Source organism: Streptosporangium subroseum (assembly GCF_900188345.1).
Taxonomy (GTDB): Bacteria; Actinomycetota; Actinomycetes; order Streptosporangiales; family Streptosporangiaceae; genus Streptosporangium; species Streptosporangium subroseum.
In genome coordinates this window covers 1-57,671 of sequence record NZ_FZOD01000020.1, presented here as the reverse complement: position 1 = coordinate 57,671, position 57,671 = coordinate 1, and the positions used below count along the sequence as shown (strand labels likewise).

Here is a 57,671-nt window from a genome sequence, read left to right as displayed (position 1 = left end):
GCCGTCTACAACAACGACGCCAGGGCCTCCTCGGGCTCCGTCACCTTCACCGGGCCGACGGGCGACGCCGCGGCCCTCCCAGGCTCCGCGGCTTCCGCGGCTTCCACCGCTTCCACGGATGATGCGGTGAATCCCCAGGGCCCCGCCGCCGCTTCCACGGATGATGCGGTGAATCCCCAGGGCCCCGCCGCCGCTTCCACGGATGACGTTGTGGACCCCTCGCGCTCCGCCGCTTCCTCCATCTCCACCTCCGCTGCCTCCGCAGGGCCGAGGCTGGACTGGAAGGGCGACCTCCCGGCGGGGTCCGAGGTGACGATCACCTACAGCGTCACGGTGAACGACCCTCCGAGGGGAGACAGGACGCTACGGAGCAGGGTGCTGGGCGTGGCGCCGGGATCCAACTGTTCCGCCGGCTCGGCCGACCCGAACTGCGCCCCGGGCCCCACCGGAATCGTCCTGACACCGGCTCGGACACCGAAGTCCGCTTCACCTTCCTCCCCGTCGCGGAACCCGTCGTGCCTGCGGTTGTGCAAGCCGTCATGTGACCGAAGCCTCGACTCCTCGGACAATCGGTCGTGTGACTCCTCGTGCGGCCGGAGAAGCGACTCCTCGTGTGAGGACGGGTGCGACTCCTCGGACGACCGGTCATGCGACTCCTCGTGCGGCCGGAGGTGCGACTCCTCGCGGAGCTCGGCGCGGGACGCGCGCTCGGGCCCCCGGCTGTCCGAGCTGCCGTTCACGGGTCTCCCGGTCGCGCCGGTGATGCTGGGGATCCTGCTGTCCGGACTGGGTCTGGCCGTACGGCTGCGCGCCAGGCGAGGGAAGCCCTAGGGCTCGGTGTCCGGTGACACGGCGGGGCCGCCCCGGGCGGCCCTGCCGGAGCCGGCGCGCGGATTACCGCAGTGCTCGACGACGGTGGAACCGTTCCGGGCTTCGGGGGTCGCCGCGGAGCCGGACGAGCAGTAAGCCGTAGCGCTGACGGAGTAGGGAGGGCGGTTCCGTACGTCGTCGGCGGGCCACGGTCGCTCCTTGGAGAACACCACCGTCACCGCGGTCATGTCCACGTCGACGGTCTTGACGATCTTCCTGGTCTCCGTGGGTGTCGCGGAGAGGACGACGACTTTGTTGATCTTCACGTCGACGTAGCGCACGCCACCCCCATGCGGGTGCGTGGCCAGAACCTTTTCGAGTTTCTGCTTGATCAGGGTGAGCTGTGACAGCGACCGGGTGACGACCCTCGGCCGGGCGCCCGCGGCGGTGATCCGGGGGATGTCGGCGGCGCTGGTGGTGGCCACCACGAGGGTCTGCGAGACGGTCCCCATGAACCAGGAGCCACCGAAGCGGTCACCGAGCAGGCCGCGGAGCTCCGCCTCGACCGGTGTCAGGCGCGCTTCGTTGCGCAGGCGGGCCAGAGCCTGTTCCCTGGTGAGACCGAGATCGCGCTGGAGCGCCTCAAGCACGCCCGGCGGCGGTGGCTGCTGAGTGGGAGGAGCGGCACGGGGGACCGCTGTCTGAGGTTCGGCGGCGGCAAGGGCGGCCACCAGGGTGAGCGCGGTGACCGCTAGGGCGCATCCCGTGGTGGTGGCGGCGTGTCTGCGGGACATGGATCTCTCCTTGACCTCGGCTTCTCAGTCGGGAGGGAGGAGAATCGCTTCGTGTCGCAGGTTGATCACGCGATGTGGGCAACGCCACCTTAATTCAGCCGTTGCCGGTCAGGACCGCAAAAGCCGTGCGCCACGCGGTCGTCGATTTCGGGCGGAGCTCGCCGGGCGCACCGCGGTGCGGGGGATGCGCGAGCACCGGGGAACGGCGTCAGCGGCAGGCGGTGTCGAGGGTGACGGCTCTCTGCACCGAGGCCGTCCCGTCGCTCTGCCTCCCGTGGTGCTGGCTGCCCTTACGCCCGCCGTCGGCGGCATCGCCCCTGCCGGCTGCCACGACGGGAGGGGCGGGCGGCTCGGCCAGAATGTCGGCGACCTTGCGCTTGATCAGGTCGTAGTCGGGTGAGCCCGTGTTGATCAGAGGGGGAACGAACTGGAAGCTCTTGATTTGGGAGTTCTTCACCTTGGAGGACAGGTCGATCAGCTTGGGCAGGAGCTCCCGCGGAATGTCGGTCGATACGGCGTTCATCGTGGCGTGGGCCAGCTTCTCGAAACTGCTGAGCACCGTCACCGGATCGGCCTGCTTGACGACGGCATTGAGCAGGCACTTCTGCCTGCCCATCCGGACGTAGTCATCGCTGTAGGTGCGAGCCCTGCCGTACCAGAGAGCCTCCTCGCCCGACAGTCTGCGCGTGCCACTCGTGATCAGACCCTCGTTCTGTTTGCCGTACACGATGGGGTCCTTGACGGTGACCTTCACCCCGCCCATCGCGTCGACGATCTCGATGAAGCCCCTCATGTCGACCATCGCGTAGTTGGCGATGTCGAGTCCGGTGATGCCGCTGATCGTCCTTTTCAGCAGCGCAGGGCCGCGGTGCCCCTTTGTCATCTTCGGAGCCATTTCGGGATAGTCCTCGGCGTACTGGAAGACCTCGTTGAGCATGCCCTCGCTGTAGGGCGGCTCACCCTCGAAGCCGAAGGGGAAGCGGTCGCGGGCCGGGCCGGGAGGCATCGGGACGTTCTCCAGGTTCCTGGGCATGCCGAACAGCACGGTCTCGCCCGTGGTGGTGTTGATGCTGGCCACGGTCATGCTGTCGGTGCGTATACCGGGCCGGTTGGGCGCCGCGTCCGCGCCGATCAGCAGGATGTTGAGCCGCTCGAGGCCTTTCCACGGATCCACCGGGATCGGGGTGGTGCTCGTGGCGAACACCGAATTCACCACGCTCCTGGAGACGTAGGCCAGCCGGGTCGCGTAGGCCATCGGGGCGACCACCACCGCGCACAGCAGGCCGACCGCGAGGGCCGAGAGGTAGCGGGTCGTGCCGGACAGCGACTCGGGCCGGACAAGCTGGTAGGACCGGATGACCACGGCCACGGTGGCGGTGGCGAACAGCATCGCGGCGAGCGCGAAGGACCAGAGCCAGGCCGGCTGCACGATCAGGGAGAGCAGCGGGGGCCCGGCGGTGAGGAGGGCGGTCGTGACCCCCGCGGCCAAGGTCAGATAGATGCCCATCAGGCAGGCGCCCGTCACGCGGCGGCCCACCCAGATATGGGCCAGGCCCCATAGAACGGCCGAGCCCAACGTAAGCGCCAGGCTTGATCCGATACCGCTACGGCCCCCGTTACCTGCCATCTTTCCAACATCTCCCGTCCATCAACCCGATGCGTCACAGGTTAATAACGGTTTTCGCATGTAAGGGGTATGTGACCGTACGACGCGCTGGGAACCGCCGGTCAAGATTCGGTGAGCTAATCCCCGTCATGGCCGATATCGCCGACCCTTGAATCTCGACCAAAAGGGCACTCGTCGGCGTATCGCTAAATCCTGATTGAAAGGACACTTGGTCGCGTATCGCGGGCTTTTTGCGGTCGAGCTGAATCCCGTCCGGGAACGGTCTCAGGACTCCGATTCCTGTATGGGGACGGTCGCACGGCTCCGGTTCCCGTCCGGAACGGCCTCATGCCCGTCTCCGGGACGGTCTCACGACCCCGCTTCCGGGACGGCCTCGCGCCCGCCTCCGGGACGGTCTCACGACCCCGCCTTCGGGACGGCCTCATGCCCGCCTCCGAAGGTCTCACAACCCCGCTGGAATCCGGGTGTCACGGTCCGGCGCCGCCGAGTCCGTGGCCGGACTCGGCAATCACCAGTCGGCGGCGCCGGCGAACGACGTCGCCGCCGGCCGGTAGCGGAGCCGATCGCGGGCGGCGGTGATGTCGAGGGTCCGCTCGACGGCCAGATGTCCGGCCGCGTAGCGGGTCAGCCGGGGCGGGTGCGGCCGTCCGAGCAGCCGGAACGTGATCTCGGCGGCGGCGGCCAGGGGAGCGACCAGGTTGAGGGGCAGGTAGGACGGCTCGGCGTCGATTCCGCGTTCCCTGAGGATCGCGCGCAGGGCGTCGTCGAGGATGACGGGCTCGGCGTCGGTCACGTTGAAGACGCCGCACTCGACGGGACCGGCGGCGGCGAGCAGACAGGCCCGGGCCAGGTTGTCCACCGAGGTGAGGCTGATCCGCTGGCGCCCGTCGCCCACCGCGAGAAGCCTGCCTCCCCTGACCACCCCGAGGATCCGCGGGAGCAGGGTGGTGTCTCCCCTGCCGTAGACGGCGTGCGGCCGCAGGACGACCGCCTTCTCCAGGCTCTTCTCCGCCGCCGCCTTCGAGGCGCCGTAGGCGTTGGCGTACCGGCTGACCGGGGCCATGCCCTCCGTCGCCATCACGGTCGGCCGGAACGGATCGTAGACGCTGGCTGTACTGACATGAACGAACCGGGCGTCGGGGAAGGCCGCGGCGACGGCGCGGGTGCCGTCCACGTTGGCCGCCCAGATCTCCCTTCGCGGTCCCCAGTCCGTGACGCCTCCGGCACAGTGGATCACCACGTCCAGCTCCGGCAGCCCGGGTCTGGCTCCCAGAAGATCCCACGGCGTGTACGGCGCACCGCCGACCTGTCCGGGTTCCACCGACGGCCGCCTGCCGAAGGCCGACACCTCCCAGCCCTCGTTCACGGCCGCGCGGCAGACCGCCCCGCCCACAAAACCGGAGGCTCCCGTCACCCCCACCCTCAGCACGCTCCGCCTCCTTCGCGCGTGCGCCGATCCGGCTCGGCCGCCGAACCGCGCGGCGGTCGGTCTCGCAGCTCAGACACGGCGGGCGACCAGCTCGCGGAGGGCGGCGCGGTCGAGTTTTCCGGCGCGTCCCGAACGGGGGAAGGCGTCAAGAGACTCGATGCGGTCGGGGACGGCCGCGGCGTCCACGATCTCGGGAATGGCCTCCCGCAGGCGAGACTCGTCATAGTCCCCGGTGGGGATGACGACCAGCACGACCTCCTCGTCCCCGGTCTCGGGATCGGGCAGTCCGACGATCGCGGCCTCGGCCACCCCCGGCAGCGCGGCGATGGCGGGTTCGTAGAGGCCCGGATAGATGTTGACCCCGTCACGGAGGAGCATGTCCTTCTTCCGGCCGAGCAGGACCAACCGGCCCTCCTCAAGACGGACCAGGTCACCGGTGGCGATCTCCTTCAGCGGCTCCTCGCCGAGATAGCGCTGGGCGAGGTGGGGGCCGGAGACGAACAGCTCGCCGTCGTCCGCGATCCGGACGCCGACCCCGGGAAGGGGCGCCCCGAGCAGGTCCCCCTCGGTCTGGGCCAGCTTCTCTCGCGCCGAGGCGATCGCGATCGGCAGTGCCTCGGTCATCGCGTAGATCGACAGCACCTCGGGCCCGGCCTCGATCGCGCGGCGGAGCACGCCGGGCGGTGCGGGGGCGGCGCCGAGCAGCAGGTAGCGCAGGGTGCCGGGGAGCCTGGGGGTCTCGCGCAGAAGTCTGTCCAGGTGCACGGGGACGGCGAAGGTGTGGGTGGCCTTCCTCTCGGCCAGTTCGGCGGCGAGGTCCCCGCCCCCGGGCAGCGACCAGGTCGCCCCGGCCAGCAGCGCGGGCAGCCCGAGCATCAACTGGTCGGTGTGAACGATGTCGCCGGGCCCCAGCGGGAAGGCGCGTCGGAACAGTTCCAGCCCGGCCGCCAGCGATCCCCGCGTGTGCACCACACCACGCGGGCGTGCGGTGGTTCCCGAGGTGAAGATCACAGCCGCCGGCTGGTCCGCGGTGGGCGAGCCGTACGGTCCGTGTCCGGTCTGCCCGGTCCGTGTGCCCTGTGTATCCGGGATGCCCGTTCTGCCCGGCGTGCTTGACGTGGCCGGCGCGGAGGAACCCGGCGATCCGAGGATCAGGGAGAGACGCAGGGCTCCCCGGGGGACGCCCGGCAGCCACGGGCCCGTGTAGAGGTGGCGGACGGGCCATCCGGGAAGGGGATCGCGGAGGTTCGGCAGAAGCAGGCCTCGGCGGCGGGCCAGGCCTCTGAGCGGGCCGCTCAGGGTGTAGAGCAGCGACTCGGTGACCACCCACTTCGGGTGGGTGACGGCCAGGCGGGCCGCGAGCACGTCAGGGGCCAGCCCGGGATCGGCGAGCACGAGTGTCCCGCCCGCCGCCACGGCCCCCAGCGCCAGAACCACCGCGTCCACCCCGGGCCGCACCGCGAACAGCACGCCGTCCCCCGGCCGTAGCCCGCTCTCCGGCTGTGGTCCGCTCTTCGTATCGGCTGTGGCTTTCCCCGGCCGTAATCCGCTCTCCGTACCGGCCCTGGTCTCCCTCGGCCGTGGTCCGCTCTCCGCATCGGCCGTGGCTTCCCGCGCCTGGTCCGCGGTCAGGTCGGGCTGTGGGGTCGCGGTCTCCCGGGTCTGGTCAGTGGTCGGGTGGGGTTGTGGCGTCGTGACTTCCTGAGCTTGGTCCGTGGTCGGGCGGGACGGCGACTCCGGCAGAGAGCCGCTCTCCACGGTGGCCGGAGCCTCCGGTCCGGGCCGTTCGGTCATCGCGTCGCGGACCGCGTTCACCCGTCGGGCCAGCTCGCCGTAGGTGACCTCGCGGCCGCGGCCGTCGATGACGGCGATCCGTTCCGGCTCTCGTTCGGCGGCGGTCATGATGCCGGTGATGATGTCGTTCATGCCACTTCAATCCAGATGACGATGTCGTTCATGCCGCTTTGATCCAGAGGTGTTCATAGGTGGGGATGAGGACTCCTCTGGCCGCGCGGCGCCGTACGACACGCACTCGGTGGGAGAGCACGACCGAGGCCACCGCCCGGATCTCCGCCAGGGCCAGCGGGTAGCCGATGCAGAAGTGCGGGCCGGCGCCGAACCAGAGGCGGCGGAGCTCCGGCGGGTGTTTCAGGGAGGGGTCGAACGGCCCGTACGACCGGGCGCAGTTGTGGGTCACGATCAGCACCCGGTCACCCGGCCGCACCACGACCGCACCGACCTGCGCGGCCGAGCCCACCGAACGCAGCATCACCGGCGTCGGCGTGGTGATCCGCATGGCCTCCTCGATCACCTGGTCCAGGTCGTCGACCTCTGTCCGGTGGTCGTGCAGGAGAGCGATCAGCCGGGGCACGAAGGTGGCGACCGTCTCGGTGCCCGTCAGGAAGAACGCCCCGGCCGCGCCCCTGGCCTCGGCCGCCGACAGCCCCTGCGCCCGCATCCGGCCCATGAGCGTGGACTCGTCACCGGCCTCGTAGGCGGCCTGCGCGATGTCCCCGATTCCGTCCAGCGTCCGCCTGGCGATCACCGCCTGCCGGTCCGACAGCCGCCGGGAGCGCAGCGAGACCATCGAGACGACCCGCTCCCCGGCCTCGAACAGCTCCCGGGCCCGCGCCTCGGAGACCTCGCCCAGCCCGATCACCCGGCAGATCACCGCCCCGGCCATCACTCGCATGGCGTCCACCAGGTCGACCGTCTCACCCTGCTTCAGCCGCGCAGAGAGATCCTCCAGCGGCTGCCGCAGCACGTCGGCGACCAGGGCGGAGACGTACGCGGTGGTGAACAGCGGCATCAGCTTCCTGCGCAGCGCCAGGTGCCCCTCGCCCTCCATGTTGAGCAGCACGGAGGGGCCGAGGATCGGCGTCCACAGGTCGCCGGGCGATCCGGGGCCGTCCTTGCGGAACCGATCGTCCATCAGTACGGCACGCGCGGTGGCGGCGTCGTTCACCACCACTCCCAGCCCCGGCACCCGGACGACCGGGCCGAGGCGGGCCAGCAGCCGCATGAGCGGATAGACGAAGGGGTGGGCGGCCAGGTGGAGGCGGGTCTCGTGGTTCACCGGACGTCGATCACTTCCGGACGGTAGTGATGGTCGGCGTACCAGGCCAGGGTGCCCGCCAGGCCGTACGCCCGCAGGCGCCGGACCGAGCCGAAGACCACCACGTCGCGGCGCGAGCCGTACGCGGAGGTGAGCGTGCGGACCCGGTTGACCAGGGCGCGATCCTCGTGGACCTCCTCGATCGCGGTCCTGGGGAAACCTCCCGCGCGTTCATACAGCGAGGAGGTGATGGCCAGGGTCGCGCCGGGCATCATCACGTACGGCCCGAGATACTCCGATGACCGGTTGCCCGGACGGAAGCGGCCGAACGCCGCGGCCAGGTCCACCACCAGCGGGATGAAGTGCCGCTCCCAGAACTTCAGCGGGAACTCGTCGGTGCGGGGCCTGAGCCGTCCGCCGACCATCTCCAGCCCGTCGCCGAACGCCCGCCGGATGTTGCGCACCCAGTCGGGGCGGGGCAGGCAGTCGGCGTCGGTCCTGGCCAGGTGGGTCGCGCCGTGCGCGATGGCGTGGCGCATGCCGGTGTCGGAGGCGGCGCCGGTGCCCTTCCTGGTCTCAGTGATCATCTGGACGCCGTGCCGCCGGACGATCTCGGCGGTGTCGTCGGTGCTCGCGTTGTCCACGACGACGAGCGTGAAGTTCTGGTCGTCCTGCTCGGCCAGCGCCTTGATCGTCGCCTCGATGCTCCCCGCCTCGTTGTAGGCCGGAACGATCACCCAGAGGTCCATCACATCTCCGCCAGCATCACGCCGGTGCTGATTCCGCCGCCCAGACCGAGCAGCGCCACCCGGTCGCCCGGCTCCCAGCCGCCCAGTTCGAGCTGGAGCGGCAGCGTGGTCGAGGCGCAGTTGCCGTGCTCGGGCAGGCTGACCACGAGTTTCTCCCGGGGGATGTCCAGCGTCTTCGCCAGGAAGCGCAGGTACGGCAGCGCCACCTGGTGCACCGCCACGAGGGCGAAATCGTCCCAGCTCAGACCGGTACGTTTGAGCGCGTTGAGAAAGATGTCCGGGCCGATCAGCTCGAACGCGTCCTTCAGCCTTCGCCCGTCGCCGCGGAAGTAGGAGTATTCGGGATCACGGGGATGGGCGGAGCCGCCTCCCGGCAGGGTGCCGATCGCCCACGCGGTGGAGTCGGCCGCGAATTCGCGGTAGAAAATGCCCCGCCCCACGTCCGCGGTGAGCAGCACCGCGGCTCCGGTGTCGGAGAGCGTGTATCCGGCGAAGGAGTCCACGAACTGCGCCCGGTCCCTGACCTGCCATCGGATCGCCCGCGACGGGATCTCACCCGAGCAGACCAGCACCTTGCGGTGCGCGCCGCTCAGGATGAGAGCCTCGGCCACCTGGATGCCGTTGAGCATGCTGTTGCAGGCGTTCTTGACGTCGAAAACCGGACACGAGAGCCCGAGCTTGGCCGCCACGATGTGCGCGGTCGCGGGCTCGACCATGTCCTGCGAGGCCGACGCGAACACGAGCAGGTCGACGCCGCAGTGATCGAGTCGTCGGGCGGCCTCGACCGCCAGGTCGGACGCCTGCTGGTCGTCGCGGGCCACGTGGCGCAGGCGGATGCCGGTCAGTCGCTCGATGACACCTCCGTAGGGCACGTATCCCTCGATCCGCCGCTCCACCTCTGCGCTGGACAGGGTCTGTTCCGGCAGATAGGTCGCGACGCCCGCGATCCGGGCTTTCATGGATCTCCCTAGATAGCGTCAAGTCTTTCCATGCTCGCGCAATGTACCGAAAACGAACAGCCGGACGGATCGTCCTGGTCAGCCCGGCGCTGTGCCGTACCGGGAACGGCGCTATATCGGGACAGAAGAGATCATGCCGTGTCGAGGCAGTTGATATGGCGCTATACGGGGCGAGAAGTCTCGTAGGGCGGTTGCGTGTGTCGGTACGGGGCCATCGCGATGTGCTTGCCGGGAGGGCCCACACGGCAATGCGGGGGCCATAGTGGTGTGTCCGCCAGGCCACGGAGGGGATTACGGCGGTGTGCCCGCCAGGCTGGGAAGCGGCCTCGGTGAGGTGGAAGGGAACCATGCCGGTCATGGAGAGCGTGGGGCGGGACGATCTCCTCCCGTCGGGCGATTTCGACGTGCGGTTCGGCAGGTCTCCGAGCATCTTCTGTGGGCATAACGCGCTATTGGCGAAAAGAAGCCTGATTCTCGATCTGACGACAAAGGGTGCAATCTAGGAGCCGGCCGATTTCTTGGAAGAGAACCGGATCCGTTTCGTGGAAACCTGGTCTACGCTGGTGCGGGTGGTGGGACCCGGATAAATGTGCTGCATGCCGTATCTCTTGAGAGCGGTGGAAACGCCCTGCCGTCGGCGAGCTCCCCGAAGTGCCGGCCGTTAGTGTTGAGATCAGATGAATCGCCGGGTTTCGGTCCTTCGTCTTTGAGGGTTTCGTCCGCCGCCCGCGCATCATGAGCGTCGGTTCCTGATCGGATTCCTCCTATCGGGAATGTCGCGGTAGTGGCGGTGCAACTGACTGACATATCCGATCTGACGAAGACATTTACAAAAGGGTAGATTGAAAATAATCTTTCCGCCGGAGTTGTCGTGTTCCGCCGACCGCGCTGGAGTCCGCCGCCCCCATGGCCCATCCGTTACCTACGCCTTCGCCGATCTCTCAGCCGTCCCCCGCCGCTCAGGGGTCCGGCAGCTCGGTGGCGTCGCCCACGGCTGAACCTTCCCCGGCCGCATCTCCGCCGACCTCTCAGCCTTCTCCCGTTGGTCAGGGGCCCGGCGGCTCGCAGGAGTCGCCCACCCCTTCGCCTGCTCCTCAGCCGTCGTCCACCGCCCCGGGACCCGGTGCATCGCCTACGGCCGAACCCTCCCTCCCCAAACCTTTGGCTGGCCCTCAACCGTCTCCAGCCCCGCCGGGAGTGGACGGCGAGTATTCGGGGATCGATCCCGCCCTGATGGACGACTTCGAGCGAGGGCTTGGCCGGGCAGAGGACGCACTCGGCCGGAACGAACCCCAGATTCGCAGCACCTTGCAGAGGCTCGACCTGGACACCTCGGGGCTGAGCTCCCTGCGCGAGGTGCAGAGCTGGATCGGGACCAGCCGTCCCGACCTGAGGCGCCGCAGCGAGACGATCCGCACTGAGCGCACGGAGTGGGGGTCCGCCTCCGGCCTCCCCGGCGAGCTGAGCGCCTTCGACGAGGCGCTGTACGGCAAGGCCGCCCACGATCCCGACGTCTACGCCGCGATCGTCAAGGTGACCGAGGCCGCCGAGAACGGCGAGGTCGACGCGAAGGCCCTGGCGGAGCTGGAGAAGCGGACGGGAGATGCGACGTTCGCCGCCGCGCTGATGAACGCGATGGGCGCGGCGAGGTTCCGCAAGCTGATGGGGAAGACCGTTGGGCACGAGGACGACAAGAAGGTGGAGCGACTACAGATCGCCCTCGGCAAGACACTGGGCACGGCCAGCCCGAAGCTGAGCAACGCCTGGCGCGACGAGCTCACCTCCGACCTCGCCATCGGATGGCAGGAGGGCTACGCGATCTCACTGGCGCTCAAATACGCCACTTCTAAATATGCCGGTCCCGAATATGGAGCCTCAAGCGGAGCCGTGAACACCGCCTTCCTACTGGCGGTCGCCAAGAAGGTCGACGCTTGGGACCGTGAAGCATCTAAGTTCCCCGTCGGCACCGACCCAGGCGTCACGGTGGCTCTCATGGAGGCGCTCAGCCTTGATCCCGCAGCAGCCCAGGACTTCTTCGCGGGCGACCCCACCGCGCTGAAGCACTATCTGACCGAGCGAGGGATGCTCGACGGCGGTGAGGCATTGGGCAAGGCGCTGGAGGCCGCGATGCTCACCTTCCGTGATCATGACGGCTCGCCGCAGGCTCCTTCACGCGGCTATCTGTCGGCCAAGCTGGCCTCGGAGTTCGTACATCTGGAAGCCGAACGGATTGAGGCGGGCAATTCCTCCGCATTCGTGAAGCCTGTCACCACCGGCCGCATCCTCGCCGGCTACATCAGCGACATCAACTACGTCGCTCAGAATGCTGGCGACCTCATCGCGCCTGGAGTTCGGAGTGCCGACAATCTCAGTGCGCCTGGACAGAGCCCCTGGGGGGCGCAATTCAAGCTGGAAGAGTTGCGTCGAGTGATGAAGGAGGCATTCGCGGATTCCAAGGCTTTCGCTCCCGTTGCAGCTGCCCAGAAGGTATTCGCCGGCTGGCTTCTTGATTATGGCGCCGCAGAGATGGTTGATGGACGGGGCGATATCGCACTCCTGACCAATGCACAAAACATCGGAGCGGGCTTCGGAATGATCACCGATGCAGTAGGTCTTGCAAAGATCGAAGAAGGCAAAGAGTTGGACGGAGCACAGCAGCGGAACATGAAGGTGCTCACCGCAATGGTCAACACCGCACTCGCCATCCCTCAGGTGGCGGCAGCCTGGCCGTTCACGGTCGGTGCCGTGGGGGCGTGGACGAGTCTGGTCGAGGACACTGCCAAGGGCGATGCAGAGGCCAAAGCGATCGATGGTGCCAACACCGCCGTCGATCAGACCCGGATCCTTGTGCGTGATCTCACCGCTCAGGCCATGCTCAAGAGCGGCGCGTTCGGTTCAGTTGAGCCCGCCGCCCCGACCCATCCGTGGGCCTCACTGGAAGGCCTGGAAAAGGGAGATGACCCCCGTGACAATCCCAACAACTTCCTCAAGTCCGATGGCCGGACGCTCATGACCACGGAGGAGATGATTGATAAAACAGCTCCCAACGGTGTCGAGGACCAGCGGCTCGAGGCCTACGTACGATGGCTTAGGGGGGCATCGGGACGACCCTGGCAGGACGTTGAGGGCCCCCTGAGTCAGGGCTTCTCCGATGGTTTCTCCCAGTACGGATGATGATGAAATCACCGTTAGCGCTGGCGGCGGTGCTGGTGTGCGCGCTGGCTTTCTCGACTGCCTGTCAGGGCGACGAGGTGAAAATCGACCGCAGCCCGTTGCCGATGGTGGCCGCTCCCCCCTATATCTGCGGACACATCCCGCTGAAGATAGTGGAGTTGATGACCGGAGTACGTGACCCATTGGTACGCGGATACTTCAATCTCAAGCTTGCCGGAGGTCTTGGTGCCGGAAGCTGCGCAGCCTATCGGCGAGACGGTGATCGGCTGAAAGTGTTGCAGGTTATCCTCACCCCAGGGGGATATCCCGGAAAGGTTGAGGAACAGCTCGAAGACGGCGCCTTGTCGGTGCCAGAAATTGTCCCCGGCGCCATCGGCTATTACTTCAAAGACACGACCAGTAAGAGTAACGCCACATATGCAATGCTTGTACGCGGCAAAGCACAAATCGGTATTCAACTGGAGATAGGTGCCGAAGGGCGTGACAATGCCGCTGATGTGCTGGCGTTGATGAAGCTGATCGCGCCGAAGCTGATCACCGATGCCAGCGCTCCGTCGCCGAGCCCGTCCACGACGGCTCCGCCCGGGAAGACCCCGTCCCCCTCTCCAAAGAAGGGCTGATCTGGTCGTGGCCGAGATGGTGCCCAATCCGCTCTACGAGGCGCTGGGAGATGCCCTGCGGACGGTCGAGCCGCTGGTCCAGGAGATCGAGAAGGGCATCGAGGCGCCGTATCGAGACTTTCACTCCGGCAAGGTGTGGACCGGGCCGGCCGCCAAACGCTTTGACGCCGAGCTCGCCCACCAGCGCACGCGGGTCCGCGGCTCGGGGGACAAGATCCTGTCCGACCTGCGCCAGACGCTGACCCGCACACCACGTCAGGTGACCGAAGAGGAAGCCAAGGTGATCAAGAGAAGGTACGGCCTGCCTTGACGGGGAGGGTGCGCGTCAGAATGCCGGATGTGGCCCGTGCCCGCTGGACCGCGAAGAGCGCGTCCCGGGTGAGGAGCAGGGGTGGTGTGACGACTGCCCGGAGAGAACCGATGGCGCAGCGACGGCTACCTGGAAAGGACCGAGGGTGGCACGACGGCTGCTCGGGGGGCGGGGACGGTGTGATGACTGCCCGGGAGGCCGGGGGTGGTACGACGGCTGATCGGTGGGGGCCGTGGATGGCGCAACGACTGCCCGGTGGGGCCGGGGCGGTACGACGGCTGCTCGGTCCGGTGTGGAAGGACTGCCGGGCCTGATGTAGAGGAGCGGTAAGGCTGACCTGGGAGGCGGTCTGACCTAGGAGAACGGGTTCGCCGGGAATGAGGAGATCCTCGGCGGGTAGCCGGTATGGCCATGAGCGACGTTCAGACGGGGACGGTGACCACAAAGGTCCCCGCGCGATTGGACCGGCTGCCATGGTCACGATGGCACTGGATGATCATTATCGGTCTCGGCACCGTCTGGATCCTCGACGGTCTCGAAGTGACCATCATCGGAAACCTCTCGGCCCAGCTGGCCAAGGAGGGGAGCGGTCTGGAGATCACCCAGACCCAGGTGGCCGGTACGGCGGGGGCCCTCTACGTGGCAGGGGCCTGTCTCGGGGCGTTGTTCTTCGGCTGGCTGACGGACAAGTTCGGCCGCAAGAAGCTGTTTCTCATCACGATGGTCGTCTATCTGATCGCCACCGCGATGACCGCGCTGTCGTTCTCCGCGTGGTGGTTCTTCCTCTTCCGGTTCCTGACCGGGTTCGGTATCGGAGGCGAGTACGCCGCGATCAACTCGGCCATCGACGAGCTCATTCCGAGCCGTCACCGGGGCCGGATCGACATCATCATCAACGGCAGCTACTGGCTCGGCGCCGCCGGCGGCGCGCTGTTGACGGTGCCGCTGCTCAACAACTTCGCGGTGAACATCGGCTGGCGTATCGCGTTCGGCCTGGGGGTGGTGCTCGGACTGGCCATCCTGCTGGTCCGGCGGCATGTGCCGGAGAGCCCGCGCTGGCTGTTCATCCACGGCCGGGACGAGGAGGCCGAGAAACTGGTCGACGAGGTCGAGGAACGCGTCGAACGCGAGAAGGGCGTCCAGCTGGAGGAGCCCTCGCAGAGCATGACCATCCACCAGCGTAAATCGATCGGGTTCGGCCAGATCGCGCACACCATGGTGGCTCGCTATCCCAAGCGCACCATTCTTGGCTTCTCGCTCTTTGTCGGGCAGGCGTTCCTCTACAACGCCATCACCTTCGGGTACGCCCAGATCCTGTCGACCTTCTTCAAGATCGACACTAATACCGGTTACTTCTTCGCCGTCATCGCGGTCGGCAACTTCCTCGGTCCGCTCCTGCTCGGGCCGCTGTTCGACAGCGTCGGCCGGATTCCCATGATCTCCGGCACCTACATCGGGTCCGGGGTGCTGCTGCTCGGTACGGCCTGGCTGTTCAACCAGGGTGTGCTGACCGCGGTCACGCTGACCGCGTGCTGGTGCGTCGTGCTCTTCTTCGCCTCGGCCGGTGCGAGCGCGGCCTATCTGACCGTCAGTGAGATCTTTCCGATGGAGACCCGGGCCATGGCCATCGCGTTCTTCTACGCGATCGGCACCTTCGTCGGTGGCGTCGCGGGTCCGCTGGTCTTCTCCAACCTGGTCGAGAGCGGCAAGCCGGGTGACACCGCCCTGGCCTTCTCCATCGGCGCGTCCCTCATGATCGCAGCCGGATTGGTGGAGATGTTCCTCGGGGTCAAGGCCGAACGCAGGGGTCTGGAGGACATCGCCGAGCCACTGAGCGCCGCCCCGGCCCAATCGTAAATTCCAGCGGAAAGTACGCCGCAGGACACGGCTTGCAAGATTCCCGGTCAGGACGGACGACTTGATACGATAGTGATTATCGTTTGAACACCTGTTCAGGAGTTTGCCCATGGACGTCGTCACCGGTCTGGACGCCTGCAGCACCATGGAGCCCGACGAGGCCAGAGTGGCGGCGACGCGGGAGCGGCTGGTCACCGCGGGAGAGGCCACCCGGCTCGCCGACCTGTTCCGGCTGCTGGGTGACCCCACCCGTGCCCAGCTCCTGTACGCGCTGCTCGAAGCCGGTGAGCTCTGCGTCTGTGATCTCACCGAGACGGTGGAGGTCAGCGACACCGCCGTGTCCCACGCGCTCAGGCTGTTGCGGACCGCGGGCATCGTGGCCAGCCGCCGAGCCGGCCGGATGATTTACTACCGCCTCGCCGACGCCCACGTGCGGATGCTCCTCGATCTCAGCCGCGAGCACCTACGCCACGAGATCGTCAAGGGCTGACCTCCATCCCGGGGCATCCCGCTGTCGGCACATGGCAGCCGGGACCCCGCGTCAGCACGCACAATGGCCGGACCCGCCGCCGGCACACGCGACAGCAGCGCGCACGATGTGGCCGGACCCGCCGCCGGCACACGTGACAGCGGGGATTCCGCGGTTCGACGGCCCTGTGGTTCGGCGGCGGGTTCGTCTGCCCACTCGGGGCTCATAAGATCGTCAACGATGTTCCCCATGATCGCGCGGGCGAGTTCGCCCCTCCAATCGGAGCCGATCGGCCGTAGGGCCGAGGCCGGTGCACAACGGCAGAAACGCTTATACGCGGTAGCTACAACAGCCACAACGGCCGCAGAGGTGTCATGTCGGTTCAAGGGGGCAGAGGAAGATCGATTCCGACAAGGACGGCTTTCGGTGCACAAGCTCGGCGACCCCGCGACGATGGGTTGCCTCCGATGCCGGGCCGGTGCCGTTACCTGTGTTTTCGTTCTGCTGGAGGTATTGCATGCGTGGTACAGCTCGTGCGTTCACCCTGATGACCGCGGTTCTCAGCTTGGGACTGACCGCCGCGTGTGCTGCCGACGGGGGTTCCGGCGGGCAGAAGCCGGTCGAGCAGGCCCGTCAGAACTCCGGCAAACCCGTCACCCTGAAGTACTGGACCTCGTTCCCGCCGGGGGCGACGCTCAAGGGAGCGATCGCCGAGTTCGAACGGGTGACTCCCGGCATCAAGGTCGATCTGCGCGAGTTCAAGGCCACCGACTACGCGGAGCGACTCCCGAAGGCACTCGGCGCGGACCATGAGGTGCTCGACGTCGTCGGCGTCCAGGTCCCGACGATGACCAACGCGGTCAAGGACCGGCTTCTCCCGGTCGCCACGTGGGACAACTTCTCCGAAGACTGGCAGGAAAAGCTCGGCGAGACCGCGGTCGGCCAGGCCGAGAAGGCCGCCAAGGACGGGAAGCTCTACTCCGTCCCGATGGGCTCCAGCGGTGGCACGGTCATGTACTACAACGCCGCGCTCCTCTCCGAGCTCGGAGTGTCCTTCCCCGAGACGGTCGCCGACCTCGAGTCCATCGTCACGAAGGCGAAGAAGCTCCCGGATCTCCAGCCGATCGTCTTCTCCGGTGAACCGCAGCAGCAGGAGGATCTGCTGTTCACCATCGCGGGTCAGACCAGCCCGGAACTGTCCGATGACCTGTTCGCCGGTAAGCAGAAGTGGAACAGCCCCGAGATGATCTCGGCGCTGACCGGCTACAAGTCGATCTTCGACCGGGGTGTGATGGCCAAGTCCGCGCTGAGCCTCAAGGGCGACAGCCCGGCCAAGCTGTTCGGCTCGGGCAAGGCGCTGTTCCTGGTGGACGACTCCGGGCAGAGTCCGCTGCTGTCCGACTCCTACCGCAAGGACAACAAGGTCGCCCTCACCGACGTCGGCGCCGGAGCCTTTCCCGTCCTTCTGCCCGACGGCAAGCCCGCCGTTCGCAGCCTGGCGGAGGAAGGCCTGGGCATCCCCAAGGCCTCCAAGCACGCTGCCGAGGCGGCCGAGCTGATCAAGTTTCTGACCCTGGGTGACGGCGTCGCGACGTGGTCCAAGGATATGACGCTGGTCCCGTCGCTCAAGGACTTCCGGATGGATCAGGAGGTCTTCTCCACCGACGCGGCCAGGGAAGGCTACGCCGACGTCCAGGAGGTCATCGGTGCCGGCGGCTCCGCCCGCACCTCCAACCAGACCTTCCTGGACGAAGTGGAGGGCGACATCCTCCTCGACGTCGCACGCGGCAAGCTCACCCCGAAGAAGGCGGCGGACCAGCTGCAGCAGGAGTGGTCCAGCGGCCGGTTCGACGCCAAGTAGCCGAGGGTCAGGCCTCCACCTCCTGCCGGAGTGAGATCTCCAGCGGGCGGAACGTACGGCGGTAGGCCATCGGCGAGACGCCGATGGCCGCCTGCAGGTGCTGGCGGAGCGAGGCCGCGGTGCCGAACCCGGCTTGCAGGGCGACGCCGTCCACCGGCAGGTCACTGGCCTCCAGCAGGCGGCGGGCCAGCTCCACGCGCTGCAGGATGAGCCACTGACCCGGGCTGACACCCGTCTCGTCGCGGAAGCGCCGCGTGAAGGTGCGACGGCTCATCCGGGCGTGGGCGGCCAGTTCGGTGAGCGGGAGCGGACGCTGCAGCTGCCCCAGCGCCCAGGCCCTGGTCGCGGCGGTGGTGGCGATGGACTGCTCCGGGATGGGGCGTTCGATGAACTGGGCCTGACCACCGTCACGCCAGGGCGGGACGACGCACCGCCGGGCCACGCGGTTGGCCACCGCGGTGCCGTGGTCGCGGCGGATGATGTGCAGGCAGAGATCGACCCCGGCGGCGACCCCGGCCGAGGTGAGCACCTCCCCGTCGTCCACGAACAACACGTCGGGATTGACCTTGACCAGGGGAAACATCTTCTGGAAGTGCTCGGCGCTGCTCCAGTGGGTGGTCGCCGGTCGGCCGTCGAGCAGTCCCGCCGCCGCGAGCACGTAGGCGGCGGTGCAGATCGAGACCAGGCGGGTGCCCGGCCTGATGAGGGCGATCGCCCTGGACAGCGGTTCGGGGAGCCTTCCGTCCGTGGAGATCGTGCCGAGTGCGTGGGTGGCCGGGATCACCACGGTGTCCGCGGTGCTCAGCACCTCCGCGCCGTGTTCCACCGAGATCGAGAAGTCGGCGTCGGTACGGACCGGACCGCCGTCGACGGTGCAGGTGATCACTTCGTAGAGCGGCTCGCCCTCCGCGTCCTTGGCGCCGCCGAAGATTCGCGGGGGGATGCCCAGCTCGAAGGGGATGACTCCGTCCAGAGCTAACATGACGACCCTGTGCATGACCCGATTCTTGCACAGGATGAATTCGAGCCACTTTCCATGCCCGGCACGGGGTGAAACGACCCCGTACACGAACCGGGTTCTCCTCGACGGAGAGCGGCGAACAACCCGGAGGCGTCTCCCTAGAGCGAGATGGCCGCGGTGGCCAGCGGCAGCCGGAGGATCAACCGGGCGCCGCAGCCGTTTGTGCTGTCTGCGGCGTACAGCTTGCCGTGGTGCGCGGACGCGATGTCCCTGGCGATGGGCAGGCCCAGCCCGCTCCCTCCTGCGTCGCGGCTGCGCGCCGAGTCCAGGCGGGTGAAGCGCTGGAAGACCCGCTCGCGCTCGGCCGGCGGGATGCCGAGCCCGTTGTCGCGGACCTCCAGTACGGCCTCGTCCCCCTCGCGCTTGACATCAACCCACACCGTGCTCGTCGTATGCCGGTCGGCGTTGGTGAGCAGGTTGGTCAGCAGGCGGCAGAGCTGGAGCCGGTTGCCCGCGACCACCACGCCGGGGTCGAGATCCAGGACGACCTCGTGTTTGCACGGCCGTCCGGCCTCCGCGACGACCAGCTCGGAGAGATGGACGGGCTGAGGGGCGTTCTGCACCCCGGCATCGAGGCGGGCGAGCAGGAGCAGATCGTCCATGACGGCCTGGAGCCGCTCGGCGTCGCCCAACGCCGACCGCATCGCCTGCGTGGCGTCTTCCATGTCGGGGTCGGCGAGCGCCAGTTCGAGCTTGGTGCGCAACCCGGCCAGCGGGGTGCGCAACTCGTGCGAGGCGTCGGAGGCGAAGCGCCGCTGGTTCTCCATGGCCCACTCCAGCCTCCCCAGCGTCCCGTTGACGGTCCGGGCGAGCTGCGCCACCTCGTCCCCCGTGTCCGGTACGGACATCCGGCGGCTGAGATCGGAGGCGGTGATCTCGGCCATCTCGGCGCTGATCTGCTGGACCGGTTCGAGGGTCCGGCCGACTATCCGCCAGGTGCCCCAGCCGAGCAGCCCGAGGAGCACGGTGAACAGGGCGGCCAGCGAGATCTCCAGGGCGTAGCCGTTGAGCAGCGGGGGTGCGGCGGCCTGCGCGTAGACCATGACATCGCCGTAGGAGGATTTACTGTGCCAGAGCCCCACGGTGAGGAAGCAGGTCTTGTCTTTTTGCGAGAAGGCCATGCAGGACATCAGGTCCACCCGGAGGTCTCCGCCGACGGGATGTGCCCGGGAGATCGCGGGCTTTCCCTTCAGCGCCGGGCTGGTGGCGAGGACCCGGCCGTCGTTGGCGACGACCTGGATACGGCTGACGTAGTTCGCCGGGAGGATGACGCCGCCCGGCACGTGCTGCTTGTCGGTGCTCAGAGCCGCCTTTCTGGCCGCCTCGGCCACGGAGTTGGTGATGTCGGTCTTCAGCTTTGCTCGCACGCCCAGTGACGTCGCGACCGCGCCCGTTCCCAACACGAGCGCGAATATCATGAGGGCGGTGAGCGTCACACGGGCCCGAATCGAATGCGGAAGTCGCGATGCGGCCACGATTACCCCCGAAAGACGCTATTCGAACATTTATAGGTGACGGGGTTCCATCGGCGAGTAAAGGCAGGTCAAGTCATCGTGACCCTTTAGGTCGTTTAGCCTTAAAGTGCAATGGTTCCCAGCTCGCCGCGGGAGGCGACACCGAGCTTGGGATAGGCCTTGTAGAGGTGGTAACCGACCGTGCGGGGGCTGAGGAAAAGCTGGGCCGCGATGTCCCGGTTCGACAGGCCCTGCGCTGCCAGCCGTACGATCTGGAGCTCCTGCGGGGTGAGCCTGGCCAGCACGCCGGGCGCGGGCGCCGCGGGTGCGGCGGATCCGGTGGCGCTCAGCTCGGCACGTGCCCGACCGGCCCACGGCGCGGCCTCCAGGCGCTCGAAGGTCTCCAGCGCGGTGCGTAGATGGGTGCGGGCATCGGCCTTTCTTCTCATGCGGCGGAGCCACTCGCCGTAGAGCAGCGCGGTCCTGGCCTGCTCGAAGGGCCGCCCTTCGAGCTTCAACGCCGCCGTGAAGTGCTCCTCCGAGTCTTCGAGCAGGGCCCGGCAGCGGAGCACCAGGGCCTCGGCCCACGGCTGGCGCGTGTAGCGGGCCCACTCCCGATAGCGGGTGAAGGCTCCGGCCGCACGATCGGGAGCGCCCAGCCGTACCGCCGCCTCCACCAGGTCGGGCACGCACCGCGTCTCGGCCACATGATGCCCGCCGGCCATGGGTTCCAGCCGGGAGAGCGCCGCCTCCACCCGGCCATGGCCGAGATCGAGCATGCCCCGTGCCCAGAGGGTCCACCGAGTTCCCGCCACCCCGCTCGCGAGTGCCTCGTCCACGTGCCTGACGCAGCGCTCGTCGTCACCCTCCACCGCGGCGAGATAGGCCAGGAAGCCGTTCATCTGGCTGACCCAGTGCCCTTGCCCCGTGTCCCGCGCGATGCCCAGGCCCTCGGTGGCGGTGGTCAGCGCGTCCCGGTGCCGTCCGTGGAAGAGCTCGGTCTCGGCGAGGAAGAAGAGCAGCGTCGGCAGCACCCCGATGCTGCCCAGGGCGCGGCTCTCGGCGACCAGCGACATCGCGGTCTCGCCGACCTCCCGGTCCTGCCCGGCGGCCAGTCCGATCCCGCAGGCCTGAACCAGTTCGCGCGGGTTGCCGGCCCCCGCCCGCCGGGCCTGCGCGACCACGTCGTTCAGCGATGGCCACGCGCTCCGGGACAGGATCGCCGTGATGAACCCAATGATCGGCGGCCAGGGTGAGCCGCCTCGCCCGGGACTCCGGTCGCGCGCTGAGCCGGGCGGCCCGCTCGTAGGCGGTGGCCGCGGCGGCGTATCCACTGCGATCACTGGCCCGTACGGCGGTGCGCTCCAGTTCGGCGGCCACCTCCTCGTCGGGGCCTGTCGCCGACATGGCCAGATGCCAGGCGCGCCGGTCGGCGTCGTCGGGCCGGTCCAGCGCCTCGGCCAGGGCCTTGTGTACGGCCAGGCGCAGACTGGGCGGGATTCCCTGATAGACGGCGGCCCTGACCAGGGGATGCCGGAAGGTCATGGTCCCCGCGTCGACCAGGACCAGTCCCGCTCTCTCCGCCGGGTGCAGATCCTCAAGGAAGTCTCCGAAGCCGGCCGCGGCCCGCAACACCACATCCAGGTCGCCGGTGTCCTCGGCCGCGGCCACCGCCAGCAGCCCCTGCGTCGCCTCGGGCAGCACCCTGACCTGGCTGAGGAAGGCATCCTGGACCCTGCTGGTGAGCGGCAGCGCCGTACCGTCGGAAGGCGCCGCGGCGGGCAGTTCGATCAGCGCGAGCGGGTTGCCTCGCGCCTCGGCCAGCAGGCGGTAACGGACGGCGGGATTGATGGCGACGCTGGTGCCTGCGGCGGTGTTCAGCAGCGCCGCCGCGGAGGCGACGTCCAGCCCCTTCACCGGCAGCTCCGGTACTCCCGGCGCGGTGAACGGCTCACGTGCGGCGAAGATCAGTACGACGCCTTCGGCGTCCAGCCGCCGCGCGGCGAACAGCAGCGCGTCGGTCGAGGCCCGGTCCAGCCACTGCGCGTCGTCCACCAGCACCAGCAGCGGGCCGTCCTCGGCCAGCTCCGACAGCAGGGAGAGCACCGCCAGGCCGACCAGCAACCGGTCGCCCGCCTCCACGGAGGCGAGGCCGAAGGCGGCGCGCAGCGCCCGTTCCTGATGCTCGGGCAGCGCTCCCACCTGGTCGAGTACCGGCCGCAGCAGTAGGTGCAGCCCGGCGAAGGGGAGCTCCGCCTCCGACTCCACCCCGGTGCCGCGGATCATCCGCAGGCCCTCGGCGGCGGTGGCCGCGTAGTCCAGCAGCGCGGTCTTGCCGATCCCCGGCTCGCCCCGGATGAGCAGGGTGCCGCTGCGGCCCGAACGGGAGTCCGACAGCAGCCGATCGATGACACCCTGCTCGGCGCTTCTCCCGTACAACATGCCTCGAACCCTACTTAACAGGGCTTGAAGCGGATGGGCGTGACGTGACGAGGTCTGTCCGGGCCCTCAACGGGAGGTGTGACGAGGCTCGATGGGACGCCGGGCCCGACAGAGGTTCAACGGGGACGCGCAGGGCCTGGCGGGCGGGGGCGTATGACGTGACGGGGTGCCGGGCCCCCTTGACGGGGGCTCGGCGGAGACGGCTCAGGCGCCGGCGCACGAGTCGTGGGTGGCGTCGAAGCCCTTCAGACTGTCGGTGTCGTTCTGGGGAAGCGCCTTGAGACCCTTCCAGTCGTCGCCGATCGTCAGGACGAGCCTCGACGTGGTCGCCTGGGGGGCGAGCAGGCCCTTGGACGCGAGCAGGTCGCGAGTGAGGGTGGGCGCGCTGGACGCGCCGTTCGGCGAGTACGCGATCGTGGTCGTCGGGTACGGCTTGCGCTTCGCGTCACCGATCTTGGCGATGTGGTAGCCCCGCTCCTCAAGCTGGACGGCCGCCAGCGTGGCCAGGCCCGACCGGTTGGTCCCGTTGCGCACCTCGACCTGGACCTTCGACCGGGGCACCTTGGCCTCCCCGCCCTTGACCCCCGAGCCGGTGATCGCCCGGTCCGTCGCGACGATGCGGAACAGCTGCTTGCTCTGCGGCTGGACCCACTCCACCCGGCCGGGGTGGATGACCGAGTATCGCCAGGGGGTGGTGATGAAGTGGATCTGCCCGGCGGCCAGTCCCTGGGCGCTTGAGGCGAGGTCCTTCATGACACCCGGGGTGAGCTCGGGGTCGGTGGTGACCGACTTCGTGGCCGCGTCGAGAAAGCCGAAGAGCTTGCCGGGATCGGTCAGCGTCTCGCCGCTCATGACCTTCTTGACCATGGAGGCGATGAACATCTGCTGCCGCTGGATGCGCCCGATGTCGGAGCCGTCGCCCAGGCTGTAGCGGGCCCGGACGTAGCCCAGGGCCTGCTCGCCCATGAGGGTCTGCTTGCCGGCGGCCAGGTGGAGCAGGGCCTTCTTGTCGTTTATCGCCTCGGGTATGCAGACGTCCACACCGCCGACCGCGTCGACCATGCCCTTGAAACCGGTGAAGTCGACCTTCACGAAGTGGTCGATGTGGATGCCGGTGAGCGCCTCGATGGTCTTCCAGGTGCAGGTGATGCCGCCGGAGTTGAACGACTCGTTGATCATGCCCACGTGTGCCTGCTGGCCGAGGAGTCCCTGCTGCGCCCGGCAGGCGGGGAGCTGGACCATCGAGTCCCGGGGGAAGCTGATGATCATCGCATTGTCCCGCTTCGGCGAGATGTGCGCCAGCATGATCGTGTCGGTCCGCTCGCCGGGGACCTTGCCGTATTTGGCGTTTTTGCCACCGCGCTGGTCGGAACCGACGACCAGGACGTTCATCGCCTTGCCCGCGACCTTGGGCGGGCGGCGCCCGAGGTCCGCCGCCGTGACGTCGGTGTGCTTGACGTTTCCGGCCAGTTTGACGTAGACGCCGGCCACCGTGCCCGCCAGCGCGAGCACGACGACGGTCACGAGGGCCACCAGCCACCACAGCCACTTGCGGCGAGAGCGCGGTTTGTGGCCTGGGGGCTTCGGGGGCGCGTCGATCAACCCGCTGCTCACGTGACTCCTGGGGGACGGGCCAGGGCGTGCACCCGTGGCGAAGGGGCCGGAATCCGGCCCGTTACCGATTGTACTAATCCTCCATAAGAGTCAGGTAAGAATCCTAAATAAACCGCTATGACCTGCTATCCGGCAGAGTGAGGGATGGGCGTGGTCGATGGGCGATCGCGGCTGTTACGATCCGCCGGTGATTATCCGAGATGGCAATCTTGATGATGTCCCGGCGGTTCTGGGGATGTTCGACAGCGCGGTGGCGTGGCTGACCACCGGAGGCCGCACCGGCCAGTGGGGCAGCCTGCCGTTCTCCGCCGATCCCGCCCGCGTCGAGCGGGTCACCTCCTGGGCGGTGACGGATGAGATGCGCATCGCCGAGATCGACGGCGAACCCGCCGGATGCATGGTCCTCGGACCCGCGCTGGACTACGTCTCCCCGGCCCCCGAACCCGAGATCTACATCCGGGGTCTGGTCATCGACCAGCGGTTTCGCGGTCGCGGTGTCGGAGCGGCCCTGCTGGAGCGGGCCTCGGCCGAGGCGGCCGAGCAGGGGATCGCGCTGGTCCGGGTCGACTGCTACGCCGGTGACGACGGCCGGCTGGTGAAGTACTACGAGAGCCAGGGCTTCACCAGGACCGAGACCTTCCGGGTCGGCGACTGGCCCGGCCAGGTCCTGGAGACGCGCCCGCCGGCCGGAAACTGAGCCGCGTGCCGGTGGAGCCCGATGGCGGACGCCTTCTGCCCGGCGCCGTTCTCCGCGTGAGTTCGGGAACGCGAAGAGGGTGCGGGACCTCGGTGGTCCCGCACCCTCTTCGACGATCGGGGCGGCTCAGCCGGTGTCGGCGGCCTGCAGCGGGTAGATGCGGAGCCAGTCCACCTCCATCCACGCCTCACCCTCGCTGCCCTGGCCGGGGAACCAGTCCAGTTGCAGGCAGACCGACATCGGGCTGTGGGTGGCGTTGGGGGAACGGAACCACTCCTGCCCGTCGAGGTAGCCGACGACCCCGCTCTGGGTGTTCTCCACGGCGTAGGTGTGCCAGGTGGTCATGTCCACATTGGCGCTGGCCTGCTCCTGGCCCTGGGGGGTGTGGAGGAAGAAGTTGGGTCGTTGCCTGTCCGGGTCGTTGATGACCTCCAGGAAGTTCACTTCCTCACTCGTGGAACTCCGTACGGCGCCGCCGCCCTCCTTCGGCCACAGCAAGACGACGGGGTGGTACGACCCCGCGCCCGGATACAGGCGGACGCGGGTCTCCCAGCGTCCGTAGGTCTGGTCGTGCTTGGTGGCCAGCCCGGCGGTGGTCCCGTCGGGGCGGCCGTGCAGGTAGAGCGCCCCGTTTCCCAGATAGAGCTGTTCGGGGGAACGGCGGCCGTTGCCGGCGTGCCCGGGGGAGTCGTAGAAGACCCAGTCGGCCGGATCGACGGCGTCATCGAACTCCGCGCACCAGGTTGGTGCGCCCCACGCGAGGGCTTGGGCGGCACTGACGTCGCCGGTCACGGGAGAGCAGGCGCCCGCCGTACCGGTGGCCGCCTCACCTTGAGCGGCGCTGAGGGTGCTCACGGCCAGAGCCGTCACCATGCTGAGCACGGCCACCCGCGCGTGGAATCTGCTGATCATTGTTGTTCTTCCGACGATCTGGCGCAGCGGGTGGAGGGACTGAAGCTCCAGCAGCCGCTCCTGTCCGGTGTGAGAGCCGAGGGAGCGGACGTGCTTGGTGTCGAGGCTACGCCGGTGACGGGCGGCGCGAAGGCCCATCGAGGAGTTTGCGCCGGGGTGGCCGCCTGCGTGGAGTCGAAGCTCTCCGGCGACCCGAGGCTACGGCTGCGCCAGGGGGCGAGGCTCCAGCAGTCGACGGAGTTCTCGATCTGGCAGAAATCCGTGGAAGGTCCCTTCAGCGGAGGCATGGGAATGACGGTCTGGAGCGCCGGAGCCGAGGACGTGTACGTCACGGGAACCTGGGCGGCGTCGGCCTGCTCGTCGAAAACGGTGGGATCGAGGGTGGCGGTCGGGCTGGACACGGACTGCGGCACCTGCGCCGGCAGGGGCGGTTTGGGGACGGTCGGCCGCTGAAGCGTGGCGGTGGGCCGGGGTACCGGTGCGGTCCTGGTCGCCGGGGGTTTCGAGGGCTTGGGAACGGTCGGCCGCGAGGTTGTGGGTCTGGCCGTGGCGGTCGGGCTGGGCACGGGCTTCTGCGTGGTGCTCGGGGGAGGCGAAGCCGGGTCCGGCGGCTCGGACGTCGGAGGCGCGCTGGGCGGGGGCGGCTCGGTGGCGCTGGGGGCCGTCGTGGGTGGGGTGTCCTTCTCCGGTGTCGCGGTGGGCTCCGCGGCCTTGGGCGGGGCCTCGGTGTCCCGGGAGGGTTCCGAAGTGGGCTTGACCCTCGTGGGCGGGTTGGCCCGTGACACGTTCGGCGCCGCCATCGACCTGGCGTTCCTGGACGGCGCGGCCATGGATCTGGCATTTGGGGGTGGCGCGGCCATGGACCTGGCGTTCCTGGGCGGCGCGGCCACGGATCGGACGTTCCTGGGCGGTGCCGCGACCTCCTCCGGCTGGACGAGCGTCTCGGGTGGGGGCTCCCGGGGAGGCGTGACGACCCTCTCGGAGGGAGCCCTGCGGACCGGTGGCGAGGAGTCCTCGCGTGCGCGATCCCGGGCCGCGGGGGCGGGGGGAACAGACCCGCCCCCGTCCGCTTCCGCGGGCTCGGGCTCCACGGACGGGGGATCGACCTCCTGCGACATCGGCGGGACGGCGGCCACGCCGGGATCGGCCATGGCGGCCCATGGCTGGGCGATGATCGCACCGGTCGTCGCAGAGACCGCGGCCAGTAGAAGTCCTGAGACCAGGGTGACCCGCCGGGGCGAGCTGCGTGGGGGCATTGATGGCTCTTCCTGGATCCGTATCTATGGGGTGGGCGCCGGGCCGGAGAGAGGCTTCCAGCCTGCGGCGGTGAACTCGGGGGTGCCCGGGAGGGCGACCTGCGGCACGGTGGCGGAGAGGGGGTCGGGGATGTTGACCCAGTCCCCGCGGCCCGCGCCTCGCATGTCGGGGTTCCAGGTCATGAGCAGGCTCATGGCGTACGGGCTGGAGTAGGTCGGGTCGGTGTCCTGGACGCCCTTGGTCGCGGTCACCTGGACCAGGACGGAAACCTGGATCTGATCCTTGGCACGGGCCTTCCACTGGATGCCGATCGTCCTCGTCTGCATCGCCGCCCCTTCGGGAAGCGCTCCGTCCTTGGGGAGGCCGAGGATCTCCCGCCATCCGGCGACGGCCTCGTGCGCACCGTCGCGGGCGGCGTCATGCTGCTCCGGCGGGGCGTACAGGACCGCGGCCTGCTCGGCCTGTTCGAGATCCAGGGTCCACGCCGCCTCCAGCGCGGCCGCCGCCGCCGAGGCCGCTCCCAGCTCGGTGTGGGGAAAACCGACGGGATAACCTCCCGCCCCCTCGTAGGCGGAGGGTGGGGAGAGCAGGACGCTGTCGCCGACGGATACGCCGGCGGAGATCGTGGCGGGGGCGGGCTTCGGCCGCATGAGCTGCCACGCTCCGACCGCCAGGAGAATCGCTCCCACGATCGAGACGACCACGATGAGCATCCGCCGTGGGCGCGGCGGAGGACCCAGATCCCAGTCGAGTTCGGGATCTTCGGGGGTTGGCCGCACTAGTGGCCCCGATCGGGACGCTGGCCGAACGTCTGGCCGACGGCCGCCGCCAGGCGCAGGTACGCGCCCCGGGTGGTGGGCCGCAGACGGACCAGGTCCACCTCCGCGCCCTCTTTGAGGTGGGGGTCGTAGGGAATGCGGATCACGGCCCGGCAGCGGGAGATGAAGTGGCGTTCCAGCAGCTCCACGTCCACGTCGGACTTGGGCTCCACGGCGTTCAGCACGACGATGGCGGTCTTGACCAGGTCCGCGTACCCGTGGGCGGTGAGCCAGTCCAGCGTCGCGGCGGCCGAGCTCGCCCCGTCCACCGCGACCAGGCTGACCAGCACGATCTGGTCGGCCAGCTCCAGCGTCGCGCCCATGGCGCCGTGGAGCAGGCCGGTTCCGCAGTCGGTGATGCAGATCGAGTAGTAGCGCTCGATGAGACCGGCGACCGTACGGTAGTCGTCGGCGTTGAACGCCTCGCTCACGGCGGGGTCGGTGTCGGAGGCGAGGACCTCCAGCCGCGCGGGTGACTGGGAGGTGAAGGCGCGCGCGTCGGCGTAGCGGAGGATGTGCGGGGCCTCGGCGAGCATGGTGCGGATGGTCGCGGCCGTCTCTGACTTGACCTTGAGTCCGAGGGTCCCCCGGTCGGGGTTGGCGTCGATCGCGATCACTCGGTCTCCCCGCAGGGAGGCCAGGGTGTTGCCGAGCGCGACGGTCGTCGTGGTCTTGCCGACCCCGCCCTTGAGACTCATGACCGCGATCCGGTGATGACCGCTCGCGACGGGCGTCTGAGCCTGGGCTATCAACGTGCGGCGCTCCTGCTCCGCCAGTGACTCCGCAGGAATGATCTTCCGGCCGGAGAGCAGCCAGACGATGCGGCGCCACCCGCCGGCCGGTTCGGGCCGGCGGTTGGTGAGCAGATGTTCGGCGGTGAGCGGAACCGTCTCGTGAAACTGCTCGGGGGGAGGGGGAGGGGGGGCCGGGGAGGGAGGAGAAGTCTGGATCTTGGGGGACGTCTCCGTCATGGCGAAGGTCCTTTCGCAGAGAGCTTTCACGGGAGGCGGGGATGGGTGGGCAGCGTCGTCAGCAGGTCCGTCAGCAGGTCCGCCAGCGCACCGTCGTGGTGATCGAGTCGTCGGGTCCGTGGACGGTCAGCGGGGTGGTGACGGAGGCCGGGGTGCCACACCATTGGCGTATCCGGTGAGCACGCAGGGTGACCACCTCCGTGCGTCCTTGTTTCAGCGTGCCGCTGGAGGGGGTCACGGCCAGGCCGGGGGCCGATATCCGCCAGGTCAGGGGATCTCCGGACAGGGTGAGGACGATGCTGCCCTGACCGAACTCGTCCAGCGTCACCACGGCCGGGATCCGCAGGCGCGTGGCGATTCCGTCCGGGTCCGCGGGGGCGTCGGCGGTCCACGGGTCCTGGATCTCCTGGGTCTCCTGGGTGGTGGAGGCCTGCAGGGAGCTCGCCGGCTCCTCGGTCTCGATGGCGGGACCGAGGAGGTTCATCCCCGTCAGGGTGCCCGCGGCGCCCGCGACGACGATGATTACGATCTTGATGGTCGTGCTCTTGACCCGGGCCCCGGCCCAGGCGAGCGCTTCCACCAGCCGTTCCCCGGGCCCGGCTCCGTCCCTCTCCGGGTGGTCGTCGAATTCGGCGTGAAACCGCAGCGCGGGCACGTGCGTGTCGTCACGCATCTCGACGGCGGCCTGCCCGGGGAGGACAACGGGTCCCGGGACGGTGCCCTGCTCGGGGAGGACGGCAGGCCCGGGGGCGGCGGCCTGCCGAGGAATCATGGTGGTGACCTCCTCGCTCTGGGCGAGGACCTCACGTGCCCATGCCTGCGTGAGCAGGGCGTCGTAGAGAGGGGTGTCGTGCCCGGGAACGGGCGGCGCGGACGGTGGCCGGATCGGACGGGTCCGGGGGGGTGCGGGGAGGGGCGGCAGGTTGGGTAGGTTCGAAGGGGCCGAAGGGTTCGAAGGATTCACAGCGGGCTTGCCCCCCGCCGGTTTCGCGGACAGCCCCGGCGCCGCCGGGGGGTAGGGCGTCATGCGGGGTCTGGGCTTGCGGAGCGCCCCGGGCGGGGGCGTCGGGGCGGGCAGAGGCGGGGCGGGCGAGGCCGCAGGCGAGGCAGTGGCCCTGCGCAGGGAGTCCAGGAACAGCTGCCGGACCTCGGGAGCGAGGGGCGACACCGGCGGATGGGAGATCATCTGCGGAACCGTGTAGCGGATGTTGATCGGCCGCGTGCACGCGGAACACGTGATCATGTGAGAGAGCAGGGCCGCGCGTACGTCACCGGAGTCGGCATCGGGCTGCGCGTTCCGTTCGGCGGTGCTCCGCGCGGTGCCGTCCGCCTCGGTGGCGCCCTGCTCGTCGGGGAACAGGGCTTCCACCAGCGGAGGGAGCTCCGGACAGGTGCGACGCCCGTGGGCGAGGGAGTCTAACCCGCTCACGAGGGTCTCGATCAGGTCCTGGGTGCGGGTGGCGAGCCTGTTGACCTCCTCCACGGGCATCGCCAGCACGTGGGAGAGATCCTCCACGACCAGCCCGTGGCGGTACATCAACCTGAGCGTCTCCGTGCCCAGCGGGTCGACGATCGTCCAGACACGCTCGATCAGCAGCGCCTCGGGCATGCCGGGCCCCGAGCCCGGCACGTACTGCTCCCGATACGTCGGCACGGCACGGCAGTCACGTCGCAGTAAGGCGAGCAGCCGCCCCCGGGGCGTGACGCCCTCGGGAGCGGCTTCCACCTGGCAGACCGTCAGCGCGGACATGACCGCCGCCGGTGCCCGGCCGGATTCGAGATGGTAGGCGGCGTAGTCCATCAGATGCGCGCCGTGCTCACTCACCCAGATGGCCCCCTGGCCGGAGCCGGGCGTGAAACGCCCGGCTCCGGTGGGTGCGCTCATGGGCCGGTGTACTCGTCCGGGTCCGGCTCGATCTGGCCGGGGCCGGGCCGGACGGAATCGAGCCGGCCAGGCTGACCGGATCGGCGAGATTGGTCGGACCGGCCGTACCGGTTGGAGTCGGGCTGGTCGACCTGGCCCGGCTGGTCGGGCTGGATGACGTTGGGTTGGTCGACCTGGCCCGGCTGGTCAGGCTGGACGGCGTTGGGCCGGTCGACCTGGTCGGGCTGGTCGGGCTGGACGGCGTTGGGCTGGTCGACCTGGCCGGACCGGCTGGTCTGGATGGAGGGTATGGGGGCGGGGACGGGGTTCGTCAGCACGAGTTCCAGGTTCCGCTTGAGCAGTCCGGTGACCTTGGTCCAGTTGCTGACCTGCCCGGGCGCCGGCTCCGCGTAGAGCCAGCGGATGAAGGCGGGCCACAGGCACGAGTCACGGGGAATCGTCGGGCTGTCGGCCGTTCCCGGCTCGGTCTGGGGCGCGCTCACCCCGCTGGGGGACGCGTTCGGAGACGCGCTCAGAGCCTGGAGCTCCTCCAGGGAGTAGTTCCGGCACGGGGGAGTGCCGGGCGGGGCGATGTTGAGGTCCCATACGCCGTTCTCGTCGGTGTAGCGCATGCCCTTGTCCAGTCCCAGGGCCTCCCGCGCCTGCCGGAGAAGCTCCGGGTCCCGGAAGACGGGCAGCTGGGCGTCGCCCTCGGGGGCGGTGCCGTCGGGAAGGGGCTGGGGAGCGGGTACGGTCCCGTCGGGAGCCTGGGACGCGTTCGGGTCATTGTCGGGACCGGTGGTCGGGAGCGTCACGCCCCGGGACGGTCCGGTCACGGGAAGGCTCGGCCGGATCCGCTGGGAGGACCCGTCCGAGGGCTGGGGGAGCGTCGAGGGCAGGATCGGCCTCAGGTGGCCGGGAGGCCGGGTCGGCTTCGCCGTCCTCGAGGTTCCCGGAGCGGGGGGCTTGACGACTCCCGGGGAAGTCGTGGGCTTCTTCGCACCCCAGCGCGGCGTCGGGGTCGGCTTGCCGGAGCGCCGGGGCGTCGTGGACCTGTCCCTTCCGGAGGGAGTGGTCGGGCTGAGGGAGCCGGACGGCAGGGCCGGCTTCAGGGTGCCCGTGGGCTGGGGGCTCGCGGTGCCCGAGGGTTTGGTCTCGGGGGGCGACGGCAGGGGGGCGAGCGAGACCACCGCCGCCGGCTCGGGGGCCTTCTTGACCACGCTGCCGTTCTCGGAGATGCTTCCGGTGATCTTCTTTGTCGGCGCGGGAGCGGGAGCCTGAACCGGCGGGGCCTTGGGGGCGGCCGCCGGAGGTTGCACCGGCGCCTTGGGAACGGGGTTCGCGGCGGGGGGCGGTTGCGCCGGCGCCTTGGGAGCGGTGGTTTTCGGCGTCGAGGGCTTCGGCGCGGAGGACGGCTTGGGCGGTGGCGGCTGGGACGGGGTGCTCTTGGGGTTTCCCGGCCGCTGCACGGCGTCCACGGCGGCGGCGGCGACGGCCAGAACGGGAAGGGCGGCACAGCCACTCGCTCCGGCTCCGACCGCGCGCCCGTCGACGGTGGCGGTCAGGCAGACTCGCTGCTCGCCGGAAGCGGCGGCTCTGGCGGAGGAGTCGCCGGTGATCGTGCTGCCCGCCTCCGAGCCGGAGAGCGGGACGGGCTGGTCTCCGCCGGCCGCGGCCTGAGACGTCCATGCCCCCGCACGGTCGTCCAGGTGATAGGTGCCCGCGGCCAGGCGTATTACCTGACCTTCGATGGGACTGGCACGAATGGCGATGACGGTTCCCAACCCGGCACCGGCGCCGAAGACGCCGATCGCGACACTCGCAGTGATCACCGTCGCGCGCGAGGGCTTACGAGAGGGTGTCATGAAGGTTCCTTTTCTTTCCGATGGATGTCAGTCGCCGTGGCTCTCCAGGACATCGCTCCACTCACCCAGCACTCGGGCGGGATCGGTGGAGCCGGCGGGGGGGATGTAGGTGACGTACATGCGTCCGTATGTGGCGCTCACCGAGTGGGCGAAAGACTTGTTCGCGGTCCGGACGGCGGCTGAACCCTTCAGGGTGACCTGGGCACCCTCTTGCTGAGCCTTACGCACCTCGGTGGAGCGGGCTCCGTACCAGACCAGTGCGCCCCCGTCACTGGTCCTCATCGCACGTATCGGTCCCTCAAGGCGGTAGTCCAGGGTGAGCCTCCAGTTGGCCTCCTCCAGTTGGGCGCGCTCCTGCTGCCAGAACAGCACGGCCTCGCTGGTCCACGGTCCGTCGGCGAACCGCGGGTCGGCCTCGGCCCTCTCCAGGCTCGCCAGATGGGCGCGCGCGACCTGCTGCGGTGTCGCGGCCAGCCCGGAGGCGTTCTCGGACAGGCTCGTGGCGTAGCCCTCGGAGTCGGTCGCGATCTTGGGAAACCGTCCGGGGGTGGCTCGTGCGTCGGCGGCGGAGGCCACCAGTCGCCACCCGCCCGGGGCGGAGCTCATCACGTCGATGACCCGGGCGACCCCCGGTTCGTACGAGATCGCCACGAACCAGTCGGCGCTGCCCTCGACATGGCGGGGAATCCAGACCTTCGGGTTGGGCCATATCCCTGACGCCAGCGAGGTCCCCTCCATCTTGGCGGTCTTGAAACCGGCCCGCGTCATCTCCAGCGCGAGCCCGTGTTCCAGTTTCCCCATGGCCTCCTGGTCCTTCCTGGCCTGAGCTGTCGACAGCCCCCGCTGGTAACGGCCGTGAATGCCGTACGCCTCTTTGGCGGTGAGCTGCGGTGAGCCGGATCGGGCCGGGGCCTCGCTGGATTGGGCCGGGGCCTCAACGGGTGGCGGTGGGACCGCGACCTTGGCCTCCGGTTTCTCCGTGCGGGAGGTCTTGGGGCTGGGGGAGGGTTTCGGCGTGCTGCTCTTCTCCGGCTTCGAGGCGGAGGGGGTCGGCGTCGACGATGGGATTGGTTTGCCCCAGTCTGTCGCGGGGGGCTTGATCGGATTCGCGGCCAGGGACGGTCCGGCGGGGATTCTCATGGCAAGCCAGAACGCCGCTCCAGCGATGATCGCTAAAATCGCGCCGAACAGAATGACCTTCCGCCAATCGAATGCTGCGAGGAGGCGTTCGGGGTACCACTCGGATACATGTTCGGAGCCTTGCCTTGCGGAAGCATCACCACGGCTAGTGGGTCCAGCCTGCCCATCTGGGAAATCTGATGCACGCCATGACATAGGTCCAAATATTAGACTGACCGTGATCTATTGGGAAGGTAAAGAGGCAGAGTAATTGGCACTTATGGTTATTAGGTTATAAATAAGGCTTAAATGCAAATATAGTCCGTCCGAAATCTCTGACGTTGTGACCTGCTGTTGTGTCGCATGTGGACCGTACCAGGACTTCTCTGGAGATTTGATCTCATCCGGTGGTTTCGGGTGCTCACCGGCGTTTCTTGTTGATCTATCATTTCCCTTGAGCAAGGCCGCTGTTCGCCTCACGTTGGGCTTTACGTTGCCCCGCTCGGTGTCGGAGTGGGGCTGATCGTGAAACGGTTTTCATGGATCTGATTGCCGCAAGCTGTCATAACGACTCGATATGAACTCCTTTCATGTGTTTGGCCGTTCGATCCGATGCTCGACCCGGAAAAGTCGAGTCCGGCCTTTCCCGCCGGTGGCGACGGCCCTCGAATGAGTTCGGCGGGCCGGCGGAGACGGAAAAGCGGTCACCGGGAGGCGCCTCCCGCGCAAGCCTCTCGGTGACCGGGCTCGGGCTATCGCACCGGGGCGGGCTCGTGCTGGACATGGCCCTCGTCGTCGAGGATCACTTCGGGGATCACCTTGGGAACACCTCGCAGGGCGAACAGCACGGCCCCCGCGAGAAGGGCGAGCAGGATCGCACCGGTCATCAAGGACAGCTGCATGCTGTCGACGAACGTCCGCCTCGCGCTCTCGGCAACGGCCTCCCCCACCTTTCCCGGCAGGGTGGCGGCGACCTCCAGTGCTCCGCCGAGCGACTCCCTGATCTGGTTCGCCGCCTCGGCGGGCACTCCCGCCGGGAGCTCGAGGTTGTTGTGATAGGTGCCGTTCAGCACGCTTCCGAGTACGGCGATGCCCAGCGCGCCACCCATCTCCTGGGCGGTCTCCGCGATCGCGGATGCCGCACCCGCGCGCTCCTTGGGTACCGACGCGAGGATGGTGTCGTTGGTGACGGCAAAGGTGAATCCCATTCCCACACCGGCGACGACCATGGCGAGCACCATGAACGCATAGCTCGTGTCCATCTCGATCCGGCTGTACAGCAGGAAACCCGCGGCGCAAAGCCCCAGGCCCAGGCTGACGACCCGCGACCGGCCGATGGCGCCGACCAGCGGACCCGCCAGGCCCCCGCCGAGCGCCGCGCTCACACCGCCGGGCAGGCCCGCGAGGCCCGAGACGAGCGGTGACCAGCCCAGAACGAGCTGGAAGTACTGGGCGAAGGCGAGCGACGCCGCGAGCGTCGAGAAGATACAGATGAGATTCGCCCCGACCGCGCCGGAGAAGGCACGGTGCCGGAAGAGCCCGACGTCGATGAGGGGCTCCGCCAGCCGGGTCTGCCGCCCGGTGAAGACGGTGAGCGCGACGAGGGCGATCGCCGCCGCCGCCCAGACGTCGATCTGGGCGATGCCGTCGTGGGCTCCGGTCTTCAGCGCGTAGATGGCGGCGATGATCCCGACGATCGAGAGCGGAACGCTCACCAGGTCGAGCCGTCCAGGCCGGGGATTGCGCGACTCGGGCAGCACGATGAGGCCGACGATGATGATCAGTACGGCGATCGGCACGTTGACGAGGAAGACGGAGCCCCACCAGAAGTTGTTGAGGAGCGCCCCGCCGATGACGGGTCCGAGAGCGAACCCCAGCGCGGAGACGCTGCTCCAGATGCCGACCGCGGTGGCACGCTCCCGCGGGTCGGTGAAGACGTTTCGGATCATCGACAACGTGGACGGCATGATGGTGGCGCCCGCGACGCCGAGCAGTACCCGAGCCGCGATGAGCAGCTCCGGATTCGGAGCGTAGGCCGTCAGGGCGGAGGCGGCCGCGAAGGCGGCCATGCCGATGAGCAGGAGGCGCTTCCTGCCGATCCGGTCGCCGAGGTTGCCCATCGTGATCAGGAGCCCGGCCAGTGCGAATCCGTACACATCGACGATCCACAGGAACTGTGTGGCCGACGGGCGCATGTCCTCGACCAGCTTGGGCGCGGCCTGGTGCAGCACCGTGAGGTCGATGGCGAGCAGCAACATGGCGAGGCAGGCGATCACCGTCGTGCCCCATTTGCGGGGCGGAGAAGATGTCATGCCCGCAGCCTCGGCGACGGCGTTGACGAGCGACTGACCGGACGCTGACGGCCCGCCGGTAGGTCAGGCCAGGCGGTGATGGTCCGGGGCCACCCGGGCAGCACCCCGGTCTCGTGCATGCCCCGGATTCACCGACGTGAGCACCGGACCGACCCGGACCAGGACTCAAGGGCGGGACGGAGCGCACTCATGCCCTCGCGCTCACCGTCCCGCCGTGAGTCGTCGCGGGACGGTGAGCGCATCGAACGGACCGCATCCTTGGGACGGGCAGACGTGCGCGGGGGCGGTTCAGAGCACGGCGGCGCGTACGGTCAGCACGTCCGGCAGGTGCTGGGCGACCGTGAACCAGCTCTCCCCGTCGTCGCGGGAGCCGTACACCTCGCCGTCACGGGTGCCGAAGAAGACCCCCGCGGCCGAGGCGTGCATCGCGTCGCGCAGCACGGCGGTGTGAACCGGTCCCTCGGGCAGCCCCGCGCTCAGGGCCTGCCACGACGCGCCCGCGTCGTCGCTGCGGAAGACCCGGCAGCGGTGGTCGACGGGCGTGCGATCCTCGTCGGCCCGGAGCGGGAAGACATACAGCGTGTCGGGCCGGTCGGCGTGCACGGTCAGCGGGAAGCCGAAGTCGGAGGGGAGGGAGTCGCCGATGGAGGCCCAGGAACCGCCGGAGTCGTCACTGCGGTAGACGCCGAAGTGGTGCTGGAGGAAGAGCCGGTCCGGCCTGGACGGATGCGCGTCCACCTTGTGCACGCACTGCCCGAACTCCGGATACTGCGCGCCCTCGGGGAAGAACGGCGCGCGGATTCCCTGGTTGGCGGCCTCCCAGGAGGCGCCGCCGTCGGTGCTGCGGTAGACGCCGCCGCTGGAGACCGCGACCGTCATGCTCTTCGGGTCGCTCGGGTGGGGAAGAACGGTGTGCAGGCAGAGTCCGCCGCCGCCGGGCTGCCACTGAGCCCGGTGCGGGTGGTTCCACAGACCCTCCACCAGGGCGAACGTGGCACCGCCGTCTTCGGAGCGGAACAGCGCCCCGGGCTCCACCCCGGCCCAGACCACGCCCGGCTCGGACGGGGAGGGCTGGAGCTGCCAGACGCGGGCGAGTGCCGCCCCGGTGTGCTCGGGGAAGGCGATCGGCGCCTCGCCGGCCTCCTGCCAGGTCGTGCCGAGGTCGTCCGACCACATCACGGACGGGCCGAAGTGGCCGTACTCGATCCCGGCGAGGATCCGGGGCACCGGGCCGCGGGTGTCGACCGCGACCGCGTGCACCCCGACGGTGGAGAAGCGGATCGGCTCGACCTCGAACGGGCCGCCGCCGGAGGAGCGAGCCAGGAACAGGCCCTTGCGGGTGCCGATTACGAGGAGCGCGTCATACATGACCGTTTCCCTTCGTATTCATCTCATGGTGCCATGTTGGGTGGGGCCGATGAGGAACATTCGCGACCGGCGCGCAGTGGTTTCGGCGGTCGTTTCCGCCGCGGCCACATCGCGCGGTCCGGTAACAAGGAATACAGGAGAGGACCGACAATGCTCAGGTGCGACGGACAGGTCACCTATATGCGCGCGGCGGGCACGAGCCTCGTCATGGACCTGAGCAAGCGGGTGCCCACGGTGCTGCACTGGGGGAAGGACCTCGGTGAGCTGTCCGAGGCGGGCCTTGCCGCGCTGGCCCTGACCGGCGAGCCCGCCGCGCTGAACAACTCCATCGACATACCCCGGGTGTTCTCGGTCTGGCCGACGGAGGCCGAGGGCTGGTCGGGCACTCCGGCGCACCAGGGCCATCGGGACGGCACCGCGACGACGCCCCGGCCACGCCTGGCGCGCGCCGAACGGCACGATCGGCCGGGCGGCGGCGCAGAGCTCGTGATCCACCTTGAGGACGACGTCTCGGGGCTGGACATCACGCTCACCTACCGGCTCGACGCCTCGGGCGTCCTCGCGGTTCAGACGACCATGACCTCGCGCGCGGAACCGGGCGACACCGGTGCGGCGCCGTACGACGTGGCCGGCGTGTCGACGCTCCTGCCGCTCCCGAGGCGCGCCGCCGAGGTGCTGGACTTCACCGGGAAGTGGTGCCGCGAACGGGCGCCGCAGCGGAGCCGGCTCGGCTTCGGAAGCCATGTCCGGGAGGTCCGCCGCGGCAGGCCGGGACAGGACTCCCCGTACCTGCTCACCGTCGGTGTCCCGGGGTTCGGATTCCGTTCGGGCGAGGTCTGGGGCCTGCACGTGGGCTGGAGCGGGAACCAGCGCTACCTCGTCGAGCAGCCGCCGGAGGGCGCGGGCGTGCACGCCTCGGTGCTGGGCGGTGGCGAGCTGCTGAAACCGGGCGAGATCCGGCTCGCCCCCGGCGCGTCCTACCAGACGCCGACCTGCTACTTCGCCTGGTCCGACGAGGGGCTGGACGGTCTCGCCGACCGCTTCCACGTCCTGCTGCGGGCCCGGCCGACGCACCCGTCGGCGCCGCGGCCGCTGGTCCTCAACACCTGGGAGGCGGTGTACTTCGACCACGATCTCACCCGCCTGCTGGAGCTGGCCGACCTCGCCGCGAAGGTGGGTGTGGAGCGGGTCGTGCTGGACGACGGCTGGTTCCGCGGACGCCGCGACGACACGGCCGGGCTCGGCGACTGGACCGTGGACGAGACGGTCTGGCCGGACGGCCTCTCTCCCCTGGCCGACCACGTCCATCGGCTCGGCATGCAGTTCGGGCTGTGGTTCGAGCCGGAGATGGTCAACCTGGACTCCGAGCTGGCACGCGAGCACCCGGAGTGGATCCTCGGCCCGACAACCGGGCTCGGTCCCTCCGCGAGAAGCCAGTACGTGGTGAACCTCGCCAACGAGCAGGCCTGGGTCTACCTGCTGGAGTCGCTCGACGAGCTCGTCTCCCGATACTCGATCGACTATCTCAAATGGGATCACAACCGGGACCTGCACGAGGCCGTCAGCCGTGAGCCCGGCGGGCTGGACCGGCCCGGCGTCCATGCCCAGACACTCGCGCTGTATCGCCTCATCGACACCCTCAGGGCGCGTCATCCCGGACTGGAGATCGAATCCTGTGCGAGCGGTGGGGGACGCGTCGATCTGGGCATCCTCGACCGGACCGACCGGGTATGGGCCTCCGACTGCAACGACCCCGTCGAGCGCCAGGCGATCCAGCGCTGGACGGCCCAGTTGATACCTCCCGAGCTCATCGGGTCGCACGTCGGCCCCGAACGGAGTCACACCACGCGGCGGGCCACCGCCGACTCGTTCCGTCTCATCACCGCGCTGTTCGGGCACGCCGGCATCGAACAGGACCTGGCGCGGTGCTCGCCCGAGGAGCTCGACCGGCTGACCTCCTGGGCGGCGCTGTACCGGGAGTTCCGGGGTCTGCTGCACAGCGGCCGTGTGGTCCGGGCCGACCTGGACAACGACGCGACCCTCCTGCACGGCGTGGTCTCGGCCGACTCCGCCTCCGGCCTGTTCTGCTGGGCGCGCACGGCCACCTCGGCGGAAGGCCAGTCCGGCCGCATACCGATTCCGGGCCTGGCGACGACGTACGACTATCAGGTGCGAGTCCGGACCGATGTGGGGGTTCCCGCCACGCGTCAGACCCAGGATCCCGCCTGGATCACCGAGGCGCTCACCGGCTGGGTGACCCTGCCCGGCTCCGTCCTGGTCACAACCGGCGTGCCGATGCCGACACTCGACCCCGAGCAGGCCATGCTCATCGAGGTGCGGAAACAGAGCTGATCCGGGCCCGCCGGGGCACTGTCTCGTGCCCGGAAGGCACCGGCCTCTGGAACGTGCCAAACAGGAACTCCATTGAAACGTACATTAAATCGTTAAGTAGAACATGCTTTATTAATGGCGCTTTAGCCCATGTAGCTGCACATTTCATCCTGAACTTGATCCATTCAGGTTAGCGGCAATCATTGGCACCGGACATCCTGCATTGAGCGCCTTAGCATGACATTTGACCCTGACAAGGGATTGCATGGAGGCGCGCGGGGACACATTTGTGATCCACACCGGTACGAAATCGGCGCACGGCCTGGCTGGTCCGATCGGTCTCGGCCGACCGGGCGCCGGCCCTGGCGATAACTGATTCACTCCCGCACTGGGAGTGGATGACTTCGGCATGGCTTATCCCCGCCTATCTCCATCGGTGCCCGTTCACCGTAAACCCGGCGACCTTGACTCATGTCTCCGTACGGCCCGCACCGCCGTGCGGCACGGCGAGTAAGGGCTGCCACAAAAACCAGAGGTGACCCCATGAAACTCGAACGATTCAACGGGCCGGTGCTCTCACTCTTCCGCATCGTGACGAGCCTCCTTTTCCTGTGCCACGGCATGGCGTCCATGTTCGGCGTTTTCGGCGGCAATCGCGGTACGGGCCAGGCCATCGAGTTCGGGGTCTGGCCCGGCTGGTGGGCCGCGCTCATCCAGATGGTCTGCGGCGCGCTTGTGCTCCTCGGGCTCTTCACCCGCGCCGGTGCGATCCTTTCGTCCGGCTCGATGGCGTACGCGTATTTCATGGTTCATCTGCCGCAGGATCTCCTGCCGCTGCGCAACGGCGGTGAGCCGGCGGCGCTGTTCTGCTGGTCGTTCCTGATCATCGCCATACTGGGCCCGGGTCCATGGGCTCTCGACACCCTGATCCGGCGCCGCCGCGGAGAGTCCCGGGACGCCGCTCCTGTCCCGGCCTCGGCACACCTCGAAAGAGCCTGAGCGCCGACCACCCCGGCGGGGCGAACCGCAGGAATCTCGTTTCGGGAATCCCGTGGAGACCGTCAGATGAGGCGAAGGCCGGATCTCCAGGGCTTCACCCACGGCAGGGGCCCTCGTCGAATCCGATGAGGGCCCCTGAGGCGAGCGGCGCCTCGCCACGCCTTGGGTATCCGTGCCCCAGCGCATATCGCGCGCGACGGCTCACCATGCCCCGGCCCCGCCTTAGGACGGATCGACAAGTTCACCGCGAGGGCTCACCATGCCCCGGACGCATGCTCCGCCAGTTCGGCGACGTCCTCGGCTCCATCCCTCATCAGCTTGCCCGCCAGCTCGTACAGGGCACGCCCCGCCGCCAGCTCGTCGCCGATCGACGGGACGGGCGGGTCGTCCGGGTTGCGCCGGGCGTACGCGACGCTCTCGTATCTTTCACCGCTGGATGTCATCAGCACGGCCTTGGCGGTGGTGACGTCGTCGTTGTCGTCCTCGCTGATGAAGATCCGCACATCCCACTGCTTTGATTCCATCACGAACACCTCCCCTACCAGCCTCCTCCTCTATCGATGCCCCTGGAAGGGGCCTTTGACCCGGTATGACAGGGCTTTGCCACTCACGGTCCACCAAGAGAGAAATTTCCGGTTATCCGCTGGTCTGTCCATTGACAGGAGGAGGGAACGTCGCCTTTCGAGAGCGCTGCGCGACCAGGCCGTCGCCGCGAGTACGCTGACTGAGCGCCGTGATCAAGTCGCACAGGGCAGATCGACGGCAAGGGGAATGGGCGGATGCGATGAGTGCGCGTTTCGAGGAGCTCGACTGGCGCCAGACGCCGATCGGCGAGATCAGCCTGCGGCGCCGGCGGGAGCCCACCCTCGGCACCGACGTCTACGAGATCAAGCTCGACGACGACTTTCTCATGTCAAGCCTGTTCACGGTGGCGGAGATCGCGCTCGCACGGCTCGGGCTGGCGGAGCTGCCGGGCACGGATTTCGACGTCGTCGTGGGCGGGCTCGGGCTCGGTTACACCGCCCAGGCCGTGCTGGAAGATCCGGAGGTGCGCTCGCTCGTGGTGGTGGAGACGCTCGGCGAAGTGATCGAATGGCATGAGCAGAAGCTGCTCCCCGTCGGTGCCCGCCTGACGTCGGATCCTCGATGCCGCCTGGTCCACGGTGACTTCTTCGCGATGGTCGACACTCCCTCGGGATTCGACCCCGAGGCTCCGGGCCGACGCTTCCACGCCATTTTGCTGGACGTCGACCACACGCCCCGCCACGTGCTGCATCCCAGCCACGCCGCCTTCTACACCGCCGCGGGCCTGCGCCGGCTCGCCGCCCACCTCCGTCAGGACGGCGTCTTCGCCCTCTGGTCGAACGACCCGCCGGACGAGGACTTCCAAGCCGTGCTCGCCGAGGTCTTCGCGACGTCGGAGGCCCACGTCGTCGGCTTCCACAACCCGCTCCAGGGCCGCGAGTCGACCAACACCGTCTACGTGGCGAGATGAGAGGTTCCTGCCGAGGCGATCTCGCCCTCGGCACCGGCATGCTCCCCTGAGGCGGCTCCGGGCGGGTGAAACCGCCGTGCGGACGGTCCCGGAGCGCGGGATCCCCCTGATGCCCGGTGCGGGACCCGGGTGATGACAGCCACGGCGACCGCCCGCTGACGCCTGCCCCGATGAGCCCCGGATCGCCTTGGGCGTGCCCGGCAACGTGTGGCCGAGTCGCGGCCGGCGGTGTTCGGCCGGGCCGGTGTCCCCCGTTCACTTCGCGTTGCGGCCGGTCGTGCGCCGCGAGACTTCGCAACGACTCGCGGAAGGCCGCGCAAAAACCCAAAAGACGGCAGAAGCTACAGAGCAAGGTTACGAAACTATTTCGCAGGAACCTTGTGGAACGAGGCATCGGGGTTTTAATGTCACCTCACCCCCATAACGTCCGTCACCCTCATACCCTCCGCTCCGCCTCGAGCACCCTCAGGTGTTCACCCCCCAGAGAAACGAGCATTCGATGTCACGCAGCATCACAGGAGCTGTAGCGAGGTGGTCCAGCAGGCCACCTCGAAGGAGCACGGTGGCGGTCGCAGCGGTGACCGCGGCCACCGTCGGTCTCAGCGTCGCCCTCGCCGCCCCGGCCCTTGCCAACAGGGGCCCGAACGGCTCCGCGGCCCCCGTCGTGACGCGCGCCGCCCTCGCCCCGTCGCTCGTCGCGGGCCGGGGCGCCGACGTCGACTTCGTCGAGCAGGAGGCGGAGAACGCCACGACGAACGGCACGACCATCGGCCCGGACCGTACCGCCTACACGCTGCCGGCGGAGGCGTCCGGCCGTAAGGCGGTCAAGCTGACGTCGGGACAGTACGTCGAGTTCACGCTGCCGAGCGCGGCCAACGCGATCACCGTGCGCTACAGCATCCCGGACGCGCCGGACGGCGGCGGCATCACCGCGCCGCTCAACGTCACGGTGAACGGCGGGGCCAAGAAGGTGATGACCCTCACGTCGCAGTACGCGTGGCTGTACAACCAGTACCAGTTCTCGAACAACCCGAACGCCGATCTGCTGCACCCCGACTGGTGGATCACCGAGTGCGCCTGCGTGCCCAGCGCCACGACGCCGACTCCGACGATCACCAAGCCGTTCCGCCCGATGCACTTCTACGACGAGCAGCGACTCCTGCTCGGCAAGACGTACCGCGCGGGTGACAAGGTGCGGCTCACGGTTCCCGCCGGGAGCAACACCGCCTCGACCGTCATCGACCTGCTCGACTCGGAGCTCGTCGGCGCGCCGCACGTCAGGCTCCTCGCGGCGAACGTGCTGGCGTTCGGCGCCGACCCGTCCGGCCGGCGCGACTCCGCCGACGCGCTCGACAAGGCGATCGCCTTCGCGAAGCGCAGCCACCTCAAGGTCTACATCCCGCCGGGCACCTACCAGGTGAACCGCCACATCATCGTCGACAACGTGACGATCGAGGGCGCCGGCAGCTGGTACACGATCATCAAGGGTCGCGAGGTCGCCCTCAGCACCCCGGCCCCCGACGGCTCGGTGCACACCGGCGTCGGCTTCTACGGCAAGGACGCGGCGGCCGGTGGAAGCAAGGATGTCCACCTGTCCGGTTTCGCGATCGAGGGTGACGTCCGCGAGCGCATCGACACCGACCAGGTGAACGGCATCGGCGGGGCGATGAGCAACTCGACCATCGACGGCCTCCACATCCGCCACACCAAGGTGGGCATGTGGTTCGACGGACCGATGACGAACCTGCGGATCACCAACAACGTCATCGTCGACCAGATCGCCGACGCCATCAACTTCCACACCGGCGTCACGAACTCGGTCGTGTCGAACAACTTCATCCGCAACACGGGTGACGACGGCCTCGCCATGTGGGCCGAGAAGACCGCCAACACCGGCAACACGTTCGACCACAACACCGTGCAGACGCCGACGCTCGCGAACGGCATCGCCATCTACGGCGGTACGGACAACACCGTCTCGAACAACCTCGTCGCCGACCCGATCCGGGAGGGCAGCGGCATCCACGTCGGGTCCCGCTTCGGAGCCGAGGCGTTCACCGGCCACCTGTGGATCAAGAACAACACCACCGCCAGGGCCGGTACGTACGAGCTGAACTGGAACATCGGCCTGGGAGCCATCTGGTTCTACGCGCTCGAGAAGAACATCGACGCGGACATCCAGGTGGTCGGGAACAACTTCCTCGACAGCACCTACAACGCGATCATGCTGGTCAGCGACTGGCCGGTGAAGGACCTGTACTCGATCACGAACGTCCACTTCAAGGACACCAAGGTCGACGGCACGGGCACCTCGGTGGTCAGCGCCCGTGTGAAGGGGTCCGCCTCCTTCGAGAACGTGGACGCCCGCAACGTCGGCGCGGTCGGCGTCAACAACTGCGGGTCGTTCAACTTCCCGCCCACCGGTTCGGAGTTCTCGCTGACGGACCTCGGCGGCAACGACGGGGGCGGCACCACCGGCCCCTGGCTCGCCCCGTGGGAGCTGCCGAACACCATCACCTGCGACGACCGCCCGCCGGTCGTCGCACCGCCGGCGCCGTCCGCGTGGTGACACCCCACCGGCGCGCCTAGACATCACTGATCCGCCTGGTCGGCCGCTCGGAAAATCCCGGGCGGCCATCCGGATTCTCGTCGACCGGACTCCGCCGCGGAGCACGTTTCGAGTGCCGGTGATTCGAGGGCCGGGAAAAGGAGCGACCCCGGGGCTTACCCTAGCCCCGGGGTCTGGAAGTACCGCCATATTGCGGTGCCAGCCGCGTTTAAGAGGTGGATCAGTCCTGACGATGTGCGCTCTACCATTAAGCCATCGGGGCAGGTGGAGCCCCGAGCCGGATTCGAACCGGCATCTCAGCAATCTCCGTCCACTCTCGGTTGATCTGGCACTCGACGGTAAATACTGAGTCTGGAGCGAGAGCCTGAGGTTGATCGGCTGCCTCTACCATTTGGGCTACCCCGGCAGGGGTGTGTCGCTGTTGCGGGACAACAGGCGCGAATCAGGTGAGGCGCAGTCGTCGCTGTTCCCTCGCCTCACCGTTTGCTCCTCACCTTGTCGTGCCGGGGGGAGGATTCGAACCTCCGCTTGGGCCGTTCTTCAGTTTCAGCTTCAGTTTCAGCCTGCGCTCCTAGCGCACCCTCGCACGAGGCGAGGGGGTCCGTGGGGCTACCCGAAGAGGTAGCCGAAAATGGCGTCGCCGACCTTGCGGTCCGTGACGTCGGTGACGTTCGCCTCCTCGCGGGCGAACTTCACGGCGTCCTGCAGCTTCGTGACCCGCTCGATCAGCGCGCGGACCTGGGCGGCGGGCATCGCGCCGGAGAACGCGACCTTGGTCCAGTAGCCGACGACGATGTCCTCGGTGTACACGTCGACCTGGGCGGGGTGCTTCTCCGTCGCCTCGGCCTTGACGTGGTTGCGCAGAACCTTCTTGGTCCGGGTCGTCTTGACCGGCTCGGTCCGGTAGGAGTCGGTGGAGGCGTCCAGCGTCCACGTCTCCGACGGGTCCAGGGTGGGCAGCTTCGAGATCATCGTGTGGATGTCGGTGAGCTGCTTCTCCAGGAAGAGCAGGTAGGTGACCGGCACGTCCTCAAGAAGCGTGCGCCCGTCCACGACGACGTCGGCGCGGGCGACGGTGTTCGTCCAGTCCTTCGTCGCGGTCACGTCGAACAGGCGGGTCAGCGTCTTGCCGACGTCACGGAGAACGTCGTCGGCCTTGACCTGTACCCGGGTGGACTCCGGGGGCAGGCTCTCGCCCTCGTCGTCGATGGGCTGGTACGTACGGGAGAGACCCGACAGCAAGGGGAGCTTCTGGATCACGTGATAGGCGTCGGTCACCTTGCGCTGGGTGTCGGACTTGACGCCCTTCTCCACAGCGAGGATCTGGTTGAGCTTCGTCGCCACGATTGATCCAATCCGTTGGGGGCCGACGAGGCGAAACTATCGAAAACTCCCGATGATCTCACCTTATTTACCCCAGAAGATCGCTCCACCTCTGCGCCGCGGGCCGCCGATCTCAAGCTCGCATCGGGCCGGATTCAGACCGTGGGTACGGTGCCGCCGTCGATGACGTACTCGGCGCCGGTGATCCAGCTCGCGCGGTCGGAGACGAGGAAGGCGATCAGCTCCGCGACCTCCGCCGGCCGCCCGGTACGGCCCATCGGAATACCGCCGAGCGCAGCCATGATCGCCTGCCGGGCTCCGTTCCGGTCGGTTCCCATGGCCGCGGCGGTGTCGTCCAGCAGATGCTCGACGCCCGTGGTCTCGATGAAACCCGGCAGCACCCGGTTGACGCGAACACCGGCCGGAGCAGTCTCGGCGGCCAGGCCCTTGCTGTAGTTGTTCAGCGCCGCCTTCGCCGCGGCGTACGGCATCGGCGCGCTCCGGGGCAGGGTCCGCGCGATCGACGTGACATGGACCACCGACCCCGAGCCCTGCCCGCTCATGACGGGCACCAGCCGGCGATCCAGCCGCACCGGCGCGAGCAGGTTCAGCGCCAGCGCCCGCTGCCAGTCCTCCTCGTCGAACGAGGTCGCGACGCCGGCCGTCGCATCCGTTCTGCCGGCGTTGTGCACGACGATGTCGATGCCACCCAGTGTCTCCAGCGTCGCCTCCGCGACGGAGTCGGTCCCGGCCTGAGTGCTCAGGTCCGCGGCGACGAACCGTTCCACATGGTCCGGGATGCCGCCGTACGGCATCGACCGGGCCGTGGTGACGACGCGCGCCCCGGCGGCGGCCAGCCGCTCGACGATCGCCTCGCCGATGCCCTTCGTGCCTCCGGTGACAAGCGCCTTCTTGCCCATCAGGTCCTTGCTCATGGCTTTTCCACTCCCTTCGCGACGGTTCCGGTTGGCACATCTCGTGCACGCCCGTCACCGGAAGGCTTGACCTTGCCGCTAGGGGAAGGTCAAACCTCGGCTTCGAGCGATGCGGCATGACGCCGCCCACCTCAGTGAGACGACCGCCCCGCATCCCGGCCCCGTCGAGGAGATCACCATGACCACCACGGACACCGTCCCCGAAGTCATCACCCGCTATCTGCACGCGTCCGATACGCATGACTCGCGCATGGCCGCCGACTGCTTCACCGTCGACGGCACCGTCGAGGACGAGGGCAGGACCTACGTCGGCCGAGAGGAGATCTTCCAATGGCGTGAGCACGGACTCAGCACGTGGACGTATACGACCACGGTCACCGGCGACCAGCCGGTGACGGAGGAGCGCCACCGGGTGATGGTGCGTGTCGAGGGGAACTTCCCCGGCGGCCTGGTGGATCTCACCTTCGACTTCACCCTGCGCGGGGGGCTGGTCGCCGCCCTGCGTATCGTCGGATGACATCCGGCGGACTTTCCGAGTGGGCGTCGCCGCGCGACTGGAAGATCACGGACGAGGCCGGATACCGCAGTCCCGGCCCGTTCGGCCGGCGATCGAGGGAGAAGGAGATGCCGGCGCAGCTGACCATTGGCGAGTTCTCGGTGATGTCCCAGTTGAGCAAGAAGGCGTTGCGGCACTACCACGAGCTGGGGCTGCTGGAGCCGGCCCATATCGACGCCTTCAACGGTTACCGGCACTACGACACGAGCCAGTTGCGGACCGCGCAGATCATCCGGCGCTTCCGCACGCTGGGCATGTCGGTGCCCGACATCAGAGCGGTGCTGGCCACCGACGACGTCGACCGGCGTAACCAGATCATCGGTGCTCACCTGCGGCGCATGGAGACGCACCTGCGGGAGACCCGCGAAGCCGTGGGGTCACTGCGCGAGCTGCTCGAACCCACCGGCCGCCCCATCGGGGTCGAGTTCCGTTCGGTGCCGGCGACGCGGGCGTGGGCGATCACCGCGACGGTGGCGACTCCCGATTTCGGGGACTGGTACCGGGGGGCGCTGCGCGAAATCCGATCCGCGCTGAACGCCGGCCGGCACACGCCGTCGGGACCGGCGGGCGGCCTGTACGCGCCCGAACTGTTCGGCGACGAGATCGGCGAGGCGACCGTGTTCATCCCGAGTTCGGCCACGTCGGGCGCGACGGGCCGCGTAATGATCGTGGAGATCCCGGAGGCCGAGCTCGCCGTGACCGTTCATCGCGGCACGCACGCCGATGTCGACCGTACCTACGGCGCACTCGGCAGCTACGTCGCCGAACGGCTGCTCAGCGTCGACGGACCGGTCCGTGAGAACTACCTCGCACCGGAGGACGACCCGCACGGCGAACTGCTGACCGAGATCTGCTGGCCGATCTTCCGTACGACCACACGATGACGACGGTGAGGGGACCGAGGTGGTCGAGGTAGCCGAAGCTGCGGCCGGATTCGAGCGAGCCGACCGCCCGGCCTCCCTGCACCCGCGTCCGCCAGGTTGATCGACTTGGCGGCGGTGGGGGCATAGACCTCATATGACAAACGTCGTTAAGAGACTGGTCTGTCCAGAAGGAGTTTCATGACATATCGCATCGGGCCCGCGCGACAGAAGTGCGCGATCACCGTGCTCGGAGGACCGACGACGGTGATCGACATCGGCGGCCTGAGGATCGTCGCCGACCCCACCTTCGACGCCCCGGGCCCCAAGACACCCCTGATCAAGCTCGCCGGTCCCGCGGCTTCCGAGGCGGAGGTCGGCGCCGTCGACGCGGTGCTGGTCAGCCATGATCTCCACCCGGACAACCTCGACGAAAGCGGTCGGGCGTTCGCGCTGGCCGCGCCGGTGCTGCTGACCGGACCGGTGACCGCGCGGCGGCTGGGCCCGCCCGCCGTCGGGCTCGCCTCCTGGACCACCCATGAGCTCCCCCGGGCGGACGGGGGCGGGTCCCTGGAGATTCGTGCCGTGCCTGCCGTACACGGCCCGGAGGACGGCGACCGGGACGAGGACGGTCACGTGACCTGCGAGGTCACCGGGTTCGTCCTGTCGGGCCAGGGCCTCCCCACCGTTTATGTCAGCGGAGACAACGCGTCGGTCGGCACGGTCGCCGAGATCGCCCGGCGTGTGGGCCCCATCGACGTGGCCGTGCTCTTCGTCGGGGCGGCCGCCGTGCCCGTGAGGCAGGGGGGCAGGCATCTCACGCTCACCAGCGAGCGCGCCGGTGCGGTCGCGGCCGTGCTGGGTGCGCCCATCGTCATTCCCGCGCACTACGACGGATGGGCCCATTTCACCGAGGGTCGTACCGAGATCGACCGGGCCTTCGACGACGCCGGACTCTCCGGCCTCCTGCGCGGCGCCGATCACGGCGACTGGATCGAGCTGGTGTCCTGAACGGAAGTGGAGACCCTCGTCCAGGCCTGGCGACTGCCCGGTCACGGCTGCGAGCTGCGCCCTGGCCGATCCAGCGCTCCTCTGTCGGTGGACGGCACGATCGTCGCGGCTTCGATCGCCGGGGATCCCGCGGAGCCCGGGCGATGAGCGACGCCGCGGGACGTCCATCGTTCGGACGCCCCGCGGCGGTGCTACTTAACAGGGCGGACCGGGTCCGCCGTGGTGATCAGCTTCCGTAGACCTCGAAACCGAACAGGGAGTAGCCCCACGCCGTGGCCCGGGTGGTGCCGTAGATGCGCACGTACCGGGCGGAGTTGCTCAGGCCGGTGTTGTCGTCCTCACCGCCGTTGCCGCCGGTCACCGACCGGGCGGTGGTCCAGGTCGTGCCGTTGGGCGAGGTCTGGATCTGGTACGCCGACCCGTAGGCCGCCTCCCACACCAGGCGCACCCGGTTGATTGTGTACGTGGCGCCCAGGTCCACCTGGATCCACTGCGGGTCGGAGAAGGCGCTGGCCCACCGGGTCGTCGCCGACGCGTCCACCGCGGCCGAGGCCGGGTAGGCGGCCGCCTCCACGCTGGACGCCGTCGCCGGCTTGTTCAGCGCGAGGTTCGTCGACGTCGGCGGTGTGCCGCCGCTGGCGAACGTGAAGGAGTCGATGTCGAACAGCGAGCCCGCGCCACCGGTGAAGACCAGGAACAGGTTCGTCGTCCCCGACGGCGGTGTCACGGTGCCGGTGACGTTGGCCCAGGTCTCCCAGCCGCCGGTCGGCGCGACCGTGGCCGTGCCGATCACCGTCCCGGTCGCCGAACCGGCCCGCAGGGTGAGCGTGCCACCGGCGCCGGCCGACGCGACCCTGGCCGTGAACGACGTGACCCCGGTCAGGTTGTACGGCGTGAACGAGATCCAGTCCCCGTTCTCGACGTACCCGATCGCGTTGCCGCCGGCGGCCGACGGCTTCGCCACGACCTGCACGCCCTGCTGGGCGCTGAAGTGCTCGGCCTGGCGGGTCCGCGGCTGCAGGACGGCCTGCGGCGCGTGGACGGCCGTGGTCGAGCCGACCGGGGTGTACTCCGCGTCGAAGACGCCGAAGATGTTCGCGTTGGCGTCGTGCTCACCGTCCACGGGGGTCTGGATGGTGCCCGAGCAGCCGGTCGCGCTGGTCATCTGGTGGCCGTGGCTGTCGTGACCGAGGATGTAGTTGATCTTCACCCGGCTGCAGTCGACGGTCGGGGAGTTCGGATCGGTGACGCTGATCTGGAACGGGACCGCGTCGCCGAAGTTGAACACCCGCCCGTTGAGCGGCAGGCTGAGGGTGACCGTCGGTTGCCCGACGCTGATGGTGATGCTCGCCGTGGCGCTGCGACCGGTGTTGTCGCTCACCGTCAACGTCGCCGTGTACGTGCCGTTGGCCGAGTAGGTGAACGTCGGGTTGGCCGCGGTCGAGTCGGTGCTGCCGTTTGTCGTGAAGTCCCACGCGTAAGTGATCGGGTCGCCGTCCGGGTCGGTGGTCCCGGCCGAGCTGAACTGCACGGCGAGCGGCGCGTTGCCGGCCTTCGGGGTGGCGTTGATCGCCGCGATCGGGGCCTGGCCGGTGCCCGAGTTGTACTCGATCCTGTACACGGCCGAGTTGGCGTCGCCACCGAACCAGCCGGTGCCGTAGTCGAGCACGTACAGCGCGCCGTCCGGCCCGAACTCCGTGTCCATCACCTGGGTTCCGGTCCAGGTCGGGAAGGGCTCGATCGCGCCCACCCCGCCGCCGGACGCCACGGTGACCGTCTTGATCCACCGCCGGCCGAACTCGCTGATGAACACCTTGCCGTTCATCGACGCCGGGAACTTCACGTCCGAGACGAGCCCGGCGTCGTAGTTGTAGACCGGGGCGCCCATCGGCGACCAGCTTCCGCAGCACAGCTCCGACCGGTCCTGGCCGACTCCGTACGGCAGCCAGGCCGCGCGCGAGGCCGGGAGCTGGGTGATGCCGGTGTTGTTGCGCGAGTTGTTCACCGGTCCGCCGGCGCAGTTGAACGCGGAGCCCGAGGGGCCGGACGGGAAGGTGAAGTCGATGTAGGGCACGTTGAACTGCGAGCAGTACGGCCAGCCGTAGTTGCCGGGCTGGGTGATGCGCTCGAACGAGACCGACGCCGCCGGGCCACGGGTGGCGCTGGCGGTGCCCGAGTCCGGCCCGTAGTCACCCAGGTAGACCGTGCCGGTGGCCTTGTCCACGTTCATCCGGAACGGGTTGCGGAAGCCCATCGCGTAGATCTCGGGCCGGGTGTTCGCGGTGCCGGGCGCGAACATGTTGCCCGCCGGGACGGTGTAGCCGCCGCCCGCGCTCGGCTTGATCCGCAGCACCTTGCCCCGCAGGTCGTTGCTGTTGCCGGCGGTGCGCTGCGCGTCGAAGGCCGGGTTGCGGTCGGTCCGCTCGTCGATCGGCGTGTAGCCGCTGGAGTCGAACGGGTTCGTGTCGTCGCCGGTGGAGAGGTAGAGGTTGCCGGCCGCGTCGAAGTCGATGTCGCCGCCGACGTGGCAGCACATGCCGCGGCTGGTGGGGACGTCAAGGACGGTGACCGCGGAGGCCGCGTTGAGGGTGTTGTCCGCGTTGACCGTGTATCGGGCCAGCCGGTTCACCCCGTTGAACGGGGCGAACTGGGCCGCCGTCCCCGAGGCCGGCGCGTCACCGCCCGGAGTGGACAGCGGCGGCGCGTAGTAGACGTACACCCACCTGTTCGACGCGAAGTTCGGGTCGGCCTTGATGCTCTGCAGGCCCTCCTCGTCGTGCGTGTACACCGGGATGGTGAGCGCCACCTTGGTGTTGCCCAGCGCGTCGGTGTAGCGGATCACGCCGTCACGCGAGGTGTGCAGCACGCCCCGGTTGGGCAGGACGGTCAGGCCCATCGGCTCGCCGGTCTCCGCCGCGCCCTTGGCCAGCGTCACCTGGGTGTAGCCGGGCGCCGCGAGCGCCGCGGTCTTCGACGCGGCTTTCGATGCGGTCTTCGACGCGGTGTTCGGTGCGGCCTGTGCTGGAGGCGCCAGACTGAGGGCGACCGCCAGTACGGCGGCGCATGAGACTAGTTTTCGTAACATGATCGGTGCTGCTCGCTTCCTGTAGTACGAGTCCATACAGGCGTGCGCCGATCACGCCAACGACGCGGACAGATGAGGGAATCCGTCAGCGACGTCGTTCGGACAAACTGTGACCGCCATGGGTAGAACAGTCAACAGTTCTCTGTCAGGGGTTGTGAGTCATTTCGCCTTCGAGCGCCGCGGGGTCGGGACAACCCGTCAAGCGGCCGCGGGCGGACGCGTTGGAGGGCATCACGAAGGTGACCGTCGCCGGTCGTCAAAGGTGACCATGGCGATGGGAGACGGGGTCGCTCCACTCACCGGCCGGAAGGAGGCCGGTAACCGGTGAGCGCCGGTGCCGTCGGCGCCCACCGGTCTCCGACGGCGGGTGGCGAGCGGGGCCGGGTCGGCGGAGCGGTCGGCGTCCGCCCTCGCCGACCCGGCTATCCCACTTGTGTCGGCGGCGCGGCGCCACCTGGCGCCGCGCGGGCCGTCAGCAGATCGCGGCGGGACGGATCAGCAGTCGCATGACGACCTCCAGGCTGTTCGAGGGGGGGTGGTGGGGACCGGTCGATCGCCGACCACGGTGCGGGGTCGCGGTCGGTGGAACTGCGTGATCAGGTGTGGCGGGACGAATGCGGGGTGAGCCGGGGTCATGGAAACCTGGTGATCGGTACGACCCGTGCGCCTGTCCGGGCCGCAGTACGGGTGAGGTGGTTCGCTCCCAGCCGCTCCGGCTCCGGCTCGACGGCCGCGCGCGCACGCGCGGCGATTCGAGCCGGCCGCCGACCTCGGCCTCGGACGGTGAGCCTCGTCGCTCAGGAGGCGAAAAGTGCGGCATTGCAGTCGCAAATCGCTGCACCTCCTGAACTTTCGCCAATTGTGCGGCATGTTCTGGCGCGATCCTAAAATGTTACGTACGGATTGTCCAGATGTTACGGTCGAATCCGTTGGACTTTCGTCGTTCTCGGGCGAAAGTCCAGTGCCGTTGGTCGAAACTCCGATGACGCGACACCGAGAAGCGGCAGGCCGCCGGAACGTTCACCGGGGCCGGACGCGAGTGGCCGCGGTTCGCATGCGCCGCCCATCCGTCGTCAAAAGCTCGATCCGCACGAGCAAACGCATGCTTGACGATCAGGGTGATACGCGATCTCTTAGGTGAGGCGGCCGGGTCCTGTGGAGATCTTGACGCCATTGGCGCGACATGTTGTGATCCAGATATCCGTTATTTCATACTTATTTAGTATGAAATGGGGCGGTTATGAGGATTCTCCGGCGGGCGGCCGCGATGGCCGCGCTCCTGATGGGCGCGGCCGGCATCCAAGTCGTCCAGGGCGGAGCGGTGCAGGCGGCCCTGCCCACCGCCGCCGTGGCGCTCGGCGACAGCTTCGTCAGCGGGGAGGGCGCGGGGGACTACCAGCCCGTCGTCGACGCCTCCGGGACGGCACAGGCCACCCGCGACAAGTTCCGCGCCCTCGGCGCCGAGCGGTACGCCGCCGGCTGCCCGATCCACCGCGCGAGCCTCGCCCCTGGGCACGTGTTCTCCCAGAACCTCGGCTCCCTGGTCAAGAACGCCTACACCACGCTGGCGGCCGAGCGTCCGACGGCCGACCTGCGCGTGCTGGACGTCCAGAAGGCCTTCGACGGGGCCCGGCTCTGCGAGAACCCCGGCAGCCCGACGGGCGCGCTCGCCACGCCGGTCCGGGTGCAGGACGGGCCGACCGGCACGTACGTCACCAGCCTGTCCGGCTGGGACAAGATCGGTGTCCAGCGGGTGGCGAACACCTGCGTCACCTACTTCCAGACCTGCCAGGAGGCGTGGCACCCCAACGCCGCGGGCCATACCGTCCTCGGACAGTGCCTGACCGGCGCCCTCACCGCCGCGCCCCGCACGATCGTCACGTGCGTCCGTAACGCGAACGGCACGCTCACCATCTCCTGACGTCTCCTCTACCCGCGACGGCGCGCGCCCTGCCTCCGGGCTTCACACCGTCTTGCGCAACCGGCCGTGCTTGGGGTCGCCCCGATTTTGATATCTCTCGGACGGCCCGACGATGAGGTCCACGCGTGCGTCGATCTTCCGGGCGGTGGCCAGGTGCCGCCGTGAACGATGCGGGCGACCCCGACTGGTGGGCGTGAGGCATGGTCCCGTCTGGGAACGGCTCACCGAACGAGCCCTGTCCATGAACCGGAAAAGAAAAATCCTGGCCACTTTGTGAGTGACCAGGACCTCATACATACGGTGTGTCCGAGGGGGGACTTGAACCCCCATGCCCCGTAAAGGGCACTAGCACCTCAAGCTAGCGCGTCTGCCTATTCCGCCACCCGGACGTGGTGCCTGCACGAAGGACCGTCATCCCTCGTCGGCGGACCTTAGGTTAGCAAACTCTTGAGCCCGCGTCATATCGGTAAGCGATCAGCTCCCGGAGGGCTGTGGGAAAGGGCTTCCCGGCGGCAGGATGGAGGGCATAAGCCGCACCGAAAGAAGGAGTCGACATGACCGTACTCAATGGTGAGGACGAGGTCGTCGAGCTGTGCCGCGACCTGATCCGGATCGATTCGACCAACGCGGGCGACAACGCCGGCCCCGGTGAGCGGGCCGCCGCCGAGTATGTGGCGGAAAAGCTGGCCGAGGTAGGACTGGAGCCGCAGATCCTCGAGTCGGACAGGGGCAGGGCCAACGTGATCGCCCGCATCGCGGGGGAGGACTCCTCCCGCGACGCGCTTCTCCTTCACGGACATCTGGACGTCGTTCCCTTCAACCCCGACGACTGGACCCACCACCCGCTCAGCGGGGAGATCGCCGACGACTGCGTCTGGGGACGCGGCGCGGTCGACATGAAGAACATGGACGCGATGATGCTCGCGGTCGTCCGGCAGCGGCTCAGCGAGGGCCGCCGTCCGCCGCGGGACGTCGTGCTGGCGTTCACCGCCGACGAGGAGGCCGGAGGCACGTACGGCGCGCAGTGGCTGGCGGACAAGCACGCGGACCTGTTCGAGGGGTGCACCGAGGCGATCAGCGAGGTCGGCGGGTTCAGCGTCTCCCTCGACGACGCGCGCAGGCTCTATCTCATCCAGGCGGCCGAGAAGGGCATCGCCTGGATGCGTCTGACGGCCAAGGGCCGGGCCGGGCACGGGTCGATGCTCAACAGCGAGAACGCCATCACCGAACTGGCGGAGGCGGTCGGCCGCATCGGGCGCTACGAATGGCCGATGCGGCTCACGCAGACGGTCACGACCTTCCTCACGGAGATCTCCGGGGCGCTGGAGCTGGAGCTCGACCTGGACGACGCCGAGGCGACCGTGGCCAAGCTCGGCCCGCTGGCCCGGATGATCGGCGCCACGCTGCGCAACACCGCCAACCCCACCATGCTGGACGGCGGATACAAGGCCAATGTGATCCCGCAGAGCGCGACCGCGCACGTGGACGGCCGCTTCCTGCCGGGATACGAGGAGGAGTTCTTCGCGACCATCGACGAGCTGCTCGGTCCCAACGTGAGCAGAGAGTTCGTCTATCACGACATCGCCATCGAGACCGGGTTCGACGGGGCACTGGTGCGGTCGATGACCGACGCGCTGCTCGCCGAGGACCCGGGTGCGCTGGCCGTGCCGTACACGCTGTCGGGGGGCACGGACCTGAAGGCGTTCAGCAGGCTGGGTATGCGCGGGTTTGGGTTCTCGCCGCTGAGGCTGCCGGCGGGCTTGGACTTCTCGGGCATGTTCCATGGGGTAGATGAGCGGGTGCCGGTGGATTCGCTGCGCTTTGGAGTGCGAGTCCTTGACCGCTTCCTGGACGGAAGCTGACGTTTTCTGGAAACTCATTGTGCTGACTCGTCGTAGTGCTAACGTAACTCTCCGTTGAGGCATGGCTCGTGCTCAAGCGGGCCCGATCAGGAGCTTTGGGAGGTCACGTGGCACGCACGCCGCAGGGGCAGTGGAGGGCGTCCTCGCCCGCTGCCCGGCGCGTGCCCGTGACCGTTCCCGTCGATGAGACGATCTCTGCCCGGAGTGACCGGATGGCGCGGTTCGCGGCCGGCACTCGGCAGATCGTCGGGCGAGTCTCCGCGATCGGCGGTCTTCTGGCCGCCGGATGGCTGCTCGCGATCGTCTTCGGGCTCCTCGGCGCCGCTCCGGCGGCCGCGAACACCACCGCGGAGGCAGGGGCAGCGCGCTCCGGCACCCTCGACACAGCCGCTTCCGGATCGGCCCTCCAGGCCGATGATTTCCCCACGGGCAGCGGCATCCTTTCGGCGACCGACACCGCCGAAGCCATGGCGGGGCGAGGTGTGGACGGGCTCACCAGCCAGTCGAAGCCGGGATCTCCGGCCCCCGCCACCGTTGACCACGGTTCTGGCTCGAAGGGATTCGTGCCCCAGACCAGTGGCGGATCCGGCCTCTCAGGACCGGGTCTGGGGGATGTCGCGAGGTTCGTCTACGACCCGCGACTGATGCCACAGCGCGCCCCTCTGGCGTGCGTGCTCCCCCCTGTCGTCCGCACAGCGGCGGACGATCCTTCCTTCTCTCCTGACTGATCCCGGTCTCGCAGACCGGTCTCGCCCTTTCGGGATGACCCCGAAGCTCACGGAGCGTGCCTCAATCCCCGACCCCAGGGGAGCCGCTCCGTCGGCGAGTGACAAGCAGGACGACAAGCAGGCAATCCCCATTCGCCGTGACGGTCCCGGAGCTTCCGCTGTGCGGGCTCGTCAGGACCTCGTATGGCTTCGCATGCCGTCACGGGATGTCAGGTCCCCCCAAAAAAACGCTAGGAGCTTCAATCATGCGTACGTGGGTTAAGGGCACAGCCCCCGCGGCACTGCTCGCGCTGGGTGTCATGGCCATGGGCAGCGGTACGGCCTTCGCCGACACCATCGGCGACCACTCGATCGGCGGCGGCAACCAGGTCAAGGCACCGATCAAGCTGCCGATCGACATCAGCGGCAACGCCGTCGGCGTGCTCGGAGGTGCGAAGGCCTCCTCCGAGGGCGGCGCCTCCGTCGGCGGCGATGGTGGTGGTGGGGCCGGTGGTAACCGTACGAGCGGTGACCACTCGATCCTGGGCGGCAACCAGATCGTCGCGCCGATCACCGCTCCGATCAACGC

The 57,671-nt window shown here is 68.7% G+C and carries 45 protein-coding genes and 1 tRNA gene (1 of these 46 running past the window's edge); 20 read left to right on the top strand and 26 right to left on the bottom strand.

From position 1 onward, the window contains the following. Positions 1 to 831, top strand: partial view of a DUF7927 domain-containing protein gene (locus CHC08_RS21085; RefSeq protein WP_179282133.1) — the final stretch only. Its footprint begins 1,338 nt before the window's first position; the window shows 831 of its 2,169 coding nt (coding positions 1,339-2,169); the start codon falls outside the window, past its left edge; it ends in the stop codon at positions 829 to 831. Here CHC08_RS21085 and CHC08_RS21080 read toward each other — a convergent pair. The 7 genes from CHC08_RS21080 to CHC08_RS21050 all read right to left on the bottom strand — a co-directional run bounded on the left by CHC08_RS21080 (position 828) and on the right by CHC08_RS21050 (position 9,423). Further along, a complete protein-coding gene (locus CHC08_RS21080) occupies positions 828 to 1,604 on the bottom strand; it encodes a S1 family peptidase (protein ID WP_089209053.1) in 777 nt (258 codons plus the stop codon). The genes CHC08_RS21085 and CHC08_RS21080 overlap by 4 nt on opposite strands. A gap of 208 nt (positions 1,605 to 1,812) precedes the next feature. Continuing rightward, complete coding sequence (locus tag CHC08_RS21075; protein WP_089209052.1) at positions 1,813 to 3,231, bottom strand: LCP family protein; 1,419 nt, start codon at positions 3,229 to 3,231, stop codon at positions 1,813 to 1,815. A gap of 508 nt (positions 3,232 to 3,739) precedes the next feature. Continuing rightward, complete coding sequence (locus tag CHC08_RS21070; protein WP_089209051.1) at positions 3,740 to 4,660, bottom strand: NAD-dependent epimerase/dehydratase family protein; 921 nt, start codon at positions 4,658 to 4,660, stop codon at positions 3,740 to 3,742. Between the two features lie 69 nt (positions 4,661 to 4,729). Continuing rightward, the gene (locus tag CHC08_RS21065) at positions 4,730 to 6,586 is read right to left on the bottom strand and encodes a class I adenylate-forming enzyme family protein (RefSeq protein WP_089209050.1); all 1,857 of its coding nucleotides are present in this window, start codon (positions 6,584 to 6,586) and stop codon (positions 4,730 to 4,732) included. Positions 6,587 to 6,614: 28 nt separating this feature from the next. After that, positions 6,615 to 7,736, bottom strand: a complete 1,122-nt coding sequence (locus CHC08_RS21060) for a cytochrome P450 (RefSeq protein WP_089209049.1) — start codon at positions 7,734 to 7,736, stop codon at positions 6,615 to 6,617. Beyond that, a complete protein-coding gene (locus CHC08_RS21055) occupies positions 7,733 to 8,464 on the bottom strand; it encodes a glycosyltransferase family 2 protein (RefSeq protein ID WP_089209048.1) in 732 nt (243 codons plus the stop codon). Before CHC08_RS21055 ends, CHC08_RS21060 begins: the two co-directional genes overlap by 4 nt. Beyond that, entirely contained in the window at positions 8,464 to 9,423 is a 960-nt protein-coding gene (locus CHC08_RS21050) for a 3-oxoacyl-ACP synthase III family protein (protein ID WP_089209047.1), read from the bottom strand. Before CHC08_RS21050 ends, CHC08_RS21055 begins: the two co-directional genes overlap by 1 nt. Positions 9,424 to 10,656: 1,233 nt before the next feature. Here CHC08_RS21050 and CHC08_RS21045 point away from each other — a divergent pair. From CHC08_RS21045 to CHC08_RS21025, 6 genes are all read left to right on the top strand, one after another. Then, on the top strand, positions 10,657 to 12,597 hold the full coding sequence (locus CHC08_RS21045; RefSeq protein ID WP_089209046.1) for a hypothetical protein: 1,941 nt from the start codon (positions 10,657 to 10,659) through the stop codon (positions 12,595 to 12,597). Then, positions 12,594 to 13,217, top strand: coding sequence for a hypothetical protein (locus CHC08_RS48385; protein ID WP_179282132.1), 624 nt, complete (start codon positions 12,594 to 12,596; stop codon positions 13,215 to 13,217). Before CHC08_RS21045 ends, CHC08_RS48385 begins: the two co-directional genes overlap by 4 nt. A 7-nt stretch (positions 13,218 to 13,224) precedes the next feature. Next, positions 13,225 to 13,527 carry a hypothetical protein gene (locus tag CHC08_RS21040; RefSeq protein ID WP_089209045.1) on the top strand — a complete coding sequence of 101 codons (303 nt, stop codon included), beginning with the start codon at positions 13,225 to 13,227 and terminating at the stop codon, positions 13,525 to 13,527. A gap of 492 nt (positions 13,528 to 14,019) precedes the next feature. Further along, positions 14,020 to 15,384, top strand: coding sequence for an MFS transporter (locus tag CHC08_RS21035; protein ID WP_245878447.1), 1,365 nt, complete (start codon positions 14,020 to 14,022; stop codon positions 15,382 to 15,384). 109 nt (positions 15,385 to 15,493) lie between these two features. After that, positions 15,494 to 15,874, top strand: a complete 381-nt coding sequence (locus CHC08_RS21030) for an ArsR/SmtB family transcription factor (RefSeq protein ID WP_089209044.1) — start codon at positions 15,494 to 15,496, stop codon at positions 15,872 to 15,874. A gap of 496 nt (positions 15,875 to 16,370) precedes the next feature. Beyond that, positions 16,371 to 17,714: an ABC transporter substrate-binding protein gene (locus CHC08_RS21025; protein ID WP_089209043.1), complete on the top strand. Its 1,344-nt coding sequence runs from the start codon at positions 16,371 to 16,373 to the stop codon at positions 17,712 to 17,714. Between the two features lie 7 nt (positions 17,715 to 17,721). Here the strand turns inward: CHC08_RS21025 and CHC08_RS21020 are convergent, their stop codons facing one another. The 5 genes from CHC08_RS21020 to CHC08_RS21005 all read right to left on the bottom strand — a co-directional run bounded on the left by CHC08_RS21020 (position 17,722) and on the right by CHC08_RS21005 (position 24,245). Further along, the gene (locus CHC08_RS21020) at positions 17,722 to 18,711 is read right to left on the bottom strand and encodes a GlxA family transcriptional regulator (protein WP_089209128.1); all 990 of its coding nucleotides are present in this window, start codon (positions 18,709 to 18,711) and stop codon (positions 17,722 to 17,724) included. A gap of 122 nt (positions 18,712 to 18,833) precedes the next feature. Beyond that, a complete protein-coding gene (locus tag CHC08_RS21015) occupies positions 18,834 to 20,138 on the bottom strand; it encodes a sensor histidine kinase (RefSeq protein ID WP_245878446.1) in 1,305 nt (434 codons plus the stop codon). A gap of 173 nt (positions 20,139 to 20,311) precedes the next feature. Then, positions 20,312 to 21,091 (bottom strand): helix-turn-helix transcriptional regulator, encoded by a 780-nt coding sequence (locus tag CHC08_RS51580; protein WP_245878445.1) that lies wholly within the window; start codon positions 21,089 to 21,091, stop codon positions 20,312 to 20,314. After that, a complete protein-coding gene (locus CHC08_RS21010) occupies positions 21,051 to 22,631 on the bottom strand; it encodes an AAA family ATPase (protein WP_245878444.1) in 1,581 nt (526 codons plus the stop codon). The genes CHC08_RS51580 and CHC08_RS21010 overlap by 41 nt, the downstream gene beginning before the upstream one ends. A gap of 204 nt (positions 22,632 to 22,835) precedes the next feature. Continuing rightward, positions 22,836 to 24,245 carry an LCP family protein gene (locus tag CHC08_RS21005; protein WP_089209042.1) on the bottom strand — a complete coding sequence of 470 codons (1,410 nt, stop codon included), beginning with the start codon at positions 24,243 to 24,245 and terminating at the stop codon, positions 22,836 to 22,838. A gap of 187 nt (positions 24,246 to 24,432) precedes the next feature. Between CHC08_RS21005 and CHC08_RS21000 the strand changes: the two genes are divergently transcribed. Next, positions 24,433 to 24,942, top strand: coding sequence for a GNAT family N-acetyltransferase (locus CHC08_RS21000; protein WP_218825396.1), 510 nt, complete (start codon positions 24,433 to 24,435; stop codon positions 24,940 to 24,942). A 126-nt stretch (positions 24,943 to 25,068) separates the two neighbouring features. Here the strand turns inward: CHC08_RS21000 and CHC08_RS20995 are convergent, their stop codons facing one another. The 9 genes from CHC08_RS20995 to CHC08_RS20955 all read right to left on the bottom strand — a co-directional run bounded on the left by CHC08_RS20995 (position 25,069) and on the right by CHC08_RS20955 (position 37,428). Further along, complete coding sequence (locus tag CHC08_RS20995) at positions 25,069 to 25,854, bottom strand: glycoside hydrolase family 16 protein (RefSeq protein WP_179282131.1); 786 nt, start codon at positions 25,852 to 25,854, stop codon at positions 25,069 to 25,071. Then, the gene (locus CHC08_RS49675) at positions 25,851 to 27,110 is read right to left on the bottom strand and encodes a hypothetical protein (protein ID WP_179282130.1); all 1,260 of its coding nucleotides are present in this window, start codon (positions 27,108 to 27,110) and stop codon (positions 25,851 to 25,853) included. The genes CHC08_RS20995 and CHC08_RS49675 overlap by 4 nt, the downstream gene beginning before the upstream one ends. Before the next feature lie 24 nt (positions 27,111 to 27,134). Then, positions 27,135 to 27,890 carry a hypothetical protein gene (locus tag CHC08_RS20985; protein ID WP_143653293.1) on the bottom strand — a complete coding sequence of 252 codons (756 nt, stop codon included), beginning with the start codon at positions 27,888 to 27,890 and terminating at the stop codon, positions 27,135 to 27,137. Then, entirely contained in the window at positions 27,890 to 28,900 is a 1,011-nt protein-coding gene (locus CHC08_RS20980; RefSeq protein WP_089209037.1) for a MinD/ParA family ATP-binding protein, read from the bottom strand. The genes CHC08_RS20985 and CHC08_RS20980 overlap by 1 nt, the downstream gene beginning before the upstream one ends. A gap of 70 nt (positions 28,901 to 28,970) precedes the next feature. Then, entirely contained in the window at positions 28,971 to 30,785 is a 1,815-nt protein-coding gene (locus tag CHC08_RS20975) for a hypothetical protein (protein WP_089209036.1), read from the bottom strand. Then, positions 30,782 to 32,629 carry a hypothetical protein gene (locus tag CHC08_RS20970; RefSeq protein WP_089209035.1) on the bottom strand — a complete coding sequence of 616 codons (1,848 nt, stop codon included), beginning with the start codon at positions 32,627 to 32,629 and terminating at the stop codon, positions 30,782 to 30,784. Before CHC08_RS20970 ends, CHC08_RS20975 begins: the two co-directional genes overlap by 4 nt. 27 nt (positions 32,630 to 32,656) lie before the next feature. After that, positions 32,657 to 33,769, bottom strand: coding sequence for a DUF8094 domain-containing protein (locus tag CHC08_RS20965; protein WP_089209034.1), 1,113 nt, complete (start codon positions 33,767 to 33,769; stop codon positions 32,657 to 32,659). A gap of 731 nt (positions 33,770 to 34,500) precedes the next feature. Next, complete coding sequence (locus tag CHC08_RS20960; protein ID WP_089209033.1) at positions 34,501 to 36,060, bottom strand: DHA2 family efflux MFS transporter permease subunit; 1,560 nt, start codon at positions 36,058 to 36,060, stop codon at positions 34,501 to 34,503. A 288-nt stretch (positions 36,061 to 36,348) separates the two neighbouring features. Next, entirely contained in the window at positions 36,349 to 37,428 is a 1,080-nt protein-coding gene (locus CHC08_RS20955) for a WD40/YVTN/BNR-like repeat-containing protein (RefSeq protein WP_089209032.1), read from the bottom strand. A gap of 150 nt (positions 37,429 to 37,578) precedes the next feature. On the opposite strand from CHC08_RS20955, the gene CHC08_RS20950 reads away from it, so the two are divergent. Together CHC08_RS20950 and CHC08_RS20945 are read left to right on the top strand one after the other, a co-directional pair. Beyond that, a complete protein-coding gene (locus CHC08_RS20950; protein WP_089209031.1) occupies positions 37,579 to 39,780 on the top strand; it encodes an alpha-galactosidase in 2,202 nt (733 codons plus the stop codon). 522 nt (positions 39,781 to 40,302) lie between these two features. Next, entirely contained in the window at positions 40,303 to 40,758 is a 456-nt protein-coding gene (locus CHC08_RS20945) for a DoxX family protein (RefSeq protein ID WP_089209030.1), read from the top strand. Between the two features lie 254 nt (positions 40,759 to 41,012). Here CHC08_RS20945 and CHC08_RS20940 read toward each other — a convergent pair whose 3' ends face one another. Next, a complete protein-coding gene (locus tag CHC08_RS20940) occupies positions 41,013 to 41,282 on the bottom strand; it encodes a DUF1876 domain-containing protein (protein WP_089209126.1) in 270 nt (89 codons plus the stop codon). Between the two features lie 260 nt (positions 41,283 to 41,542). Here CHC08_RS20940 and CHC08_RS20935 point away from each other — a divergent pair, with 260 nt between their 5' ends. Together CHC08_RS20935 and CHC08_RS20930 are read left to right on the top strand one after the other, a co-directional pair. Next, the gene (locus tag CHC08_RS20935) at positions 41,543 to 42,253 is read left to right on the top strand and encodes a polyamine aminopropyltransferase (RefSeq protein ID WP_089209029.1); all 711 of its coding nucleotides are present in this window, start codon (positions 41,543 to 41,545) and stop codon (positions 42,251 to 42,253) included. A gap of 562 nt (positions 42,254 to 42,815) precedes the next feature. Next, entirely contained in the window at positions 42,816 to 44,822 is a 2,007-nt protein-coding gene (locus CHC08_RS20930) for a glycosyl hydrolase family 28-related protein (protein ID WP_218825395.1), read from the top strand. A gap of 609 nt (positions 44,823 to 45,431) precedes the next feature. Here the strand turns inward: CHC08_RS20930 and CHC08_RS20925 are convergent. Then, complete coding sequence (locus CHC08_RS20925; protein WP_089209027.1) at positions 45,432 to 46,166, bottom strand: DUF7873 family protein; 735 nt, start codon at positions 46,164 to 46,166, stop codon at positions 45,432 to 45,434. Positions 46,167 to 46,300: 134 nt separating this feature from the next. After that, positions 46,301 to 47,080, bottom strand: a complete 780-nt coding sequence (locus tag CHC08_RS20920; protein WP_089209026.1) for an SDR family oxidoreductase — start codon at positions 47,078 to 47,080, stop codon at positions 46,301 to 46,303. A 178-nt stretch (positions 47,081 to 47,258) separates the two neighbouring features. On the opposite strand from CHC08_RS20920, the gene CHC08_RS20915 reads away from it, so the two are divergent. The 4 genes from CHC08_RS20915 (at position 47,259) to CHC08_RS49670 (ending at position 49,654) form a co-directional block, all read left to right on the top strand. Further along, a complete protein-coding gene (locus tag CHC08_RS20915; RefSeq protein WP_179282129.1) occupies positions 47,259 to 47,597 on the top strand; it encodes a nuclear transport factor 2 family protein in 339 nt (112 codons plus the stop codon). Next, a complete protein-coding gene (locus tag CHC08_RS20910) occupies positions 47,594 to 48,520 on the top strand; it encodes a MerR family transcriptional regulator (RefSeq protein WP_089209024.1) in 927 nt (308 codons plus the stop codon). Before CHC08_RS20915 ends, CHC08_RS20910 begins: the two co-directional genes overlap by 4 nt. Positions 48,521 to 48,697: 177 nt before the next feature. Beyond that, positions 48,698 to 49,507: an MBL fold metallo-hydrolase gene (locus CHC08_RS20905; protein WP_089209023.1), complete on the top strand. Its 810-nt coding sequence runs from the start codon at positions 48,698 to 48,700 to the stop codon at positions 49,505 to 49,507. 6 nt (positions 49,508 to 49,513) lie between these two features. Continuing rightward, the gene (locus CHC08_RS49670; RefSeq protein ID WP_179282128.1) at positions 49,514 to 49,654 is read left to right on the top strand and encodes a hypothetical protein; all 141 of its coding nucleotides are present in this window, start codon (positions 49,514 to 49,516) and stop codon (positions 49,652 to 49,654) included. Positions 49,655 to 49,733: 79 nt separating this feature from the next. On the opposite strand, the gene CHC08_RS20900 is transcribed toward CHC08_RS49670, so the two are convergent. Further along, positions 49,734 to 52,592 carry a carbohydrate-binding protein gene (locus CHC08_RS20900; protein WP_089209022.1) on the bottom strand — a complete coding sequence of 953 codons (2,859 nt, stop codon included), beginning with the start codon at positions 52,590 to 52,592 and terminating at the stop codon, positions 49,734 to 49,736. A 1,240-nt stretch (positions 52,593 to 53,832) separates the two neighbouring features. Between CHC08_RS20900 and CHC08_RS20895 the strand changes: the two genes are divergently transcribed. After that, complete coding sequence (locus tag CHC08_RS20895) at positions 53,833 to 54,513, top strand: hypothetical protein (protein ID WP_089209021.1); 681 nt, start codon at positions 53,833 to 53,835, stop codon at positions 54,511 to 54,513. 303 nt (positions 54,514 to 54,816) lie between these two features. On the opposite strand, the gene CHC08_RS20890 is transcribed toward CHC08_RS20895, so the two are convergent. Then, positions 54,817 to 54,902: transfer RNA gene (locus CHC08_RS20890), tRNA-Leu, on the bottom strand. Positions 54,903 to 55,067: 165 nt separating this feature from the next. Here CHC08_RS20890 and CHC08_RS20885 point away from each other — a divergent pair. From CHC08_RS20885 to CHC08_RS48380, 3 genes are all read left to right on the top strand, one after another. Next, complete coding sequence (locus CHC08_RS20885; RefSeq protein WP_089209020.1) at positions 55,068 to 56,375, top strand: M20/M25/M40 family metallo-hydrolase; 1,308 nt, start codon at positions 55,068 to 55,070, stop codon at positions 56,373 to 56,375. Between the two features lie 107 nt (positions 56,376 to 56,482). After that, positions 56,483 to 57,103: a hypothetical protein gene (locus CHC08_RS20880; protein ID WP_089209019.1), complete on the top strand. Its 621-nt coding sequence runs from the start codon at positions 56,483 to 56,485 to the stop codon at positions 57,101 to 57,103. A gap of 245 nt (positions 57,104 to 57,348) precedes the next feature. After that, the coding region (locus tag CHC08_RS48380; protein ID WP_179282127.1) for a chaplin family protein at positions 57,349 to 57,671 on the top strand (323 nt) is incomplete at its 3' end.

Excerpts from the sequence above, each read along its gene's own strand:
- CHC08_RS20980 (WP_089209037.1), bottom strand. The coding sequence starts at position 28,900 with ATGACGGAGACGTCCCCCAAGATCCAGACTTCTCCTCCCTCCCCGGCC.
- CHC08_RS48385 (WP_179282132.1), top strand. The coding sequence starts at position 12,594 with ATGATGATGAAATCACCGTTAGCGCTGGCGGCGGTGCTGGTGTGCGCG.
- CHC08_RS20960 (WP_089209033.1), bottom strand. The coding sequence starts at position 36,060 with ATGACATCTTCTCCGCCCCGCAAATGGGGCACGACGGTGATCGCCTGC.
- CHC08_RS20885 (WP_089209020.1), top strand. The coding sequence starts at position 55,068 with ATGACCGTACTCAATGGTGAGGACGAGGTCGTCGAGCTGTGCCGCGAC.
- CHC08_RS20955 (WP_089209032.1), bottom strand. The coding sequence starts at position 37,428 with ATGTATGACGCGCTCCTCGTAATCGGCACCCGCAAGGGCCTGTTCCTG.
- CHC08_RS20895 (WP_089209021.1), top strand. The coding sequence starts at position 53,833 with ATGAGGATTCTCCGGCGGGCGGCCGCGATGGCCGCGCTCCTGATGGGC.
- CHC08_RS20970 (WP_089209035.1), bottom strand. The coding sequence starts at position 32,629 with ATGACACCCTCTCGTAAGCCCTCGCGCGCGACGGTGATCACTGCGAGT.
- CHC08_RS20910 (WP_089209024.1), top strand. The coding sequence starts at position 47,594 with ATGACATCCGGCGGACTTTCCGAGTGGGCGTCGCCGCGCGACTGGAAG.
- CHC08_RS20975 (WP_089209036.1), bottom strand. The coding sequence starts at position 30,785 with ATGAGCGCACCCACCGGAGCCGGGCGTTTCACGCCCGGCTCCGGCCAG.
- CHC08_RS21045 (WP_089209046.1), top strand. The coding sequence starts at position 10,657 with ATGGACGACTTCGAGCGAGGGCTTGGCCGGGCAGAGGACGCACTCGGC.
- CHC08_RS20945 (WP_089209030.1), top strand. The coding sequence starts at position 40,303 with ATGAAACTCGAACGATTCAACGGGCCGGTGCTCTCACTCTTCCGCATC.
- CHC08_RS21020 (WP_089209128.1), bottom strand. The coding sequence starts at position 18,711 with ATGCACAGGGTCGTCATGTTAGCTCTGGACGGAGTCATCCCCTTCGAG.
- CHC08_RS20900 (WP_089209022.1), bottom strand. The coding sequence starts at position 52,592 with ATGTTACGAAAACTAGTCTCATGCGCCGCCGTACTGGCGGTCGCCCTC.
- CHC08_RS21080 (WP_089209053.1), bottom strand. The coding sequence starts at position 1,604 with ATGTCCCGCAGACACGCCGCCACCACCACGGGATGCGCCCTAGCGGTC.
- CHC08_RS20905 (WP_089209023.1), top strand. The coding sequence starts at position 48,698 with ATGACATATCGCATCGGGCCCGCGCGACAGAAGTGCGCGATCACCGTG.
- CHC08_RS20950 (WP_089209031.1), top strand. The coding sequence starts at position 37,579 with ATGCTCAGGTGCGACGGACAGGTCACCTATATGCGCGCGGCGGGCACG.
- CHC08_RS51580 (WP_245878445.1), bottom strand. The coding sequence starts at position 21,091 with ATGAACGGCTTCCTGGCCTATCTCGCCGCGGTGGAGGGTGACGACGAG.
- CHC08_RS20940 (WP_089209126.1), bottom strand. The coding sequence starts at position 41,282 with ATGGAATCAAAGCAGTGGGATGTGCGGATCTTCATCAGCGAGGACGAC.
- CHC08_RS21035 (WP_245878447.1), top strand. The coding sequence starts at position 14,020 with ATGATCATTATCGGTCTCGGCACCGTCTGGATCCTCGACGGTCTCGAA.
- CHC08_RS20995 (WP_179282131.1), bottom strand. The coding sequence starts at position 25,854 with ATGATCAGCAGATTCCACGCGCGGGTGGCCGTGCTCAGCATGGTGACG.
- CHC08_RS21050 (WP_089209047.1), bottom strand. The coding sequence starts at position 9,423 with ATGAAAGCCCGGATCGCGGGCGTCGCGACCTATCTGCCGGAACAGACC.
- CHC08_RS20915 (WP_179282129.1), top strand. The coding sequence starts at position 47,259 with ATGACCACCACGGACACCGTCCCCGAAGTCATCACCCGCTATCTGCAC.
- CHC08_RS21075 (WP_089209052.1), bottom strand. The coding sequence starts at position 3,231 with ATGGCAGGTAACGGGGGCCGTAGCGGTATCGGATCAAGCCTGGCGCTT.
- CHC08_RS20920 (WP_089209026.1), bottom strand. The coding sequence starts at position 47,080 with ATGAGCAAGGACCTGATGGGCAAGAAGGCGCTTGTCACCGGAGGCACG.
- CHC08_RS21030 (WP_089209044.1), top strand. The coding sequence starts at position 15,494 with ATGGACGTCGTCACCGGTCTGGACGCCTGCAGCACCATGGAGCCCGAC.
- CHC08_RS21010 (WP_245878444.1), bottom strand. The coding sequence starts at position 22,631 with ATGTTGTACGGGAGAAGCGCCGAGCAGGGTGTCATCGATCGGCTGCTG.
- CHC08_RS20965 (WP_089209034.1), bottom strand. The coding sequence starts at position 33,769 with ATGAGAATCCCCGCCGGACCGTCCCTGGCCGCGAATCCGATCAAGCCC.
- CHC08_RS20935 (WP_089209029.1), top strand. The coding sequence starts at position 41,543 with ATGAGTGCGCGTTTCGAGGAGCTCGACTGGCGCCAGACGCCGATCGGC.
- CHC08_RS49675 (WP_179282130.1), bottom strand. The coding sequence starts at position 27,110 with ATGCCCCCACGCAGCTCGCCCCGGCGGGTCACCCTGGTCTCAGGACTT.
- CHC08_RS21065 (WP_089209050.1), bottom strand. The coding sequence starts at position 6,586 with ATGAACGACATCATCACCGGCATCATGACCGCCGCCGAACGAGAGCCG.
- CHC08_RS21025 (WP_089209043.1), top strand. The coding sequence starts at position 16,371 with ATGCGTGGTACAGCTCGTGCGTTCACCCTGATGACCGCGGTTCTCAGC.
- CHC08_RS21055 (WP_089209048.1), bottom strand. The coding sequence starts at position 8,464 with ATGGACCTCTGGGTGATCGTTCCGGCCTACAACGAGGCGGGGAGCATC.